The organism is Rhodococcus sp. FH8, assembly GCF_019266085.1.
GTDB lineage: Bacteria > Actinomycetota > Actinomycetes > Mycobacteriales > Mycobacteriaceae > Rhodococcus_F > Rhodococcus_F qingshengii.
In genome coordinates this window covers 1-57,361 of the sequence record NZ_LPNQ01000084.1, presented here as the reverse complement: position 1 = coordinate 57,361, position 57,361 = coordinate 1, and the positions used below count along the sequence as shown (strand labels likewise).

The following is a 57,361-nucleotide window of genomic DNA, read 5'->3' as shown; positions in this document are numbered from 1 at the left end:
GCTCACACGGGAGCGATCACCGACAGACGCCTCTGCGCCGGCCTCACTCACTCGACGAGCCGCGCTGATAGACGACGCGTCCGCGATGCACCGACTTGATGCAGACCGGAATCGGCGCATCTTCCGCCAGCCTCGGCAGAGCGGGTACGCGCGAGCGCGGATCGGTAGACCATCGCTGAACCGAGTCGGCGGGTGCGCTCACTTCGAGTTCGCCTGCCTCCCACAACACGTAGGAGGCCGGTGCGCCCGGATTGAGGGTTCCCGCGGCGCCGTCCCGCACTCCGCCCGCGCGCCAGGCGCCGCGAGTTGCCGCGGAGAAGGCCGCACGCGGCGAGATTCCACTTCCGTCGGTGCGGTGCTGGACAGCGGCGCGCAGCATCGCCCACGGCTCGATGGGGGTGACCGGGGCGTCGGAGCTGAATGCGAGCGAGACACCCTTACCGGCAGCAGGTGCAAACGGATTCAACGCTGCTGCGCGCTCTACTCCCAGGCGCGTGGCGTAAAGACCGTCGGTGCCACCCCACAGTGCGTCGAACACCGGTTGGACGCTAGCGATGACACCCAAGGCGGCAAAGGTTTCCGCGTCGGCCATAGACATCATTTCCGCGTGCTCGAGGCGGTGACCCAACGCGGCGACCTTGGGGCCACCCAGTTCGTCGGCGACCCTGCGGAACGCGGCAGCTGCCGACGAGACGGCGCCGTCACCGATGGCATGGAACCCGGCCTGGACGCCCGCGAGGGTACAGGCCCGGATGTGTGCGGCGATCGCGTCGACGTCGAGGTAGGCATTGCCCGTCGAATCAGGTTGGTCTGCATAGGGTTCGAGCAACCACGCGGTATGCGAACCGAGCGAGCCGTCGATGAAGAGATCCCCGCCGAGTCCGTCTGCTCCGGTTTTGTCGAGGAGCGCGCGAGCATCCTCTTCGCTGTCGACACGCTCACCCCAGTAGCCCCGAACCTCCACGCCGTGATCGTGGGCCAACAGTTCCTGGAAATCGGTCAATCCCGAGATGTCCGGTCCCCCGCACTCGTGAACGGCCACGATTCCGCGTGAGGCGCAGAGATCGAGCGCAGCGGTACGAGCAGACGCGCGCTGAGTTTCCGTCAGCAGATTCCGAGCGGCATTGCGCGCCAGGTGGTGTGCGTCGAACGTCAACGGGCCTTCGGCTGAGTATCCAGCGGTGTCGGCGAGGCCGGAGATCCCGTCGCGCAGTGCGCTCGAGCACGCGGCCGAGTGAACGTCGATCCGCGAGAGATACACCTTGCGGCCAGGGGCGGCCGCGTCGAGATCTGCGGTCGACGGCGGGGTCTGCTCGGCCCACTCGGTGTCGTCCCAACCGTGTCCCCAGATGACTGCGTCGGGATGGGCAGTTTCGGGGTTCGCGGCTGCGAATGTTCGTACTCGCGAGAGACATTCGTCCAGAGAGTTCGCGCCCACGAGATCGAGGCCGACGAGATTGAGTCCCAGTGCGGTGATGTGGACGTGGGTGTCGACGAACCCGGGAGTGACAAACGCACCACCCAGGTCTTCGATCTCCGCGGCGGGGTGCAACGCCCGTCCGGCGCGCTCGTCGCCGACCCACACGACGGTGCCGTCGGTGATGGCGATCGAGGTCGCATCAGGTGCAAATGAACTGTAGATCCGGCCGTTGACCAGCAGACGAGTAGTCACGAGCACCCAGTCTGCCTGTTAGTACTGCGGCCCCCGCGAACGGGTGGGTGTATCCGTGTCCAGAATCTCACCCTCGAGGACGAGTTCCTTGCCGTTGCTGGCGACGTACTCGGTGGTTTCGGGTGTCTCGACGATGATCTCGCCGTCGATCACCTCGCCGTTTCCGCGCATCCGCGCCGCGTAGCCGACGGTTCCGGCGAAGGCGTCACCACCGGCGGCAAATGCTGCTGCGCGCTTACCTGCCAGGAGCACTGCAAGCGGGCGCAGCGCCCAGCGGGTCGGCGGAATCAGAAGCAGCAGGCCCAGAACCGAAGTCACGAGTCCGGGTACGAACATCAACGCGGAGCCCGCCGCGACCAGGGCGCCGTCGGCGACCGCCAGTGACGGCGATCCCTCACCCCGCGTGGCCTTACGGAACCCGTCCATGACCCGTCGCCACTGCGAGCGCATGAGGATCAATCCGACAAGCGATCCGGCGAGAAACAGCAGCACTGTCCAGGCGACACCGATGGCGTTGCCCACGATGACCAAGGCTGCGATCTCGACGATCACGTAGAGGAGAAATACGGCGGCGATCATGACGTCCCCTTTCAGACGGTCTATTCGTTCAACGCTCGAGGGGCCGGTTTTTCTCCCGACAACGACGCAGAGGTGCAAAACAGGTGGGTGCCGTGAGTCACACGGGCCTTCTCTCACGCACGTGCGACTTGCCTGGCGTTAACTAACGCTCCGCTAACGATTCTAAACCTCAAGTTGACGTTGAGACTCTGCGCATGGTCAAGTCACTTCGGGCCGCATTTCCCGGCCTCATGAAATGAAGGAGCCCGACATGAGCCGACTCCCCGGCAAGACACTCGCCCGACGCATTCCCGCTGCCATCGCCGGCACTGCCGCCGTCGTGGCACTCACCGCCGGCAGCGCGATGATCAGCGCGGGAACCGCGGCCGCAGAACCGGTAGTACCCGAAGGGATTGCCGCACTGATCGCGCAGGCCGCAGCCATCTCCCCCGAAGCCTCTGCTGCTGTTCAGCAGTTGATCGGCACGGCAGGCGCTGATCAGATCACGACCGCTCTCGATCTCCCGGACATCGGCGTCACCAAGCCGCAGTCGTTCATGTACCCCGCACCGACGGTCGGGTGTGGCGTGGCCGGTGAACCCGTCACCGTAACCCTCAGCTCCGCACAGGCCGGTCCGAACTTCCCGTTGCCGCCGTGGGTCGAGGCCGACCATCTCCGTTTCCAGGCAATCCCGGGTTACGTCGGCATACCCAAGACCTCAGGGTTGAGTGTTGCCTGGATCAACGTCGGCACGTTCAAGGGCGGCATCGTCCCGTTGGACGAGAAGTTGCCCGTACTCGATACGCCGTTGCTCTCGAAGGTCGTCGACACCGGTGACGGCAAGGTGTTTGCCGCTCTGTTCGGCAATGTCGATTACGCAGACGGGAAGACCTGCATCGTGCTGCCAACAGTGGGCGCTTTTGATGCTTGAGCAGAGCGAAACGCTCGCTGCCTGACAGACGGCTGGCCTACGCGCCCGGAGTCACCAGTCCGGTCTCGTAGGCCAGCACCACAGCCTGCACACGATCACGCAGATCGAGTTTGGTGAGAATGCGTCCGACGTGCGACTTGATCGTCGATTCGGACAGGTACAGCTGCTGTGCGATCTCGATGTTCGACAGCCCCGTGGCCACGTGTCCGAGGACTTCGCGTTCGCGTTCGGTCAGGACGTCGAGAACTACCGGATCGCGCCGGGGCGCCGGACCGTCCACGATGAACCTCGACAGCAGACGACGTGTCACCTTCGGGGAAACAACCGCGTCACCGGCTGCCACGCTGCGGATAGCCGACACGAGATCCTCGGGCGGGGTGTCCTTGAGAAGGAAGCCGCTGGCTCCGGCGCGCAAGGCACCGAGAGCGTGTTCGTCCAGGTCGAACGTCGTCATCACCAGGACCCTGGATTCGATCCCGGACGCAAGAATCTGCTCCGTCGCTTTCACCCCGTCGACAATCGGCATCCGCACATCCATCAACACGACGTCAGGCTTCAGCGCCACCGCCGCTGCGACCGCCGCGGCCCCGTCACCGGCCTCACCGATAACCGAGATGTCTTCATGTGCTTCGAGCACCATGTTCAGGCCCATCCGCATGAGTTCCTGGTCGTCGACTAGCAGCACGGTGATGGGCACGGCGTAAACCTATCGGGCCTGAGACGTCGGTGCCAATGCGATTGCGGCGAGCCGGTATCAATCGTGGATCTCGAGCGGCAACTCTGCGTACACACGCCAACTGCCGTCGGGGCGTCGTCCGGTCTCGAGTGTCCCGTGCAGTACCGCCACCCGCTCACGCATTCCGACCAGTCCATTCCCCGAACCGTGGGAGAAGGTCGAACTCGACGTTCCGTTGTCGACGACCTCGAGCAGCACCGCGGTGTCGGTGCGGCGCACGGTGACTCGGGCCTTCGGGTTTGCGCCGGCGTGGCGGAGGACATTGGTCAGTGATTCCTGAACGAGGCGATGAATGCCCAGGCTGACCGATGGACTGACATCGTCGAGCTCGCCGGTCAGCTCGAGGCGCACGCCGAGACCAGCGGCACGCATCATCTCGACGACCTTGGCGATGCCGGCCGTTCCGTGTTGCGGCATCAAATCGCTACTGACCTCGGTGCGCAGCAGCGAGACGGTCCGGCGAAGCTCGGCAAGGGCGTCGCGTCCGGTGCTGGAGATGTTGCCGAGCGCCTTCTTGGCCAACGCGGGATTGGAATCGACCGCATACGACGCGCCGTCCGCCTGGACGATCATCACACTGACCGCGTGGGCGACGACATCGTGGAGTTCGCGGGCGATTCGGGTTCTTTCCGTGGCCACCGCATCCTCGGCACGCCGATCCCGTTCGTATTCGGCCACTTCGAGTCTGGCGGCCACTTCCTCGTCGTAGGCGCGGCGGGCGCTCAAGAACTCGGCGGTGATCCAGGCCAGTGCATAGAGCAGCGTCGCGATGATGATCGTCAGGATCACGTCTTGGCGGATGACGAGCAACGAGAGAGTCATGTCCAGGGCAAGGAAGCACGCGAATATCGCCCCGGTACGCCGATCGACGTAGGCGACGAGTGTGTAGAGCGAAACTCCGAGCGCCAGCAGGCCTGGATGTTCCGCAGCCGGATCCCCGGTCGCCCACATCATCAGGGTCGCGAAGTACGACATCGACAATATGGACGCAGCGGACACACGCGGGTATTTGCGACGCCACACGACGGGAAGGCAGATCAGAAATCCGACGACGAGCTGGGGCCACCGCTCCTCACGCGGCGAACTGACGAACGTAACTACCTCGAGCGCGAAGAACACGAGCGCCAGCGCGCTGTCCGCGATCATCGGCTTTCCTCGCAGCCACAGGCTGAACCTCCGCATGTGCTCAAGAGTGTCACAGCTGTGAAAGAGTCACCGCCGTGGATATTGCTGATTGGGGACTGCTGATGACGGCAGCGACGGCGGCGGGTTGGGTCGACGCCGTGGTCGGCGGCGGTGGATTGATTCTGTTGCCGGCGCTCTTTCTGGTCGCACCCCAATTGACCCCGCAAGCGGCACTGGCCACCAATAAATTGACGGCATTCACCGGGACGAGTGCTGCGGTGTACACGTTCTCCCGTCGAATCCCGATGGAGTGGCGGCAGATGGCGCCGGCAGCCGCGTTGGCTGCGGTGACGGCCGCGTGCGGGGCGGCGGCCGTTTCGCTGATCGACAAGAAGTACTTCATTCCGATCGTGATGGTCGTCCTCGTCGCCGTCGCCGTCTTCGTGACCATGCGTCCGACGCTGGGCACCACGATCGCGACCCATCGTCCGACGCAGCGCAAGACCGTCCTCGTCCTGCTGCTCTCCGCCGGACTCATCGGCCTCTACGACGGTCTGCTCGGACCCGGCACCGGCACCTTCCTCATCATCAGCTTCGCGACCTTCCTCGGAACCGAATTCGTTCGGAGCGCAGCGATGGCGAAGGTGATCAATCTCGGTTCCAATTTCGGCGCGCTCGCCTACTTCGCCGTCACCGGGCATGTCTGGTGGAGTTTGGGTTTGGCGATGGCGGTGTGCAACGTTCTCGGCGCGGTCATCGGTTCGCGGATGGCGCTGAGCAAGGGATCCGGATTCGTGCGGATCACGCTGTTGGTGGTCGTGATCGCCATGGTGATTCGCCTCGGATGGCAGCAGTTCGGCTGAGATCGGCGGTCGTCGGCTAGCGTCGTGTGCGTGACCGTCACCCGAGATGTCGATGCAGATTTCCTCGCCCTCCCGCTGCGAGCTGTCGCTGATGCGGCGCTGTCGGCAGCGAGAACGGCCGGCGCCCAGCACGCCGATGTTCGTGTCCACCGCGTGCTCACACAGTCGATCAGGTTGCGCGACGGCGTAGTTCAGGCGGTGTCCGACGGAGACGAGATCGGGGTCGCCGTCCGTGTGATCGTCGACGGCACGTGGGGATTCGCCTCGCACGCCGAGGTGTCCCCCGATGTCGCTGCTGCGCTGGCACGCCAAGCGGTCGAGGTCGCGAAGGCATTGCGCTCGCTCAATCGGGATCCGGTCACCCTCGCCGACGAGCCCGTCTACGCCGACGCGACGTGGGTGTCGCCGTACCTCGAAGATCCCTTCGCGACACCGACGGCCGAGAAGGTAGGCCTGCTGGTCGACTACTCCGGACGGCTTCAAGCCGCCGACGGCGTGGATCACGTCACGGCGAGTGTCCTCCAGGTCAAGGAGCAGACCTTCTACGCGGATCTGGCCGGTTCGTCGATCACCCAGCAACGGGTGCGTCTGCACCCCGAGTTCGAGGCGACCGCCGTCGACAAGTCGGCCGGCAGCTTCGAATCGATGCGCACCTTGGCGCCGCCGGTAGGCCGCGGATGGGAGTACCTCGGGGCGGAGAGCACATGGAACTGGGGCGATGAGCTCGCGCAGATCCCGGAGTGGCTGGCCGAGAAGACCAAGGCACCGACCGTCGAAGCGGGTCCGACCGACCTCGTGATCGATCCGACCAATCTGTGGCTCACGATCCACGAATCCATCGGACACGCCACCGAATACGACCGCGCGATCGGCTACGAAGCGGCCTACGCCGGTACGTCGTTCGCGACGCCGGACAAGCTGGGAACGCTGAAATACGGAACGCCACTCATGCACGTGACCGCCGACCGAAACGAAGAGCACGGCCTGGCCAGCGTCGGATTCGACGACGACGGCGTCGCCTCTCAACGGTGGGATCTGGTGGCAGAGGGAACACTGGTCGGGTATCAACTAGACCGCGTGTTCGCGCCGAGGCTGGGGCTGACGCGTTCCAACGGTTGCTCGTACGCCGACTCCGCACATCACGTTCCCATCCAGCGAATGGCCAACGTCTCGCTCTCCCCCGACCCTTCTACGGACACCTCGACTGCAGACCTGATCTCGCGAGTCGAGAACGGCATCTACGTCGTCGGTGACAAGTCCTGGTCGATCGACATGCAGCGCTACAACTTTCAGTTCACCGGTCAGCGGTTCTTCAAGATCCGTGACGGAAAGCTCGACGGTCAGGTGCGCGACGTGGCGTATCAGGCGACGACGACGGATTTCTGGGGCTCGATGGAAGCCGTTGGCGGTGAGTCGACCTGGCGCCTGCAGGGGGCGTTCAACTGCGGCAAGGCGCAACCCGGTCAGGTTGCGGCGGTCAGCCACGGCTGCCCGTCCGCTCTGTTCCGCGGAGTCAACATCCTCAATACTCGTTCGGAGGCTCAGCAGTGATCGATCCGCAGCAGGTCGTCGAGCGTGCATTGGCCGCGAGGACGGTAGACGAATCGTTGGTGATCGTGACCGATGCGAGTGAGGCGTCGCTGCGGTGGGCCAACAATTCGATGACCACCAACGGAGTTTCGCTGTCCCGGACGTGGACGGTGATCTCGATCGTGCGCGAGGGTGACATCGCGAAGGTGGGCACTGTCAGTTCCAGCAGTGTCGATCCGGAGCAGATTTCCGTACTCGTACAGGCAAGCGAAGAAGCTGCGCGCACAGCCACTCCGGCTGACGACGCGTCCGACCTGATCACGCAGTCGGCGGCAGAGACCGACTGGGACCTGCCGGCCGCCCTGACCGACATCGGTGTCTTTGCTCAGTTGGCTGCCGACCTGGCGAAGGGCTTCGACGGCGGCGACCAGTTGTTCGGCTTCGCTCACCACCAGTTGCACACCACCTGGCTCGGAACCTCGACGGGCGTGCGACGTAGAACTGCTCAGGCCACCGGCTCCGTGGAGATCAACGGCAAGCGCGGCGACGCCAGCGCCTGGGTCGGATCCGGAACTGTCGATTTCAGCGATATCTCGATACCGAAGCTCTTGTCGCAGTTGACCACTCGACTCGACTGGGCGGGTAACTCCGTCAGTCTGCCTGCCGGCCGCTACGAGACAATTCTTCCTCCGTCTGCTGTGGCGGACCTGATGATCTATCTGATGTGGACCATGGAGGGTCGCGGCGCCGAAGAAGGCCACACCGCACTGTCCACCACCGGTGGAACCCGGATCGGCGAGAAGCTCGGATTGCCACTGACACTCACCTCCGACCCCGGCGCCGAGGGCTTGCAATCCGCGCCGTTCGTGATCACGACGTCGTCGAGTGAATCCGTCTCACTGTTCGACAACGGTATGGAGATCGAACCCGTCGACTGGGTCCGAGACGGCGTCGTCAATGCGCTGGCGTACCCGCGCCACGCTGCACGAGAATTCGGTCGACCTGTCGCAGTTCCCGGCGACAATCTCATCCTGACCGGTGGTGACGACACCTCGATCGAGGACATGATCGCAGGTACCGAGAAGGGTCTACTGCTCACAACCCTCTGGTACATCCGTGAGGTGGATCCGACGACGCTGCTGTTGACCGGACTCACCCGTGACGGGGTGTATTTGATCGAGGACGGCAAGATCGTCGGCGCCGTCAACAACTTCCGTTTCAACGAGAGTCCACTCGATCTCCTGCGGCGGGTCACCGAGGCTGGACGTACCGAGATCACGCTTCCCCGGGAGTGGAAAGATTGGTTCACCCGCACGGCCATGCCGCCCATGCGGATTCCCGACTTCCACATGTCCTCGGTCAGCCAGGCGCAGTGATGACGAAGGTCGTGATCGCCGGCGGCACCGGCGCTCTCGGCCGCCGGATCAGCGACGATCTCGCGGACCGTGGGTATGACGTCGTGGTCCTGACTCGCTCACCGAAACCTGGCAGGCACAGGCAGGTTCAGTGGGACGGTGTCACGGTGGGCGACTGGGCGGGAGAACTCGGCGGCGCCGCGGTGATCAATCTGGCCGGCGAGTTGGTCGATCGCCGACCCACCCCGGCAAACATCGCACTACTCACCAACTCCCGGGTCGATCCGACCCGCGCGCTGGTCGAAGCGTCGAAACTACTGGCGAACCCTGTTCCGGTGTGGATCCAGGCGAGCACGCTCGCGATCTACGGCGATGCGGGTGAGGCACGATTGGACGAGGATTCTCCCCTCGCTGACGGGCCACCTCAGATGACCGACGTCGCAAAGGACTGGGAGGCAGCGGTCGAGGGTGCAAACGCGTCACGAGTGGTGATCCTGCGAACCAGTGTCGTGTTGGAGAAGGGCACACCGGCGCTCGAGCGATTGCTGTTGCTCGTGCGTCTCGGACTGGGCGGACGCGTCGCCTCGGGTAGGCAGTGGACCAGTTGGATTCACATCGAGGACTGGCTGTCGATCGTTCGTTGGGCCCTCGAACCCGTTTCGGCTGCCTCGGGGGTGGTCATCGCGACGGCTCCGGATCCCGTCCGAAACTCAGAGCTGATGGCCGGGCTGCGCAAGCACCTTCACCGGCCACCTGCGCCGCCGACGCCCGCTTTCATGGTCAGATTCGGCGCGTTCCTTCTTCGCAGCGACGCTGCCCTGGGCCTGACGGGTCGTCATGCCGTATCGAAAGTGTTGGCGGACAAAGGCTTCCCCTTCACGTATCCGCGGTTCGATTCAGCGTTGGACGATCTGCTCGGCAACTGACGCGCGGTCAGGCTGCAGTGATGGCAAGTCCGATCGTTCCGGTCTTGCCGCGGCGCAGGAGACTGCCTTTCATGGTGATCCAGCCGAGGATTCCGTACCGACGTGCTATCGCGTCGCGAGCATGATCGGTGCCCGGTCCGTCGAGGATCTCGGCGACGGCGGCCACCGGTTCACCCTTGGGATTTCCCCGAGCGTCACACGCAGCGACGGTGACCGACGGGTTTCGCCTGATGCGCTTGACCTTGTAGGAATCGGTGACGGTCCACATGAGGAGCTTGTCGCCGTCCGGCGCGGCCCAGAGTGGAGTCGCCACCGGAGTTCCATCCTTGCGGAAGGTCGTGAGTAGGACGTACTTGGCCTCGGAGACGCGCTTGAAGTCGGGGTTCACTCCTCGAGGATAGGTGCGAGCGCCTCTCGCTGAACACCGACAAGATTCCGCGACTATCTGGTGACCGATCAGTACCACCCAGGAAGTGCCACTTATGCACGTTTTATCCGGTTCTTCATGACGTCAGACACGCCGTTTCGTCCCCGAACTCCATCTCGAGTTATTCTGAGGCAAACCGTCGAACTGGGGAGTCGAATTTACACATGCAGCGCCGTGACATGCAGCGTCGTGACTTTTTCAAAGCCGCCGGGGCGGGGGCGGCAGTTGCAGCCGCGGCGCCGCTCATGTCGACGTCGACCAGCCACGCCACCCCCGCACCACTGCGGGCGCTCCCGATGGGTGCTGATCACTACCGCGCGCTCGTCCCCGAGTTGTTCGCACCATCTCCTACTCCCCCGGCGCATTCCGAAGCCATCGTCATCGGGTCCGGATTCGGCGCAAGCGCCACCGCCCTCCGGTTGGCGCAGAGCGGCACCCAGATCACCATCCTCGAACGCGGACTTCGGTGGCCGCATGATCCGCAACGGGAGATTCACACCTCCGACATGCTGGCCGACGGCCGCGGAGTCTTCCGGCGAACATCGTTCACCAACCTCACCGGACTCCCCGTGGCGTGCGACTACTTCAGCGGCGTCCTCGATGCCACCGACTACGAACACATCTCGGTATGGCGCGGCGCTGCAGTCGGCGGTGGTTCCATCATCTTCACCGGCGTGATGATCGCGCCCGAGCGCCGATTCTTCGACGCAGTCTTCGGCAACTCCCTCGACTACGACGAGATGGCGTCCACCTGGTACCCCAAAGTGCGCCAGATGCTGCGTCTGAGCCCGTTGCCCGAAGACATTTACCAAACCCCGAACTTCGGTCACTCGCGTCGTTGGGATCAGGACGCTCGTCGTGCCGGATTCGATCCGCAGCGGATCGACGGGATCTGGAACTGGGACGTGGTGCGCTCAGAACTCGACGGCCGAACCCGAGCCTCGGCCACTGTCGGTGACAGCAACATGGGTAACTCCAACGGCGCGAAGTTCGACCTCACACAGAACTACATTCCTGCCGCCGAAGCCACCGGACGAGCCACCGTCTGTTACGGACATCAGGTGCTCGCGATCAGTCGCGAACGTGATGGACGCTACGTCGTCGACGTCGAATCGACGGATCCGACGGGTGGCGTTCTGGCCCGGAAGACTCTTACCTGTGACCGTCTGTTCCTCGGCGCCGGTTCGATCGGCACGTCCGAACTGTTGGTACGCGCCCAGGCGACGGGCGCGCTGCCCAACCTCAACGAACACGTCGGTAAGGGCTGGGGAACGAACGGCGACGCCGGGATGGTGCGCTCGTTCGGCTTCAGTGACGGCACTGCGCAAGCCGCACCGTCGGCATCACGCATCGTCGACGAGTCGGGAATGCCACTCTCCCTGGAAAATTGGTACGTCCCCGGCCTACCCGTCAACATCGGCATGCTCGGAACATTGGGGATGACCCTCGACTCGCAGCGCGCCGACTTCGCCTACGACGGCGGCTCCGATCGGGTGGTGCTGAACTGGCCGAAGAACGGCAACGACGCCACCGTCGAGGCACTACGCGCCGTCCAGAACAAGATGGCCTTCGCCGGCACCACGCTGCCGTCCGCCCTGCCGTTCGCGAAAGACGTCAATTCCTCGTTCACCGCGCATCCCCTAGGCGGTGCGGTTCTGGGCAAGGCCACCGACGGCTACGGGCGAGTCAAGGGCTACGACGGCCTGTACGTGATGGACGGCGCTGCCATTCCGGGCAGCACCGGCACCGTCAACCCGTCACTGACCATCACTGCTCTGGCGGAGCGGAACATCGCTCAGATCATCAAGTCCGGACGCTGACTCACTTCAGCGCCCGGACCTGACGGTGATCGAGGTTTACTCCCCCTCGAGCTCGCCTTCGGTTTCGAGGTACACCTGACGCAAGCCGTCGAGTGTCTTCTGCTCGGGGTGCTCCCACATGTTGCGTTCGGCGGCTTCGAGGAGCCGCTCGGCGATTCCGTGCAAGGCCCACGGGTTGGACTGCGTCATGAACTTCTGGTTCTGCTCGTCCAGAACGTAGGTCTCGGCGAGCTTTTCGTACATCCAGTCCGCGACCACGTTGGTGGTGGCGTCGTACCCGAAGAGGTAGTCGACCGTGGCCGCCATCTCGAACGCACCCTTGTACCCGTGACGGCGCATCGCGTCGAGCCAGCGGGGATTGACCACGCGCGCCCGGAAGACACGTGCGGTCTCTTCCGAAAGTGTGCGTGTGCGAACCGATTCCGGCCGAGTGCTGTCGCCGATGTACGCCTCGGGCGACTTTCCGGTCAGCGCGCGCACGGTCGCAACCATGCCGCCGTGGTACTGGAAGTAGTCGTCCGAATCGGCGATGTCGTGCTCACGCGTGTCGGTGTTCTTGGCCGCCACGTTGATTCGACGGTATGCACTGCGCATGTCGTCGGCTGCCGGGATTCCGTCGAGCCCACGGCCGTACGCGAAGCCGCCCCAATTGGTGTACACCTCGGCGAGGTCGTCGTCACCGCGCCAGGTCTTGGAGTCGATGAGTTGCAGCAGGCCGGCGCCGTAGGTTCCGGGCTTCGAACCGAAGATGCGGGTGGTCGCACGCCTGGCATCGCCGTGCTCGGCAAGGTCGGCCTGCGCGTGGGCGCGCACGTAGTTCTGCTCGTCCGTCTCGTCCAATGCGGCGACCAACTGAACAGCGTCGTCGAGCAGTGCGAGCACGTGCGGGAACGCATCACGGAAGAATCCGGAGATGCGGACGGTGACGTCGATGCGCGGGCGGCCGAGCTCGTCGAGATCGATGACCTCGAGGTTGACCACGCGTCGGCTTGCTTCGTCCCAGACAGGGCGAACACCGAGGAGCGCGAACACTTCGGCGATGTCGTCGCCGGAGGTACGCATGGCGGCGGTACCCCACACGGACAGACCCACCGAGCGCGGGTACTCGCCGTGATCGGCGAGATATCGAGCGGCGAGCGACTCGGCCATCGCCTGACCGGTCTCCCACGCCAGTCGTGAGGGAACTGCCTTGGGATCGACGGAGTAGAAGTTACGACCGGTGGGAAGCACGTTGATCAGGCCGCGCAGCGGTGACCCACTCGGGCCGGCGGCGATGAAGCCGCCGTCGAGCGCGTGCAGGACCTGCTTGATCTCGTTGTTCGTCTGTCGGAGGCGTGGAACCACTTCGGTGGCCGCGAACTGAAGGATCTTCACGACGGTCTCGTCGTCGCTGAGTTGTTCTGCCGCAGCGGGGTTCCAATCGGCGTCGTACATGCCGCGAACCAGAGCGTGCGCCTTTTCCTCGACGTCGTCGACACGGTTGCGGGACTCGTCGCCGTCTTCGCTGAGCCCGAGAGCTTCGCGCAGACCAGGGACGCTCTGTTCGCCGCCCCACATCTGACGGGCACGGAGCATGGCCAGGACCAGTTCGATTTCGGCGTCGCCCTCGGGTGCGCGGCCGAGAATGTGCAGACCGTCGCGGATCTGGACGTCCTTGATCTCACACAGCCAACCGTCGACGTGCAGGAGCATGTCGTCGAACACGTCTTCTTCGGGACGCTCCGCGAGGCCGAGGTCGTGGTCCATCTTGGCCGCCCGCATCAGCGTCCAGATCTGCTGGCGAATGGCCGGCAGCTTGGACGGGTCCAGTGCGGAGATGTTGGAGTGCTCGTCGAGCAGTTGCTCGAGACGGGAGATGTCGCCGTAGCTTTCGGCGCGGGCCATCGGCGGGATCAGGTGATCGACGAGAGTCGCGTGGGCGCGACGCTTTGCCTGTGTTCCTTCACCCGGGTCGTTGACGAGGAACGGGTAGATCAGCGGCAGGTCGCCCAGGGCCGCGTCGGTGCCGCAGTTGCTCGACATGCCGAGTGTCTTGCCGGGCAACCATTCGAGGTTTCCGTGCTTGCCGAGGTGCACAACGGCGTCGGCGCCGAATCCGCCGTTGTCCGGTGTTGCAGCGATCCAGCGGTAGGCCGCGAGGTAGTGGTGGCTCGGCGGCAGATCCGGGTCGTGGTAGATCGCGACGGGCTTTTCACCGAATCCCCGCGGCGGCTGGACCATGAGGACGATGTTGTTGAATCGCAGTGCCGCGATGACAATTTCGCCGTCGGGATCCTGCGAGCGGTCGACGTACAGCTCTCCGGGCGCTGCGCCCCAGTGCTCTTCGACACCGCTGCGCAGTTCCTCGGGCAGGGTGGCGAACCATTCGCGGTACTTCGCTGCCGAGATGCGGATCGGATTGCCCTCGAGCTGCTCGGCAGTGAGCCAGTCGGGATCCTGTCCGCCGGCCGCGATCAGGGCATGGATCAGCGCGTCGCCGTCCTTCGCCGCCAGGCCGGGAACTGCGTCCGGACCGTCGACCGGACCGAGATCGTAACCGGCAGAACGCATTTCGGTGAGCAGGTCGATTGCGCTCGCCGGAGTATCGAGACCGACGGCGTTGCCGATGCGGGCGTGTTTGGTCGGGTACGCCGAGAGCATCAGAGCAACGCGACGCTCGGTGGTGGGAATGTGGCGCAGCTTGCCGTGACGGACCGCGATCCCGGCGACACGGGCAGCGCGCTCGACGTCGGGGACGTACGTGGACAGTCCGTCGGAGTCGATTTCCTTGAAGGAGAACGGGACGGTAATGATGCGGCCGTCGAATTCCGGCACCGCGACCTGGGTCGCGACGTCGAGAGGCGACAGTCCGTCGTCGTTCTCGTCCCAGGTGGCGCGGCTACTGGTCAGGCACAGGCCCTGCAGGATGGGGACGTCGAGCGCAGCGAGTGCGGCGACATCCCAGGCTTCGTCGTCGCCACCGGCGGACGCGGTCGCGGGCTTCGTGCCACCGGCAGCAAGAACTGTCACGACCATGGCGTCGGCGCGGCGGAGCGTGCTCAGAAGTTCGGCTTCTGCGGTTCGCAGAGATGCGCAGTAGATCGGCAGCGCGGTGCCACCGGCCTCGGCGACCGCGTCGCACAACGCCTGGATGTACCGGGTGTTTCCGGCCAAATGCTGGGCGCGGTAGTACAGAACTGCGATGACCGGACCGCTCGCCGAGTCGAGATCGGGCGCGAAATCAGCGATGCCCCAGGAAGGCAGGTGGGCCGGCGGTTCGAACCCGTGGCCGGTGAGCAGGACGGTGTCGGACAGGAAGTGGTGCAGCTGTGCCAGATTCTGTGCGCCACCCTCGGCCAGGTAGTTGTGCGCCTCGGCAGCAACACCGGCGGAAACCGTCGAGCACTCCATGAGGTCGGCGTCCGGCGCGTGCTCGCCGCCGAGAACGACTACGGGAAGTCCGGAGGCGAGGACCATGTCCAGGCCGTCTTCCCAGCTGCGACGGCTGCCGAGGATACGAACGATCACGAGGTCGACGCCGTCGAGCAAGGGCGGCAAGTCCTCCGAGACCAGCAAGCGTGAGGGGTTGGCCCAGCGGTAGGAAACTCCGTCGCCGGCTTCCTGGCTGGCGCGGGCGCTCAGCAGATCGGTGTCGGACGTGGAGAGCAGAAGAATCACGGGTGAAGCCTTCCTGGGGTTTCGCGCCCCGTGGCACAGATCTGTCATCGACGGCGGTTGAGGGTCTGACTCATGTTTCCGAGCGGAAACACGTCCCGCTCGAGCAACACTCACAGTGGCGCGACCGCACCGGACTTTCACCGGTTTCCTCAACTGCCGTCACTGGTGGTGGTGATGCTACCGGTCCGCAGAAGGCACTCATGACAGGTCGTACCCTGGAGCCATGCCCACGGACCGTTCACAGCCAGACGCGTGCCCGGGTGCACTGCAAGTTCACCACGCCGCCGATGGCGCACTGGCACGCGTGCGCCTACCCGGCGGACTCCTCACCCCCACCCAGTTGCAGACGCTCGCCGACGCGGCGCGCGATCTGGGCAACGGGCAGATGGAACTCACTTCGAGGGGCAACGTCCAACTGCGCTCGGTCTCGGACCCCGAAGCCTTCGCATCGCGAATCGCTTCGGCCGGCCTGCTGCCGTCCGCGACGCACGAGCGAGTGCGCAACATCCTCGCGTCCCCACTGTCCGGCCGTATCGGGGGCGTCGCCGACATTCGTGAACTGGTCCACCGTCTCGATTCGGCGATCCAAGCGGATCAAGCATTGGCAGATCTGCCAGGGCGAACCCTGTTCACCCTCGACGACGGGCGCGGAGACATCAGCGGGCTTCGGGGCGATTTCGGACTCCACGCACTCAGCGCCACCGAGCATTCACTGGTGCTCGCCGGTCACCACACCACTCATCTCGTCCAGGCGGACGACGCCGTCGAATTGCTCCTCGCGGCGGCCCGATCATTCCTCGACGTCCGCGACAAGCACTGGCGCCTGGCCGAGGTTCCGGACGGAATCGAACGCACCCTCGAGCAGCTGGGTCTGAGCGCCGAGTCCACCGTTGCGGCGGACCTCACGCCGGATGCACGGCCCACTATCGGCTGGCTCGAGCAGCGCGACGGGACCGTAGCTCTGGGCGGCGGCCTGCGATTCGGACTGCTCGACGCTCGGCTGGCCGAGTTCCTCGCCGCCGTCGACAAGCCCGTCGTCGTGACGCCCTGGCGATCGGTGCATATCTTCGACCTCGACGAATGGGCAGCCGAGCAGGTAGTCCGGGTGCTGGCACCCATGGGGTTGATCTTCGACGAGAACTCACCGTGGCTCGAGGTCACCGCCTGCACCGGAAGTCCGGGATGCGAGAAGTCGCTCGCCGACGTGCGCGCCGACGCGATCACCGCCGTCGAGCAGGCAGAACTTCCCGTTGTCGGGCGCCAGCACTGGGCCGGGTGCGACCGCAGCTGCGGACGTCCCCGCGGGGACGTAGCGGATGTGATCGCGACGGGTGACGGTTACCGGGTGAATCCGCCCGATCGGTGATGCCTCTATCGTGTGGCACATGATCGAGTACATCCGTGACGGCGCGGAAATCTATCGCCAGTCCTTTGCCACCATTCGGGCCGAAGCCGACCTGAGCCGTTTCCCGGCGGATGTCTCGCAAGCTGTAGTGCGCATGATTCATGCAAGTGGCCAGGTCGATCTCGTCGACGACGTCGCCTTCACACCCGGTGTCGTCTCGGCTGCGCGCGCAGCTCTGCGCGACGGCGCGCCGATCTTCTGCGACGCCCAGATGGTGGCTGCCGGCATCACGCGCAAGCGTCTGCCCGCCGGCAACGACGTCATCTGCACCCTCGGCGATCCGCGGGTTCCCGTGCTGGCGTCGACCATCGACAACACTCGCTCGGCGGCTGCTCTCGAACTGTGGGGAGCCAAGCTCGAGGGCGCTGTTGTCGCGATCGGAAACGCACCCACCGCACTGTTCCATCTCCTGAACCTCATCGAAGCCGGCGCACCCCGTCCGGCCGCCATCGTCGGAGGTCCGGTCGGCTTCATCGGCGCTGCCGAGTCGAAGGAAGCCCTCATCGAACACGCCAGCGGGATCGATCATCTCGTTCTCCGCGGCCGACGCGGCGGCAGCGCGATCACCGCCGCCGTCGTCAATGCGATTGCGAGCGAAGTCGAATGAGTGCAGGCAAGCTCTGGGGTGTCGGTATCGGCCCCGGCGATCCCGAATTGGTGACCGTCAAGGCCGCCCGCGTCATCGGCGAGGCCGATGTGGTTGCGTTCCACTCCGCGCGGCACGGCAAGAGCATCTCCCGCGGAGTTGCAGCGCCGTACATGCGCGAAGGACAGATCGAAGAACACCTCGTCTACCCCGTGACCACCGAGACCGTTGATCATCCCGGCGGATACCAGGGCGCGATGGACGAGTTCTACGAAGCAGCTGCCGAACGGCTGGCAGTTCACCTCGCGGCCGGTCGAACCGTCGCGTTGCTCGCCGCCGGCGATCCGCTCTTCTACAGCTCCTACATGCACATGCACAAGAGACTGGCCGATCGCTTCGACGCCGAAGTGATTCCCGGCGTCACCTCCGTCAGCGCGGCATCTGCTGCACTCGGAAAGCCGCTGGTCGAGGGTGAAGAGATCCTCACGATCCTGCCCGGAACGTTGCCGCAGGCCGAGCTGACCAGGCGGCTCAAGGAAACCGACGCCGCGGCCATCCTCAAGCTCGGACGTACCTTCCCACCGGTCCTCCAATCGCTCGAGGATTCCGGTCGCCTCGGCGAGGCCCACTACGTCGAGCGCGCGAGCACCACACGTCAACGCGTCGAATCCGCTGCCGAGGTCGACCCGGACGGAGTTCCGTACTTTTCGATCGCCATCGTTCCGAGCCCGTCGAACAACCCTCGACCTGCGACCGAGTCTCGCGGCGAGGTGGTCGTGGTCGGACTCGGGCCGGGCGACACCGCCTGGACCACACCCGAAGTGGCGCATGAGCTTTCGTTGGCAACCGACCTCGTCGGCTACGGCCCGTACGTCGATCGCGTGCCGACGCGTCCGGGCCAGCGTCGCCATTCCAGCGACAACCGCGTCGAAGCGGAACGCGCCGCGATGGCGTTGGACCTGGCGAAGAACGGCGCCCGTGTAGCTGTCGTCTCGTCGGGAGATCCCGGCGTATTCGCCATGGCTGCAGCAGTTCTCGAAGTTGCCGCCGAAGACCAGTGGCGCGGCGTGCCGGTCCGCATCCTTCCCGGCATGACGGCGGCAAACGCTGTCGCCAGTCGCGTCGGTGCTCCCCTCGGGCACGACTACGCGGTGCTCTCGTTGTCTGATCGCCTCAAGCCGTGGGATGTCGTCGCGCGCCGTATCTCGGCAGTTGCAGCCGCGGACATGGCGTTTGCGGTCTACAACCCGGCGTCGAAGTCCCGGACGTGGCAGGTCCAAGCCATGAAGGACCTCGTGCTCGAGCACCGCTCCCCCGAGACTCCCGTCGTCATCGGCCGCGATGTTGCCGGTGCCGAGGAATCAGTTCGCGTCGTGACCCTCGGCGAGCTCGAGCCTTCCGAGATCGACATGCGGACGCTGCTCATCGTCGGTTCGTCGATGACAACCGTCGTCGAAACCGGTTCGGGCCGTCAGGTGTTCACCCCGCGGCGCTACCCGGAGTGAACGCCGCACGGCGATAGCATGGCGTCATGCCCGTCAACCGGACCCGGAAAGCAAGATACGCGCGTAAACGGAAACGCCGGATGGATTTGGTGGAGCACGATCTGTCCGTCGAGCAGTGGTCCGCGCTCAAAGCGGCCTGGGGTGGCTGCGCGTACTGCGGCGAGTCGGACGAGTCGCCGCAACGTGACTGCGTGCTGGCGATCTCCCGCGGTGGGCGCTACACACTCGACAACATCGCACCGGCGTGCCGCTCGTGCAATGCAAGCAAATGCAACAGCGAGGTCACTCTCTGGTTGCGGCGCAAGGGGTATGACGAGAAGGCCTTCCTCCTGCGACACGCGGAGATAGGGATCGAGATGAGGGCGCAGTTCTCGGAGCAGTCGTGACGACCCCACACGAGTTTCGCCCGATCCTCGACGAGTTGATGGAGTTCGAACCTCTGTTTCACCGAACTCGAGTAGCGATGTCACGAGACGAGTTCGATGCGGTCGTCGACCCGCAGTTCCGGGAGATCGGAGCCTCCGGCGCTCGATACACCCGCGACTACGTGCAGTCGGTAGTTGAGCGCCGACGCCTCCGCGGCGAGGTGAACGACGCCGCCGAACTCGGGTGGACGGCCGACCGGCCAGCGCTGAGCCGGATTGCGCCTGACACGTATCTGGTGACGTACCGGCTGGCGCAAGCGCAACGAGTTACCGAGCGATCATCCATCTGGCGGTTCACCGAGAATCGATGGAGCGTGTTGTTTCATCAAGGCACAGTCGTCGAAAGTGGTCTGGAAGCGTGAACGAATCGACCCCCAACCCCACCATTCCGCTTTGGATGGACATCACCTTCACCGTCTTCGTTCTTGCCTGGATCTTCATCACGATTAGCGCGCTCGTGGCGATCGTGCGCACCGATTTCGACCGCTTGGGGAGCAAATTCTGGTGGTCGGCACTGGTGATCGCGGTGCCTGTAGTCGGTGCGCTCGTCTGGTTACTGTTCGGTCGACCCCCGCGTGACTCCAGGTCCCGAACCTGATCTACACCGACGGCCCGGCAGTAGTCTGAGTACGGTCCGGTGCTGTCACTCTGCGCGTATCAGGGGAGAACAACGAGATGAGACCACTTCGATACTCGATCAACGTCACCCTCGACGGCTGCTGCCATCACGAGGCGGGGCTTCCACCCGACGAGGAGTCGATGCGCTACTGGACTGCTCAGATGGAACGAGCCGATGCTTTGCTGTTCGGCCGGGTGACCTACGAGATGATGGAGTCGGCGTGGCGGCGGCCCGCAACGGGGGCGTGGCCTGACTGGATGGACGAGTGGGAGATCCCGTTCGCCGAGGCAATGGACCGGGCTAAGAAGTACGTCGTGTCGAGCACGCTGAGCGGGGTCGATTGGAATGCCGAACTCGTGCAAGGCGACTTGGGGTCAGCGATTCAACGGCTCAAGGAGCAGCCCGGCGAAGGTCTGTGGGTTGGCGGCGTGACACTCCCCCTGGCATTGGCAGACCTGGGACTGATCGACGAGTACGAGTTCGTTGTGCAACCGGTCCTTGCCGGACACGGACCGACGTTGCTCGCCGGTCTGCACGAGCGCATCCAACTCGAACTCGTCGATCGCCACGAGTTCCAGTCGGGTGCAGTCGCCGTGCGATATCGGCCCACTCAAGTACCGCCCCCAGGTCAGGTATCGGACGGTTAGTCGACGCATGGCTGGACATGCGCGGTTGAAAGACATGTCGTCGCCTCAGGTCGGACACGAGAAAGTTTCCAGTCTTGTTCGATGTTCGGTATTGACCGGACACTCGGCACAGCACGAGCATTAGCCACCGAAGTCTCCGGACAATCCTCAACGAGATCGAAGCATCGAACTGGATCACGAACAAGTTCGTTCCGCCCGGCGGACCGTAAGGACCACTCGTCGCTATCGAACACTCTGGCCCCCTATTCCACGGGCACTGCACCTCGAGCTGTAAGCACCCCCGGTCGAGGGCCATGCTTGCGCGCGCCCTCGCGCGCCTCAACAAAAATGGCCAAGCTGGACGGCTTCTAGCGAGCGAAGGATCAAAATCGTATCGGCGTCCGACACAGGCCGGACGCCGATACGTGTTCACGTCAGCTCACAGGAGCGCCACCGCTCCCGCCGAGGTGGCGGGCGAAGAACCGAGCCGAACTGTCGCGCTCGTAGTCGGGCACCGGATAGTGCCTGCCCGAGTAGGCGTGCAGCGTCTTCTCCTTCGAGCCGAAGGCATCGAACAACGCTATCCCCGACGTGCGGTCGTAATCCTTGTCGTCCCAAGGGATCCGGTACTCGACCGGGACCGCGAGCTTTCGTGCCGCTTCGATGAGGGAGTCGTCCACAAAAACTCCCCCGAAGCTCACGGCAGCGATCCTAGACTCGACCGAGGCCAACATCAGCCCGGTCACGACCCCTAGCGACACGCCGCCGAAGCCCATCGGAGCGTCGGCGTCGACGTCGGGCAGCGTTTGCAGAGCGTCGATGGTCACCTGCCATTCCGGCACTGCACGCTCCGCCAACGATCGGTTGTACTCGACGACGATCGGGGCGATCGGTTCGTGGGCCGCCCTAGCCTGGTGGATCGCCTCGACCCACTGTTCGTCCTGTGTGTTCCGCGGCCGGTCGCCGTGTCCGGGCGCGTCGATCGCGGCGACTGCGAACCCGTGGGAGCTCACACTGTGGAGTGCGCTGGCAACAAGTCCCGGCGCCTTCTTGTGCATGCCGCCGGAGTGCCCGGACAGCAGAAGTGGTGATTCGACAGATCCGGACGCGAGTGACCAGAGCACGCCGGTGATGTCGTCTACAACGAAATGGCGTTCGATGACACCGTTCGACGTTGTCTCGGAAGTGAATTCGATGGTCGGAGAATTGGATTGCATGGTGTTACCTTTCGGGATTGCCTACTCGGGGCGCTCCCGGCGACACCTACGTCAATCGCCGATCCGTGAACACGAGTGGGAGCACCCACATGGTTACAGCGTTCATGGGTCTCACCTCCTGGCGTGTTGTTACGGTCTCGCACAAGCTATCAACCCCAACCGAAGCTCGTCCAATCATTTTCCGGGCCACTGATCCGACAGACGGCCCTGCCAGTTCTACGATCGTGTGTAGTAGATTCCAAATGACAACCAACCGGTCGTTATGAGGAGTCTGATGTCGGTCGATCCAGTTCTCGCGCAGTACAGCGACTACGCCTTCGCGTCGTCTTTCGCGATTTACGTTCTCGCCCTGGTTCTTTCCGTCGTCGACTTCTCCAGCACACCCCTCTCTGCCACGGTGCGACCGGCACTCGCACATGCCGGAAGTGCATCGAATCCTGCATTGCCCGGCCGGATCGCATTGCTGCCGAATCGAACCCGCGCCCATCGTGCGGGTCGCGCTGCCATGTCTCTCATCGTCGTCGCCCTGGTCCTCAACGTCACCGCGCTTGCACTTCGCGGCATCTCGACGCACCGATGGCCTCTCGGAAACCTCTACGAGTACGCGCTTTTCCTCAGCGCGGCATTGGTGGCATGCTGGCTGGTCATTCTGCGGCGGTACCCGATTCGATCGTTGACCATCTTCGTTCTGTCACCCACCGTGGTGCTTCTGTTCGTCGCCGCCGCAAGCATGTATGCCGAGGCAGCGCCGGTCGTACCCGCTCTTCGTTCGTACTGGATCGGCGTGCACGTCACGATCATCGTCGCCGCCTCCGGCATCCTTACGTTCGCAAGTTCGGTCAGCGCACTTTTCATGATTGCCGAGGTGGGCCCGCAGTCGAAGAAACGCGCGTTGCGTTGGATTGCGGCACGACTGCCGTCATCCGAATTGCTTGACCGCGTGGCCTACCGAACAACGGTCGTCGGGTTCCCGTTGTTCAGCATCGGGGTGATCTGCGGGGCGATCTGGGCGGAGGCCGCGTGGGGACGTTTCTGGGGCTGGGACCCCAAGGAGACGGTCTCGTTCATCTCCTGGGTTCTCTATGCCGCGTACCTCCATGCGCGCGCTACCGCCGGGTTGAAGAACATGCGTGCGGCATGGATCAATGTTGCTGCGCTCGCCACCATGCTTTTCAACATGTTTGCGATCAACTACGTCGTGTCGGGATTGCATTCGTACGCTGGATTGAATTGACGCCTACAACGGGTCAGACCCGCGATCGGGCGACGCTCTGGCGGACGGCACGGATGTAGCGGCGCGTGACAAACGCCTGTACTCGACGTCCGATCGGAGCGCCGAGACGTACCCACCACGTTCCAGGCTTGGAGAATGCGACGATCTCGATACGAACCGCTTGGCTGGTCTCGTCGAACTGGACGACAAACAACTCCTCCCCGCATTCGGGGTGGCCTGCGCGGGTTCCGTACGCGAAGCCCTTGCGATTGGGTTCGTCTACGACATAGACGATCCGAACGGGGATAGTTACCGGACCGAGTCCGAAAGTCGCATCCTGACCCGCCACGGCGGTCGGGGCTGTCGTCCGTACGGCCAGTCCGGCTCCGCGGTGCATTCCCCAATTCGCGACGGTTCGAGCGGCAACCTCGAAATCCTCCCGTCCGGATCCGACCGTCGCGCTCTCGTGAACGTGGTGATAGCCGGCGGGGAGAACGCCTGACGTTGCGCCCACCTCGAGGTACGTCAGCCCGCCCGGGCGGGACGCCATCATTGCTCGCGTCGGTGGCTGAGGATGTTGATCACGTGGCCGTCGGGGTCGGCAGCGAAGAACCTGCGGACACCCCACGGCTCCTCGGTGACGGGATAGACGATGGTGTCGCCGCGCTGCACCGCGGCCTCGTACGCCGCGTCGAGATCGTCCACCTCGACGGAGACGTCCGGTACTACGGGCGCATGAGCGTCGTGCGTCATGACGCTGATCTGCAATGACGGATCCGTCGGCGAAGCCAACGTCACGATCCACCCGTGATCCATGACAACTTCGAGGCCCAGCACTTCGGTGTAGAAGCGCTGCGCGGCCTCGAGCGAACTACTCGACAGATCCGAAACTATCCGCGTGACGGCCATGTCCCGCAGGCTACGCCGCCGCCGGAGTCCACCGCGACTTGACGAGGCGCGCGATGTCACCGGAAAGTTCGTCGCTGACGATCCCCGGAAGCAGGATCTGCCACATCTCGTCGACACGATCCGGAAGATCCGAGCGTCGGGTGAGAACGTTCGAAACCAGCTGTACCCCCGTGAATGCCGAGGGCATGAACCTGCCGAACGATTCTGCGCTGACCGATTTTCGGATTTCACCTTCCGCCTGAGCTCTGGCGGTGAGATCGGTGATTGCCGAGATCCATTCGGCGTACGGTTCCACCGGCCCCTCGTACGTGCTCAGTTCCAGCGTGAGGCGAATGCCCGCGCGAACGATCGGCTCGTCGACAATCTGGCGTGCCATTTCGTGCGTGAGCATGATCATCTGTTCCAACGGGTCCTTGCCCGTCGCGGAAATCGCCTGCACCGACTCGATCGAGAGCCGATGCTGTTCGGCAATGATGAATTGCGCGAGCTCGTCCTTCGACGCGAAATGGAAATACAACGCGCCCTTGGTAGTACCGGCCCCCGAGACTATGTCGGCCATGCTGGTGCTGCCGTAACCAGTCTTCTCGAACTGCGCGGCCGCGCCGGCAACGATTTGCTGCCGAGTCAGCTCGGCGCGTGCTTGCTTGACCACTGAATCCCTCTCGTCCTCCAAAGGCCCCCGCCCAGCAAACCCCACGGTTCGCGCCACACTCCAGCTATACCCAAAAACTTCACAATTGCCCCACATTACCAGCGCTCCTTCCATTGCTTCAATTACGAATGCAACAAAGTCGCTGGTCAGACGTCCGATTTAGAGGGAATCTCCTCTCCCCAACGTGCTTTCGTCAACCCGCGCACGGTCCACCAACTCTCCGACGAGGAGCGTCAACTCCATCATCTGGTCGGTGATTTCCTCACGCAGCTGCGTTGCATCCGCCTCGGAAATCGCGCCGGACTTGGTATCGAAAGACATCAACAACTCGATATTGGTGCGAAGTGCAGTCAAAGGAGCCAGAAGGTCCTGGCCCGCTTCGGTGATCAGACTTCTCTGGCGTGCCCGCGATTCCGACAACGTCCCGAGCATCCGATTGAAACTGACTGTCAACGACGCCAACTCGTCGTCACCGGTCACCGGGATCGGCGCAAGATCATCCGTTTCGGCGACCCGCCGCGTCGCCGCAGTAAGTCGCGCAATCGGCCGTAATCCTGTGCGTGCCACAGCATCTCCGGCCGCGTAAGCTAGGGCGATTCCGGCCGCCCCGAGTGCCGCCAACACCACTGCCAGTCGCTTGAGTACCGAACGCGTCGGCCCCAGGGATTGCGCGACAACCAAAGTCTGGCCCGCAACCGAGGGCTCGACAAGAATTCGATACGCATCAACCGTCGCGATTGTCTGCGACGAATTGCCGTCTGCGATCGACCTGATGGCGTCTGCGCTCGTGCTGAACGGCGGCAGACCGGGAGTCGCCGTCACCAAGGCGCCGTCGGCAGTAAGAAGCCCCACCGCCTGGATGACCGCTGTATCCGCGCCGGCCGTCAATCCCAGAACCGGTGTGACACCGCCGAAATTGACGGTGTCGGTGATCGCGTCACTCGTGCGCTCGAGTTGTCGATCGACGTTGCCTTGCAAATACGCGTTGAACACTATGTACACCGCCGACGCCGACACGATCACCGCGATCGCCACCAGGCCTGCAGTCAGCAATTTCACGCGAGCATGGAGCGTCCGCACGTGAATTCCCGATGGTTTTCGACGGCTCATTCCGGGAACCGACACTCTCATGCGCGGTCCCGCAGTGCGGCGTCGAAAAATCCCAACATCCCTCCAGTATGGTCACGGAACCTTAGACGAACCTGAAGCGAACGCGATGTCGGCCTCACAGCGCCGTTCCACGACCGAAAGCCGTGAGCCAGTCCATCGCCTCGGCTTCGGTATCGAATGCCGGGACGGTCGCCGGGATCGGTGGTCGTTCGACGACGATCACCGGGATCGACAATTGCCTGGCTGCGGCGATCTTTGCGTACGTCTGCTCGCCGCCACTGTTCTTGGTGATCACGACGTCGATGCTGTGAGTTCGCATCAGATCGACTTCCGCTTCGATGTCGAATGGACCACGTGCGAGCAGCAATTGCGAGTGAGGCGGCAATGTCCCTGAAGGCGGATCGATCGAGCGGACGAGAAACGAGACGCTCTTCACGCGGTCGAACGCCGAAACTCCTTGCCTCCCGATCGTCAGAAAAGCGCGTGAGCCGACCGTCGGCACCAACTCTGCGGCGTGATCGAGATCGTGTGCCGGAAGCCAAGTGTCACCGAGTTGCTCGCGCCAGGGCGGGCGTCGGTACATGGCGTACGGCACGGAATTCGCAAGGCACGCTTCGAACGCATTCTGGGTGATGCGAGCGGCAAACGGATGCGTGGCGTCGAGCACTGCACGAATATCATTGGCCGACAACCACTCCGACAGCCCTTCGGCTCCCCCGAACCCGCCGATACGCACTTCCCCCTCCGGCCATCGAGGATCACGAACCCGGCCGGCCAGCGATGTGACAACCTCGAGGTCGGCTGAACCGGCCAAGCGAGAAGCGATCACTCGACCTTCGCCTGTGCCGCCGAGCAGGAGTACGCGGCGACGAGTACCTGTCGAGGTCAGTGTGTGCTTCTCTCGCGCGCTGCCGAGTAGAGGTAGCTGTCCGGAAACCCCTCCGCAGTCAACACTCGGCCGACGATCACGACGGCCGTCTTCGTGATGCCGGCCGCATGAACAAGTTCGACGATCGTCTTCAAAGTGCCTCGAACAACGATCTCCTCGGGCCGTGAGGCGAAGGCGACCACCGCGACCGGGCAGTCCTCGCCGTAATTGTCGGCCAACTCGGATGCGATCTGTTCGATGCGATGAGCGCCGAGGTGAATCACCATCGTCGCGCCGCTGCGGCCGAGGGACCGCAGATCCTCGCCCTCCGGCATCGCCGTCGACAAGGTGGAGACTCGGGTGAGAACAATGGTCTGCGAGACGCCTGGGACAGTCAGCTCGCGCCCCAGCGCGGCTGCAGCCGCGGTAAATGCAGGAACACCGGGAATCATGTCGAAATCGACTCCTGCGGCGTCCAGGCGACGAGCTTGCTCTGCCACTGCACTGAAGATCGACGGATCACCGGAATGCAAACGCGCGACGTCCAGCCCAGCGGAATCCGCTTCGACAAGAATCGCGGTGATCTCGTCCAGGCTCAGCCGAGCAGTGTCCACGACCTGAGCTCCGACCGGGCACCACTCGAGCAACTCCGCTGGAACAAGGCTGCCTGCGTACAAGCACACAGGGCTCGCAGCGATGATCCGTTGCGCGCGGACAGTGATCAAATCTGCCGCACCGGGACCCGCACCGATGAAATGAACGGTCATTGTGTGGATTCCTCCGGCGTATCTGTGTCTGCGCCTGCAGACGGCTGACGTTTTGTGACGGACCATTGGACCACCGGAAGTTGCGGTCGCCAAACGTTGAACGTTCCCAACGGCTCGGCGCGCTGCACCTGAAAGCGTCGCAGCGTCCCACCATGGCGACTCATCCAGCCGAGCAGCAACGATTCGGACTCGGCGGTCACGGCGTTCGCGACCAGACGACCACCCACGCTCAACTGCTCCCAGCACGCTTCGAGCATTCCCGGTTGCGTGACGCCGCCGCCGACGAACACCGCATCGGGACGTCGGACTTCGTCCGCAAACGCCTCCGGCGCGGCCCCTTTCACATTCAACGCGGGCACGCCGAGTTTGAGCGCGTTGGCACAGATCTGCGACACACGGCTCGCCGCCTTCTCGAATGTTGTTGCAGTGCAACGTGGGTGAGTTCGCATCCACTCGATGGCGACGGTTCCCGACCCTCCGCCCACGTCCCAGAGGTGTTCTCCCGGCGCCGGGGCAAGCGCGCACAACGTCAACGCACGGATCTCCTGCTTGGTCATCTGACCGTCGCCGACAAAAGCAGCATCCGGTAGCCCCGGGATTCGAGTCAGCCGCAAGAGAGGATCGGCCGCGATGCACTCGACGGCCAGAACGTTCAACGCGTCCACGTCCTCGTCCGCGTGATCCCACTCGTCTGCGACCGTGACGGTCCGCGATTCCCCGGCCCCGCCCAGCTGGGCCAGCACGGTCACGATCGATCGACCGAATCCCGCGCTGGACAACAGACGAGCCACCTCCCCCGGTGTCGAGCGCCCGTTGCTCAGAACCAACAGGCGCGCGCCATCGACCACTGCCGCCAAGACGGTCGCCGAGTCTCGGTTCACCAGGCTCACGACGTCGACCTCGGCCGATGCCCATCCCATTCGCGCGCTCGCCAACGCCACCGACGACGGGTGCGAGATCACTCGCACGTTGTCCGCGCCGAGCAGCCGGACCAACGTGACGCCTAGGCCGTGGAACATCGGGTCACCACTGGCGAGAACACATACTCTGCGGTCCGCGTTCTCGGCGAACATCGACGGCAACGCCGGAATCATCGGAGACGGCCAGGTGAGCCTGGTGGGCGCACGCCGTGCCCCGAGATGTGTCGCCGGGACCAAGTCCAGCTGGCGCGGCGACCCCATCAGGACCTCCGCACCGAGGATTGCGCCCTTTGCGCTCTCGGACAGCCCGTCCCAGCCGTCGGCGCCGATGCCGACGATCACCACCGGGTGTGCGGTCATCGCGGCATCCGGCGCCAGATCGTCTGAGGCAGAAGCCGCATGACGAAGAACACCGGCTGCAGAATTCGCGGAACCCACACACGCGTCGCCCCGGATTTCAGTCCCCGTACGACGGCGTCGGCGACCTGCGACGGAGTGCTCGACATCGGGGCAGGCGACATTCCCTCGGTCATCTTCCCGATGACGAACCCTGGCCGTACCAGCATCAACTGGACGCCCGAACCGTGCAGCGCGTCGCCGAGACCGCTGGCAAAACCGTCCAAGCCGGCCTTTGCGCTCCCGTAGACGTAGTTGGCGCGGCGAACCCGGACGCCGGCGACGGACGAGAACACCACGATCTTTCCGGTTCCCTGTCGGCGCATGATCTCTGCGAGGTGGGTGAGGATGCTGACCTGTGCCACGTAGTCGGTGTGCACCACCGCGACCGCGTGCGCCGAGTCGGTTTCGGCACGCGCCTGATCGCCGAGAATTCCGAAGGCCAGCACTGCAACCGAAATCCGACCGTGCTCGGCGACGACGGCGCCCAGGAGCTCTCCGTGAGTGTCCACGGCGTCGGCGTCGAACTCGACGGTGGAGACGTCGACAGCGCCGGCGTTTTTGAGCATCTGCTCCTGCTCCGACAGCTCTCCGCTGCGTCTGGCAGCCAGAACGATGTTGCGGCCCGGCGCGAGCCTGACCGCGATCTCGAGGCCGATCTCACTTCGTCCGCCGAGGAGCAGTACCGTCTCGATGTCATTCACGTTCGCACCCGCAGTCACCGCTCCAGTGTCCTGGATTACCGTCGTGGCATGACGCTCACCCCCTCCACCACGCCATCGTCACAGCAGACTCTCACCGAAGACGGGCTGAAGTTCGTCGGTGAATACCACCTCGCGACACTCACGACGTTGCGTCCGAACGGCACCCCACACGTCGTTGCCGTCGGGTTCACCTGGGACCAGGAAGCCGGAAAGGCGCGCGTGATCACCAGCGGTGGCTCACAGAAGGCGATCAACGCAGCGCGTGGCGGATACGCCGCCGTCAGTTCGGTCGACGGTGGCCGTTGGCTCACGCTAGAGGGGCCGGCACGCGTGCTCACCGACGCGGACTCCGTGGCCGACGCCGTTCGGCGCTATGCCGAGAGGTACCGCCAGCCACGGGTCAATCCCGCGCGCGTGGTCATCGAAATCGACGTCACACGCATACTCGGGTCCGCTGCGTTCAAGGAAAGCTGATCAGTCGAGGACAGTCAGGCCGTGCGGACGGTTGTTGAACGACTCGCAACCGTCGGCGGTCACGACGACGATGTCCTCGATACGGGCACCCCAACTGCCGCGGAAGTAGATTCCCGGTTCGATGCTGAAGGCCATACCTTCGACGAGTTCGATGGTGTTGCCCTCGACGATGTACGGCTCCTCGTGTACGGACAGCCCGATACCGTGACCGGTGCGGTGAACGAATACCTCTGCAAGCCCTTGTGCGGCAAGCACTTCGCGGGCTGCAACGTCCACGGATTCTGCGGAGACTCCTGGCCGCACCGAATCGACGGCGGCCTGCTGCGCCGCCTCGAGTACCGCGAACTGTGCGGCAACCTCCGCGGACGGCTGCCCCATGCTGTACGTGCGAGTGGAGTCCGAGTTGTATCCGGGCTCGACCGGTCCGCCGATGTCGATGACCACGATATCGCCGCTCTCGATCACCCGGTCCGAAACCTCGTGATGCGGATCGGCGCCGTGCGGGCCCGAACCGACAATCACGAACGCGGCCTCGGTGTGCCCCTCTTCGAGAATCGCCGCCGAAATCGCTTCGCCTACTTCAGCTTCCGTACGTCCGACGACCAAGAACTCGGCCATGCGGGCGTGAACACGGTCGATGGCCGCACCGGCTCGCCGCAACGCCTCGATCTCGGCGCCGTCCTTGACCATCCGCAATTCGCGCAAGACGCCGGTGGCGAGAATCGGCAACGCGCCCAAGGTGTCTGCGAGCGGGATCAGATGCAGCGCAGGCATCGCATCCGTCACCGCCACCTTCGCGCCGGTCGGGAGTTGCGCCGCCACAATCGCATACGGGTCGACACCGTCGACCCAGTCGAGGACGGTCAACCCGAGATCGCCCACTGCCGATTCCTTCAGCGACGCCAACTCCAACCGAGGAAGTACGACGGATGCCTTCGCCGTGTCCGCGGCGATGACCAACGCGGTCAAGCGCTCGAACGAGTCAGCCCGAGAACCCGTCAGGTACCGCAGATCCGGACCGGGAGTCACCACCAGACCGTCGAGACCTGCTGATCGAGCCAACTCGGCGGCACGAGCGATACGTGCGCCGTACACGGCGCTGGAGAATCGGGAATCCTGTTCGGCTGGAGACGTCATGGCTTACAGGTTAGTGCCGACTGGCAGGATGGTGACCATGAGTGGGCCATTGCTTCTCCTCGACGGTGCCAGCCTGTGGTTTCGTGCGTTCTACGCACTGCCCGAGTCATTCGTCGACCCCGACGGCAGACCTGTCAACGCGGTGCGCGGATTCACCGACATGGTTGCTTCCCTGATCACCAAACACCAGCCGAGTCGTCTCGCGGTGTGCCTGGACTTGGACTGGCGACCGCAGTTCCGCGTCGACGCCGTTCCGACGTACAAAGCACATCGCGTCGAGGAAGGCTCTGACGGTGCGTCCGAAGAAGTTCCGGACACGTTGACGCCTCAGGTCGACATGATCATGGACGTGCTCGCTGCAGCGGGTATCGCGACGGCGGGTGCAGTCGGACTCGAAGCCGACGACGTACTGGGAACGCTTGCCGCCACCGAGCGCGAAGATCTCACCGTCGTCGTCAGTGGTGACCGAGACCTACTGCAGGTCGTCACCGACGAGTACGTGCCCGTCCGTGTCCTGTACGTGGGCCGTGGCCTGTCCAAGGCGGAACTCTTCGGACCGGTCGAGGTTGCGGAGAAGTACGGAGTCCCCGGTGACCGTGCGGGCGAGGCTTACGCCGAACTCGCGGTACTGCGCGGAGACGCCTCCGACGGTCTACCCGGCATCAAGGGTGTCGGTGAGAAGACTGCGTCGACACTGATGCTCCGTTACGGCTCGTTGGCCGGACTTCGGGCGGCTGCAGCTGATCCTGAATCGGATATGGCCAAGGGGATTCGCGCAAAACTGACCTCACCTGAGGCAATGGCTTACCTTGATGCTGCGTTGCCGGTCGTACGAGTGGTTCGCGACGCGGACGTTCAGTTCTCGAAGGACGACCGACTCCCGGCGACCCCCGTCGATCCCGCACGCCTCGAGGAAGTGGCGGCCTCGCTGAACATCGAGCGCTCGGCCGGCCGGCTTGCCGCCGCGCTCGAGGCTGCGGCGGCAGGCCGTTCCGACCAATAGGGCGTCAGCTCGGGCGGCTGACCTCGTACGTGCCGTTGTCGTCGACAAACGTCACGGTCACGTTCGACTTCACACCCGCGATCGAAAGCGTGCAGGTGAACTTGTTGCCTGACTTGACTTCCTGGTCCGCGGGGCACTGAACGTTGCTCACGTTCTTCGCCCCGTAGGACTCGGTGACGATCTTCTCGACGCCGGCCTGAGCCGCGCTCTGATCGAGTGTGTTCTTGCCGAAGACTCCGAACACCAGGGCCACCACGACAGCGGCAAGAACGACGAGAACGCCGATCGCACCGAAGATCAGGGGCTTCTTCGACTTACCCGACTGGTTTCCGGGCGCACCGGGACTCGGGAACGGCTGAGCCTGGTTCCACTGGTTCTGCTGTCCCGGAGTCTGCCCGGGGGCCGTGGCGCCCCACGCCTGCTGCGGTGCGGCAGCCGGAGGCTGACCCCACGCCTGGGTTGCGTCAGGTGACTGCTGTTGCCCGGGCTGACCCCACGGCTGTGCGGGAGGTTGTTGCTGGGGTTGTCCCCACGGCTGTTGCTGGCCGGGTTGTCCTTGTCCAGGTTGCTGCGGCTGACCGTACGCAGGCTGACCACCCGGCTGGCCGTAGGCAGGTTGTCCCCACGGCTGTTGCTGGCCGGGCTGCGGTGTTTGACCAGGCTGACCCCACGGCTGTTGCTGGCCGGGCTGCTGACCAGGCTGCTGTTGTCCGCCCGGCTGCTGAGGATTCTGCCCCCACTGCTGCTCGTTCGACTGCTGCTGATCACCAGGACCCCATTGCCGATTCGGATCGTTCGGTCCGTAAGGCCCGCTCATGTTCGCCTCCCACTCGAAATACCAGTCTGCGAATCAAACCACATAGTTGCGGTCATGCTGCGTCGACAGCAACTACCCCGCGACGAATTGCAGCTACCGCCCGCGCCGCAGTCTTCGCAACGTCGGCGTCCGTCGAAGTCAGGCGGACCTGATCGAGGAGATCGATCACCTGACGACACCAACGTACAAAGTCACCCGCAGACAGCGCACGACCCTGCACTCCGGCCGCGATCAGTGCGTCGACAAGCGAGTTTTCGCTCGCCCAGTGATAAACGGCAGTGACGAATCCGAGATCCGGTTCCCGCGTCGGCGGCAGCTTGTGGCGAATCTCGTCCGACCGCAGTTCGCTCCACAATCGTTGAGTGTCGTTGAGGGCGTGACGAAGCGCCGCTGTCGGCACCCGATCGACGGTGTCCCCGTCCCGACGTGATTCGTAGACCACCGAGGACACGACGGCCGCCAGCTCGGCCGGGCTGAGTCCTGTCCACGCCCCGGTCCGCAGGCATTCGGCGACCAGAAGGTCGCTTTCCGAGTAGATGCGGCTGAGTCGTCGTCCGGATTCGGTGACTTCGGGCGCTGCTTCGGCAGTCATGTACTCACGCTCTTTGAGTAGCGCAATGATGCGGTCGAACGTCCGCGCCAACGAGTTGGTGGTGGCCGCAGCCTTTTCCCTCATCGACTGCGTTTCCCTGGCCAGCCGGTTGTAGCGCTCACCGATCCGGCTCAGATGTTCACGATCGGGCCAGCTGTGGCACGGATGCGAGCGAATAGCACGTCGCAAAGTAGCGACCTCGGCATCTTCGGACGCGCCCGCCTTGTGGCGCTTCTTTCGCCGGGGGGCACTGATCCCGGTACTACGCAACGCCGAGGCCAGATCGCGCCGGATCCGGGCGGTGTGGTGATCGACATGCTTGGGCAGTCGCATCTTTCCCAGAACGTCGGCTGCTTCCGGGAAATCACCCGAGGAGACTCGGCCGGCCCACTGGTCGGCAGTCAGAACCAGCGGACGCGGGTCCTTCGGATCGTTGTCCGGGACGAGGACCACTGCCACCCCGGAATGACGACCGATGGGAATTGCGATCACGTCACCGCGGGCGAGTGCACGAAGGGACTCCACCGCATCTCCGCGTCGGTCTTCGCGGCCCTTACGTTCGAGCGCGCGCTCGCGCGCACTGAGCCGCTCACGCAACGACGCGTATTCGAAGTATTCGCCGTCCGCACCGCCGAGTTTCTCCTGCAAACCCTTCAGTGCTTCTTCGTTCCGCTCGATGCCACGCACCAGGCCGACCACCGAGCGATCCGCTTGGAACTGCGCGAAGGAACGTTCGAGCAGATTCCGTGAATCCGCCGCGCCCATGCGTTCGACGAGATTGATCGACATGTTGTACGAGGGGCGGAACGAACTGCGGAGCGGGAACGTCCGTGTCGACGCCAAGCCGGCGACATCCGTCGGCTCGACCCCGGGCTGCCACAGGACCACAGCGTGGCCTTCGACGTCGATGCCGCGTCGGCCGGCCCGACCCGTCAGCTGCGTGTACTCCCCCGGCGTCAGTTCGGCGTGCGATTCACCGTTGTACTTGACCAGACGTTCGAGCACCACCGTGCGTGCCGGCATGTTGATGCCGAGGGCCAGCGTCTCGGTCGCGAAGACCGCCCGCACGAGCCCCTTGACGAACAGTTCCTCGACTGTCTGGCGGAATGCCGGCAGCATGCCGGCATGGTGAGATGCCAGTCCGCGTCGTAGTGCCTTGCACCAGTCCCGATATCCGAGAACTTCGAGATCCTCTTCGGGTAGTTCCCCGGTGTGTTTCTCGATGATGGTGTCGATCTCGCGGACCTGCTCCGGCGAAGTGAGATCCAGTCTGGACCGCAGGCACTGTGCAAGAGCCGCATCACAACCGGCGCGGCTGAAGATGAAAGTGATGGCCGGGAGCAGTCCGGACTGATCGAGCTGAGCGATGACGTCAGGTCGTGGCAAGGGCCGGAAATCGTTGGAACTCTGGTAGCTGCCGCGTCGTCCGCGGCCACGCGGCTGCCAGCTCTCGACGCGTTCGAGAGCCTGACGCTGCTTGACGTGGCGAACCAGATCCTGGTCGACGAGCACGGTCTTCGGCCCGGCAGCAGGATGACTACGACTGTCGAAGAGATCGAAGATTCGCCTACCGACCATGATGTGCTGCCACAGCGGGATCGGCCGAGTCTCGTCCACGACCACAGTGGTGTCGCCGCGGACGGTTTCCATCCAGGCACCGAATTCTTCGGCATTGCTCACGGTCGCCGACAAACTCACCAGGCGTACGTCCTCGGACAGGTGCAGGATCACTTCCTCCCACACCGCCCCACGGAACCGGTCGGCCAGGTAATGCACTTCGTCCATGACGACGTGCGAAAGCCCGCGCAGTGCCTCGGAGTTGGCGTAGAGCATGTTCCGCAGGACTTCGGTGGTCATGACGACCACCGGTGCGTCGGAGTTGATACTCGAATCACCCGTCAGCAGACCGACTTGGCCGGGGCCGTACCGCTCGACGAGTTCAGCGTACTTCTGATTGCTCAACGCCTTGATCGGCGTCGTGTAGAAACACTTGCGGCCCGCCGCGAGAGCCAGGTGGACAGCGAACTCGCCGACCACGGTCTTGCCTGCACCGGTCGGCGCGCAGACAAGGACGCCGTGGCCCGCTTCGAGCGCAACGCATGCCTTCACCTGGAATGGATCGAGTTCGAACTTCAGGCTGGACGCGAACGTGCTCAGTTCACTCTTGTTCATAACCACCTCGTCAGGGTTTCACACGCCGCCGACGTGGTGGCACGGCGCTCAGAGAGTGTCAGTGAAATCCTGGCCGGGCGCGTTGTCGCCGGCGGTGTCGGATTTCTCCGCGACCGGAGCCTTGGACTTGGACTTACGTCCGAACAATCCACTCGATTCGGCCTTGGGTTTGGTCGGATTGTCGAAAGCCTCGTTCAGATCGGACGGAGCCGAGATGGAGGAAGCTTCCTCGTCGGACAGTGCGCCCCAGTCTTCACCGGCGCGCTTGGCCTTACGTTTGTCGTTGAGGCGAGCGATCTGTACCGCGACCTCGAAGAGAAGCGTCAGAGCCAGCGCGAGCGCCAACATCGAGAACGGATCCGACCCTGGCGTGGCAACTGCAGCGAATACGAAGAGCCCGAAGATCAATCCTCGACGCCAGGCCTTCAAACGCTCGTAGGTCAGAATGCCGGCAAAGTTCAACACGACGACGAGCAGTGGAATTTCGAAGCTGACGCCGAAGATGAGCAGCAGATTGATGATGAAGCCGAAGTACTCCGAACCACTGAGCGCGGTGATCTGGACGTTGTCACCGATGGTCAGGAGGAAGTGCAAAGCCTTCGCCACGACGAGGTACGCCAGGATTGCGCCGAGAATGAAGAGAGCGGCACCTGCGGTGACGAATCCGACCGCGTAGCGACGCTCTTTGGCGTAGAGGCCCGGGGTGATGAATGCCCACAATTGGTAAAGCCACACCGGGCAGGCAAGAACGATGCCGGCGGTGAGCGCCACTTTGAATCGCAGCATGAACTGCTCGAACGGCCCGGTCGCCAGCAATCGGCACGCGTCGTCGGTGCTGAGGTTGGCGCGACTCTCGGACGGAAGCTCGCAGTACGGTCCGCGAAGCAGATCGCCCAGACTTTCGAGACCGAGTATCGAGTGTGAATACCAGAAGAAGCCGAACGCCGTGGTGATGATCACGCCGAGGAATGCGAACAACAAACGAGTCCGCAATTCGTACAGGTGGTCGACCAACGACATGGTGCCGTCTGGGTTGACCTTCCGCTTGCGGTTACGCGGGTCTAACGGAATACGCACTGTGCATCCTGGTCTTGGTCAGCAGACAACCGGGGTGAACGAATATTTCACCCCGGCTAGAACGCAGTGTGTACTAGAGCGGCTTGACTTCGGTCGGCTGCGCAACAGGTGCTGCTGCACCGTTTGCGACCACCGCGGTGTTGGCCGTCGGCAACTGTGCCGGAGCAGGCTGTGCGACCGGCGCGCTTGCGGGCGCCGCATCGTCGTTCTGCATTTCCTTGACTTCGCTCTTGAAGATGCGGAGGGAACGACCCAGACCGCGTGCTGCATCGGGAAGCTTCTTCGACCCGAACAGAATTACGACGACAACAGCGACAATCAGCCAATGCATCGGCTGCATTGCACCCATAACGACCTCCCATGATCAGATTCCTCGATGCTACCGGACACAACCGGCGCTCGGAGGTGCCAAAGCACTTACTTCAGCTACCTTTTACCTGTTTGTTTCCTGCGAACTCACTGAACGTGAAGTTTCCCGAAGTTTTACGAACCGATTACGTCATAGGCGTCGAGCGCCGCAACGGCTCGATCATGGACTTCGGAGACCAGTTCCGGCGGATGAAGGACCCGAACGCCCTCACCGAATCCCAACACCAGCCTTGCCATCCATTCAAGTGTTCCGAAACTCATCGTCGCCTCGACCGACCCGTCGTCGTTCACGTGCTCGACGTCCAACGGGTAGTAGTCGAGCATCCACACCCACTCTTTGGTGATGAACAACCGCGCTTCCGGAAGGGAACCGTCGCCGCTGAACAATTCGAGATTCGAATCCTCCTCGAGGGCCTGCGGCGGCGGGTCGGCGGGCTCGTCGAGTTGGACGGCGGCGTCGATCCGATCGAATCTGAACAACCGCACTCCCTCGGCTTGACGGCACCACGCCTGGAGGTAGCTGTAGTTGTCGACCAACACGATACGAACGGGGTCGACGATGCGCTCGGAGACCGCGTCGCGCGAGGCGGAGTAATACGTCAATCGCAGGGCGGTCTTGTCTGCGAGCGCGGCTCTGACCGTCGCTGCTATCGGGTCTTCGGCGATGTCCGGCGCCGGCGATGTGTCCCGGTCCTGACCGATGGCTCGTGCCGCGGCAGAGCCTGCTGCGTCCTCGATCTTCGCGATGGCACGCTGCGCCGAGGACGGATCGACCATGCCGGGCATTTCCACCAAGGACCGCAGGGCGATCAGCAACGCCGTCGCCTCCGTCGAGGTGAGGCGCAACGGGCGATCGATCCCGGCCGAGAACGTGACCTCGATACTTTCCTCGGAGAAGGACAGGTCGATGAGATCACCGGGACCGTAACCGGGCAGTCCGCACACCCACAGTTGATTGAGGTCGGTCATCAGTTGAGTGGTGCTGACACCGAGCTCCTCGGCGGCCTCGGCGGGACTGATGCCAGGATTTGCGATGAAGTACGGCACGAGGTTGAGCAGCCGTGCCAACCGCGACGACAGTCGATTGCTCATCAGTGGTCCCCCTGTCCATTGCCTGTGATCGGGCTCGCCGCGGCGGCGCGCAGCTTCGCGACGACCTCAGCACGCAAATCCGGTGGGTCCAGCACCAATGCGTCCAACCCGTGACCGGCGATCAACCGAGCGGTCCATTCCCAGGATCGGACGGGGATGGCCAGCACGCTGCCGTCGCGATCGGTCAACCGCCGTTCGGACGACGACGTCGCAAGCCGCCGAAGCTCATGGGCGCGGCCGTCTGCGACCCACACCGTAGCCGTCCCGGTCACGACGCCCGAACCGGTCACGCGATCGACGACCTCGCGAAGGTCGACACCTTCAGGTTTGTGAACCGAACCGGCCGGGCCGAACTCCCTGACGTCGTCACCGATCCGTGAGAGCCGGAAGGTCCTCACCGCATCACGGTCGACGTCGTGCCCGACCAGGTACCACTTGCCGTTGTGCGTGACGACGCCCCACGGTTCGACGGTGCGCTCGGTGAACGGTTCGTTCAATGCGCCGCGGTGCTGAAAATGAACTGCTCGGCCGGCGTCGACCGCTGCAAGCAGCTTGCCGAGCGCGGGCTCCGAACCGCGAGTGCGTGCCGGAATCGCGGTGACCGGGGCGGCACTGACTTCTGAGTCGACCTGGACGCCGGCCGCTCGGAGTTTGAGTAGTGCACTCTGGGCTGCCGAAATCAGTTCCGGCGACTCCCACAACTGCACCGCGACGGCGACTGCAGCAGATTCCTCGCTGGTGAGGTCCACGTCCGGAAGCTCGTAGGCGTTGCGATTGATCCGATACCCCTCGACGGTCGAGAACCGTCCTGCCAGACCGGTTTCCAACGGGACACCCAGGTCACGAAGTTCGTTCTTGTCGCGCTCGAACATGCGACTGAACGCTTCGTAGTTCGCGGAATCGTTGTACCCGGCCACACTGTCACGGATTTTCTCCGCCGTGAGGAACTGTCTGGTGGACAGCAACGCGATCACCAGGTTCATCAACCGCTCGATTTTTGATGTCGCCACGCCGAAATCCTAGTGGCTATCCGATAACCGAACGCGCGCCGGACACTTTCGTGCCCGGCGCGTCGCCGCAAAACAGACCTGCTGTGTTGTAAATCGTGAAATTGGGTGACCTACATCGAAGCGATCAAACGCTCGACACGCTCGTCGACGGAGCGGAACGGGTCCTTGCACAGCACCGTTCTCTGTGCCTGATCGTTGAGCTTGAGGTGAACCCAGTCGACTGTGAAGTCCCGGCCTGCTGCCTGGGCTGCGGTGATGAAGTCGCCCCGCAATTTGGCGCGCGTGGTCTGCGGCGGATTCTCGACGGCGTCGTCGATCGTCTCGTCCTCGGTGACCCGCTTGACCAAGCCCTTGCGCTGGAGCACGTCGAAGACGCCCCGGCCGCGTTTGATGTCGTGGTACGCCAAGTCGAGCTGCGCGATCTTGGGATCGGACAGATCGAAACCGTGACGGTCCTGGTATCGCTGGAACAGCTTGCGCTTGATGACCCAGTCGATCTCCGTGTCGACCTTCGCAAAATCCTGAGCTTCGACGGCGTCGAGGGTGCGACCCCACAGGTCGACTACCTGCTCCACCTGCGGGTCCGGTTCGCGGTTACGCAGATGTTCGACCGCCTTGGCGTGGTACTCGCGCTGAATATCGAGAGCACTGGCCTGACGTCCACCAGCAAGGCGAACCGGCTTTTTACCGGTCACGTCGTGACTGACCTCGCGGATGGCACGAATCGGGTTGTCCAAAGCGAAATCGCGGAACGACACCCCGGCTTCGATCATCTCGAGCACCAGTGCGGCAGAACCGACCTTGAGCATCGTCGTCGTTTCGGCCATGTTCGAATCGCCGACGATCACGTGCAGGCGGCGGTACTTCTCGGCGTCCGCGTGCGGTTCGTCGCGGGTGTTGATGATCGGACGCGAGCGAGTGGTAGCCGACGAGACGCCCTCCCAGATGTGTTCCGCGCGCTGCGAGAGGCAGAACGTCGCGGCCTTCGGAGTCTGCAGTACCTTTCCGGCGCCGCAGATCAACTGGCGCGTGACGAGGAACGGCAACAAGACATCCGAAATGCGGGAGAACTCACCGGCGCGCGCGACGAGAAAGTTCTCGTGGCAGCCGTACGAGTTTCCGGCCGAGTCGGTGTTGTTCTTGAAGAGATAGATGTCGCCACCAATACCCTCCTCGGCGAGTCTCGCCTCGGCGTCGATCAGCAGTTCTTCGAGCACACGCTCACCGGCACGGTCGTGATTGACCAGCTGGATGAGGCTGTCGCACTCGGCCGTCGCGTACTCCGGGTGCGAACCCACATCCAGGTACAAGCGGGCTCCGTTACGGAGGAAGACGTTGGAGCTGCGACCCCACGACACGACACGACGGAAGAGGTAACGAGCAACCTCGTCGGGGCTCAGTCTCCTGTGCCCGTGAAAGGTGCAGGTAACGCCGAATTCCGTCTCGATACCCATGATTCGTCTCTGCACACTTCGACAGTACAACCAGAATGCGAGGTTCACCCGTGTACTTCGATCGCGTCGTAAGTCACGACTCGACAACGTCGGGCGGCAGCATAGTGTGACGGTGTGAGCCTTATTCGCCGAAAAGTTGTCCGAAGCGACGTCAAAGTCATGGAAAGCACTGGAGCACTGCGCCCTTCCGTGCTCGACCCGACCATGCGGTTTCTCTCCAGAGCCGCCGATCACGGCGTTTTGTGGATGGTTGTCGCCGCCTTGCTCGCGATGATCGGCGGGCGGCCCCGTAGGGCAGCAGCACGCGGGCTGCTCGCACTGGCCGGTTCCAGCGCGCTGGCCAACGGCATACTCAAGCCCCTCTTTCCCCGCCGACGCCCACCGGCACGCGTCTGGCTGAGCCCGAAGCGAGGCGTCGACATTCCGACGTCGTCCTCGTTCCCCTCCGGACATTCGTCTTCGGCCGCGGCATTCACCGCGGCAGTGGCCATGGAGTCCCCGGTTGCTGGAGCTGCTCTGGCACCACTGGCCGCAGCAGTGGCGTACTCACGCGTTCACAACGGAGTCCACTGGCCGTCCGACGTCTTCGCAGGCCTCGCGGTCGGCGGTGCTATCGCTGCCGGCACACGTCGTTGGTGGGCGGTGCGGGACGAAGAGCCCGCCGAACTCGGACCCGAGTGCGTGGTTCCCGCGCTCCCGCGCGGAGAAGGCTTGTTGGTCTTCACCAATCCTGGTTCAGGCTCCGAGGACGACGGGATCGTGGAATCGATTCGAGAACTACTACCGGAAGCGATCGTCTACGAGTTCGACGCGGACATCGACTTCGACATGCAGATCGATGCCAAGATCCCCGAGCTCTCGCCGAAAGCGTTGGGTGTATGCGGCGGCGACGGAACAGTGGTCACGGTCGCGACCGCGGCGACAAAGCATGAGCTACCACTTGCGGTTTTTCCCGGCGGAACATTGAACCATTTCGCCCGCGACGTCGGGGCGGTGAATGTCGAGGAGACCGCACAGGCAGTCGAGTCCGGTCAGGCGGCATTCGTCGACCACGCGGTGGTGCGCACGGATTCCGGAGTGACTGCACGGTTTCTCAACACAGCCAGCCTCGGTGGATACCCGGATGCTGTGCGCCTGAGGGAAAAATGGGAACCGCGTTTCGGTAAGTGGCCGGCCGCAGGAGCCGCGATGATCCGGGTTCTCGCAGCGGCGGAGCCGATGACGGTGACCATCGACGGGAAGCGGACCACAATCTGGATGCTGTTCGTCGGAAACGGGCGATACTCCCCCGCCGATCAGGTGCCGATGTCGCGTCCGGAGATGAACCGTGGACTACTCGACGTCCGCTATCTGCGCGCGGACAAGAAATTCTCGCGCTCACGTCTGCTGTTTGCGGCTGCCACAGGAACATTGGGCAGCTCGCGGGTCTACGTTCGCGAACTCGTCTCGTCGATGTCGGTCCGAGTCGCCGATTCACCGGTAGCCATCGCCACCGACGGTGAAGTGGTGGCAGACGCGCGCCGGTTCGATTTCGACACCGAACCGGGCGCGGTGGCCGTCTACCGAGTCACTCAGTAACTCCAGACCTGCAGTAACTCCCAGACCTACGGAGTATCTACGAGGGTGCGTCGCCGTTTGCCGGCGGCGCATCCTCGACTGCTGCCGGAGCTGGAAGCATCTCTTCCAAAACCGTTCCAGCGATCCGTTTGAACGCACGGCGTGGACGATTGCTGTCGAGTACGGCAACCTCGAGTGCACTCACATCGAGAGTTCGTGGTTCCGCCTCAGTGGTTCCGGCCGGTGCCGGGCCGCCCTTTTGGAGCGCCCCGACTGCAATCCGCACTGCGGATTCGAGGTCGAGGTCTCGCTGGTACGACTCGCGCATCGCCGTCACGATCGGTTCGGTCGTGCCGCCCATGACCACGAATTCCTGCTCGTCCGCGATGGATCCGTCGTACGTGATCCGGTAGAGCTGAGCCGGCGTACTGCTTCCGAAGCGACCGATCTCGGCAACACAGATCTCGACCTCGTACGGCTTGGGCTGCTCGGTGAAGATCGTTCCCAGGGTTTGTGCGTACGCATTGGCGAGCGAACGCCCGGTGACGTCCCGACGGTCGTACGAGTACCCACGCATGTCTGCGTGGACGATGCCCGCGCGGCGCAGATTCTCGAACTCGTTGTACTTGCCCACTGCCGCGAATCCGAGACGGTCGTACAGTTCGCTGACCTTGTGCAGAGCACGCGACGGATTCTCGGCGACAAAGAGCACTCCGTCGCGGTAGGTGAGAACGACGACGCTGCGCCCGCGGGCAATTCCCTTGCGCGCCAATTCCGAACGATCGCGCATGATCTGTTCGGCTGATGCGTAATACGGCATCGTCATAGCGCAGACTCCCCTTCCGGACTCACGGTCGCCGTGCGAGCCGCGACGATCTCCCTGGCGATCTCGGCAGCCCTGGTGGGCGACAACTCGACAGCGCCGGCCGAGGTGATGGTGACCGCCGTCGGATAGATCCCTCGTGTCAGATCAGGACCACCGGTAGCCGAATCGTCATCTGCCGCGTCGTACAGCGCCTCGACGGCGAACCGAAGCGCGGTGTCCTCGTCGATTCCCGGTGAATACAGCTTCTTGAGCGCCGATTTCGCGAACAGGGAGCCGGATCCGACTGCGTGATAGCCCGCGCGCTCCTCGTATCGCCCACCGACGACGTCGTAGGAGACGATGCGACCGGCGGTGGACGGATCGACCGCGTCCAGGTCGTAACCCACGAGCAGTGGCACAACCGCCAAACCTTGCATCGCTGCTCCGAGATTTCCTCGAACCATCGACGAAAGTCGATTGGCCTTGCCGTCGAACGTGAGTGGGACGCCTTCGATCTTCTCGTAATGTTCGAGCTCGACCGCGAAGAGCCGGACCAGTTCGATTGCGATCCCGGCCGTACCGGCAATACCCGCAGCCGAGTAGTCGTCCGTGACGTACACCTTCTGCACGTCACGGCTGGCGATGAGATTGCCCATCGTCGCTCGGCGATCACCCGCGAGCAGAACACCACCCGCATAGCTGATCGCGACGATGGTGGTGCCGTGCGGAGCTACGTCTCCCCCGCCCATGACAACACCTCCTGTGTCGGCGAAGCGGTTCTGCGGAAGATGCTCCGGTGCATGCACCCGAAGGTATTCCGAGAATGACGACAGATTCGAGCCGAAGCTCAACCGTGTGTCCCCGTCTGTGATCCGGGGCGCGCGATCCACCGTCACTGGCCGCCCTTCTGGACGTAGGCACGGACGAAGTCCTCGGCGTTCTCTTCCAACACGTCGTCGATCTCGTCGAGCAGGTCGTCGGTTTCTGCAGCGAGCTTCTCGCGACGTTCCTGGCCGGCACTGCCGTCGCCACCAGTGGTTTCGTCGTCTTCGCCGCCACCGGCACGCTGCGTCTGTTCTTGAGCCATCGCCGTCGACCTCCTTGTGTGAAGGGAGCTCTCGCGAGCATCCTGTTCGGCCCAGCAGAGTCGGTAACTGATCCCGCTCGGACCTTCACCCTACCGAGCGGCACCGTCAGGTGTGGAGAGACGCGACGGCGAGCCGCATCGGCTGATTTCAGTGAGTGAGCTGATCAACCAGTTCCGCGGCGCTGTCCACGGAGTCGAGCAACGCTCCGACGTGCGCTTTGGTACCTCGAAGCGGCTCGAGGGTGGGGATACGGATCAACGATTCACCGCCGAGATCGAAGATGACCGAATCCCAGCTCGCGGCCGCGATATCGGCACCGAATCGGCGTAGGCACTCGCCCCGGAAGTATGCGCGAGTGTCGGTGGGAGGGTTCGTGACCGCGTCGAGAACCTGCTGTTCGGTGACAAGCCGCTCCATGGAGCCGCGAGCAACCAGGCGGTTGTACAGGCCCTTGTCGAGTCGCACGTCGGAGTACTGCAGATCCACCAGATGCAATCGCGGCGCCGACCACGCGAGTCCCTCACGATTGCGGAACCCTTCGAGCAGACGCAGTTTGGCCGGCCAGTCGAGGATGTTCGCGCACTCCATGGGATCGCGCTCGAGGAGATCGAGAACCATCGCCCACTTGGCGACGATATCGTCCGCTCGCGGATCACGATCGGTCTCACGGTCGAGGAACTTCGAGACACGTTCGAGGTAAATGCGTTGCAGCGCAAGCCCTGTCAGTTCACGTCCGTCGGCCAGCGCAACGGTCTTGCGCAGAGTGGGGTCGTGACTGATGTGGTGGACGGCGGTGACCGGACGCGCCAGTTGCAGATCGGTGAGATCGACACCTGCCTCGATCAGGTCGAGTACCAGCGCCGTTGTTCCCACCTTGAGGTACGTCGACATCTCCGCGAGGTTCGCGTCACCGATGATGACGTGCAGGCGGCGATACTTGTCCGCATCCGCGTGCGGTTCGTCGCGGGTGTTGATGATTCCGCGCTTGAGAGTGGTCTCGAGGCCTACTTCGACCTCGATGTAGTCGGATCGCTGCGAAAGCTGGAATCCGGCCTCGTCGCCGGACTGACCGAGACCCACACGCCCGGAACCGCAGATGACCTGCCGGGACGCGAAAAACGGCGTCAATCCTGTCACGATCGAGGCGAACGGGGTCTCACGTGAGCAGAGGTAGTTCTCGTGCGTGCCGTACGAGGCACCCTTGCCGTCGACGTTGTTCTTGTACAGCTGGAGCCGAGGCGCACCCGGCACGCTGGATGCGTGCCGCGCAGCCGCTTCCATGACGCGTTCGCCGGCCTTGTCCCAGATCACGGCGTCGAGCGGGTCGGCGACCTCGGGCGCCGAATACTCCGGATGTGCGTGGTCGACGTACAACCGTGCCCCGTTGGTGAGAATCATGTTCGCGGCGCCGATCTCGTCCGCGTCGATCACCGGCGCGGGACCGCTCATTCGCCCCAGATCGAAGCCTCGGGCATCTCGCAGCGGAGATTCGACCTCGTAATCCCAGCGTGTGCGCTTGGCCCGTGGCACGCCCGCTGCGGCGGCGTAGGCAAGCACCGCCTGGGTTGAAGTGAGAATCGGATTCGCCGACGGCTCACTGGGTGAAGATATTCCGTATTCGACCTCGACACCGATGATCCGCTGCATGACACAAGAGCCTATGTGATTGCGGCGCGGCACCCACAGGCGTGGCACAGTTGGAGGAATGCACCAACCTCTCACCGCAGACCTGAATCCCGCGGACGAGGTAGTCGCCGTGTACGACCGGACGGGTAATCCGATCGGCCGAGCACCACGTTCCGTCGTCTACTCGGGTGGGCTCTGGCACGCGAGTGCGGGCGTCCTGGTTCGTACCGGGGACGGCTCCCGCATCTACGTCCATCGCCGAACCGACACGAAAGCGGTGTTCGGGGGCTATCACGACTGTCTGGCCGGAGGTGTCGTCGATCCAGGTGAGACGCCGCAGGAAACTGCGATCCGTGAAGTCGGTGAAGAACTCGGAATCTTCGGAACGGCAGACCAGCCACTCCAACTGACGGAGATCGCTCGAAAATCCTGGGACGGCGAGTGGAACAACTCTCCGTTGCGCTGTCACCTGTTTGCGTTCGAACTCAGATACGACGGGCCGATGGCACATCAGCCCAGCGAGATCGCCGAAGGTTGGTGGTGGACACCGAAAGAACTCGGCGCCCACCTGCAGGACCCGTCGTGGCCGTTCGTTCCGGACTCACGCGCGCTGCTGGCCGACTATTGCTGGAGCTGAACACCGCTGGGACTGAACACTGGTGGGACCTGTGATCAGCCCGGGGTGATCGCCGAGAGCCACGCAGCGAAGGCGCTGGGGTTGCGGGTCTGCGCGAGAACGCGTCCTGGGCCGGTGAAGTCGAAGACAAATCCTTCACCGGACTTCATCGACTGAATGGTGCGCCCCTGAACGGCGCGCCGCATGTTGAAGTTCATCCCGAGGTCGTAGGCGACCACGTGACCGGTATCGATCGTGACCGTCTCGCCTGGCTGCAAGTCGATGACGTCGATCGCGCCGTAGACGGCCAGCACTACTTCACCGTCGCCACTTGCCCGCAGGCCGAAGCCGCCCTCACCGCCGAAGAGGTTGGACATGCCGCCCCACTTGGACTCGACCGTCACACCGTAGGAGTTGGCCAACCAGGTTCCACGGTTGAGGAAGAACGGGCGATCAGAGGTGATGGTCAGCGGAATCAGATCTCCGGGAAGCACGCCAGTCACGTCGACCCAACCACCTTGCGGCGGAGCGGTATACGTCGTGACGAAAAATGATTCGCCGCTCAGCATCGACCGCTTGAGTCCCTGCAGGACGCCGCCCTGCGCCTTCGCTTCGAGTACTACGCCGGCAGAATGCGCGAGCATCGCCCCGCTCTCCACGCGCAGCGGTTCGCCGGGCGCGAGGTAGCAGCGAGCGACTGTGGACGACGGATTGTGTCGAAGATGTATCTGCACGGCGGGACTCTAAACCAGCGCGACCGACCGGTCCAATCGCAACGAAGTCAACGGCAGTGACGCAGAGATCGGGCCGACAACTCCCGCGGAGTGGCCGGCCCGATCGATGTTCGTTTCGTTACAGGTACTGGCCCGTGTTCGACTCCGTGTCGATCGCGCGGCTCGCACTGGCGTTCTTGCCCGTGACGAGAGTGCGGATGTAGACGATCCGCTCCCCCTTCTTGCCCGAAATACGTGCCCAGTCATCAGGATTGGTGGTGTTGGGCAGATCCTCGTTCTCGGCGAACTCGTCGACGATGGAATCGAAGAGGTGCTGCACACGCAAGCCCGGAGCACCGGTGTCGAGCACAGACTTAATCGCGTACTTCTTGGCGCGGTCGACGATGTTCTGGATCATCGCCCCCGAGTTGAAGTCCTTGAAGAACAGAACTTCCTTGTCGCCGTTGGCGTACGTGACCTCGAGGAAACGATTCTCTTCGCTCTCCGCGTACATGCGATCGACGACGCGAACGATCATCGCCTTCAAGCATGCAGTGCGATCTCCACCGAACTCGGCGAGGTCGTCCGCATTGATCGGCAGACCGTCCACCAGGTACTTCGAGAAGATGTCCTGAGCCGATTCCGCGTCGGGGCGCTCGATCTTGATCTTCACGTCCAGTCGGCCGGGACGCAGGATGGCCGGGTCGATCATGTCCTCACGGTTGGAAGCGCCGATGACGATGACGTTCTCGAGCCCTTCCACACCGTCGATCTCGCTGAGCAGCTGCGGAACGACCGTTGTCTCCACGTCGGAGGAGACTCCCGAACCACGGGTACGGAAGATCGAGTCCATCTCGTCGAAGAAGACGATCACCGGAGTGCCCTCGGACGCCTTCTCACGAGCACGCTGGAAGATCATCCGGATGTGACGCTCGGTTTCGCCGACGAACTTGTTCAGAAGTTCCGGGCCCTTGATGTTCAGGAAGTAGGACTTGGCGTCCTTGCTGTCCTGACCGCGGGCTTCGGCGATCTTCTTGGCCAACGAGTTGGCGACGGCCTTGGCGATGAGCGTCTTGCCGCAACCAGGCGGACCGTAGAGCAGTACACCCTTCGGCGGCCTCAGTGAGTACTCGTGGAACAGATCCTTGTGGAGGAACGGGAGTTCGACGGCATCACGGATCTGTTCGATCTGACGCCCGAGACCACCGATGTCGTCGTAGTGAACGTCCGGAACTTCTTCGAGAACCAGATCTTCGACCTCGGCCTTCGGGATGCGCTCGAAGGCGTACCCGGCCTTGGTGTCGACGAGCAACGAGTCGCCCGGACGCAGTTTCCTGGTCGGAGAATCGGCGTCGTACGCGATGATGTCGGCTTCGGGGTCGGCGAAGACGGCTGCCAACGGCGCTGCGAGCCAGACGATGCGCTCTTCGTCGGCATGGCCGACCACCAGTGCGCGCAAGCCGTCGTCGAGTACCTCACGGAGCGTGCTGATCTCACCGACCTGCTCGTAGGTGCCGGCCTCGACGATGGTGAGTGCCTCGTTGAGGCGAACCGTCTGCCCGAGGGCGAGGGTGTCCGTGTCGATGTTCGGTGAGCACGTCAACCGCATCTTGCGACCCGACGTGAACACGTCGACGGTCTTGTCCTCGTGTACCGAGAGAAGGACTCCGTAACCGCTCGGCGGTTGACCGAGTCTGTCGACTTCTTCACGAAGCGCGATGAGCTGCTGACGGGCCTCTTTGAGGGTGTCCATCAACTTGCTGTTTCGGATGGACAACGAGTCCACCTTGGACTCCAGCTCACGCACCTGCTCCGGCGATTGTGCAAGTTGTCGGCGCAGTACTTGTGCTTCCACTCGTAGCGCGTGGAGTTCTTCTGCTGCCGCAACCGAATCCGGGTTCTCTGTCGAGCTCATGTGCGTCTCCTCCCAGTGCGATCCATCAACGCTACCGGCATAAGGCCCCAACTGTCGCCAGACACGGTGCGCGAGTGCGAATTCACACCTGCGCGCGGACCGTGCCGACTGGTCTCGAGCCAGAATTTGGTCATGTTAGCCTTGCCTACAAGATGGAGACAGCGCCTGTCTCTCTTTACAACGAAAGGTAACGCTGTGATCATCCGCAAGACTCTCATCAGCGCTTGTGCTGTCGCTGCCGTCCTGACCATGGGTGCATGCAGCTCGGACGACAACAAGGATTCGACGGCTGCAAGTTCGACTTCCGCCGCCGCCTCGAGCACCACGGCGAAGGCCTCGGCTTCCGCCACGACGTCAGCTGCCGCTGCCGCAGCGGCTCCGACGGCCGAGGAGCTCAACGCTTCGCTCGTCGCTCTGATCGATCCGGCCAAGCCGATCGAGGAGAAGACCGCTCTGGTGGTCGACGGAACCAAGCGTCAGGCCAACATCGAGACGATGAGTGCTGCGCTGGGCGGTAACCCTGCCTACGCGATCACGTTCAACGTGGACAACGTCAAGGTCGACGGTCAGACCGCAACCGCAGACGTCGCCGTCGTCAGCCCGCACGGCGCCGCCCCGGCCACCCCGTGGACCTGGGAGCTCGAAGACGGCTCCTGGAAGCTGTCCGACACCTCGGCATGCGTGCTCCTGGAAATGGGCCGCGCTTCCTGCACCGCATAACTTCCAGCTACTACAAGAGCGGCGATCCGGATACCGGATCGCCGCTCTTGTTGTTTTCGTGTGACTACTTGGCCGCGGTGTTCGAGCCCTTGCCCGCACGCCGCTGCGGCTTCGGGGTGACAGTTCCTTCGGCGAGACGACGAGCGCTCACGAGGAACGCGGTGTGGCCTTGCATCCGATGTTCGGGGCGCACCGCCAATCCGACGACGTGCCAACCGCGCACGATCGATTCCCACGAGCGGGGCTCGGTCCAGCATTCCTGCTCCCGCATCGCCTCGACGACCTTCGAGAGCTGAGTAACGGTCGCGACGTAGACGATCAACACGCCGCCCGGCACGAGTGCCTTCGAGACGGCGGGCAGGACGTCCCACGGGGCCAGCATGTCGAGGACGACGCGATCGACCTTGCCTCCGTGCGCTTCCGGATCGAACTCGGCGAGATCGGCGATGGTCAGTTCCCAGTTCGGCGGACGTTCCCCGAAGAAGGTCTCGACGTTGCGAACCGCATGTTCGGCATGATCGTCGCGGACCTCGTAGGAGATGACCTTGCCCTCGGGTCCGACGGCACGCAGCAGCGAACATGTCAGTGCGCCGGAGCCGGCTCCGGCCTCGAGCACGCGTGCTCCGGGGAACACGTCGCCTTCGTGGACGATCTGAGCTGCGTCCTTCGGGTAGATGACCTGGGCACCGCGCGGCATGGACAGCACGTAGTCCACCAGCAGGGGGCGCAGTGCGAGATAGGGCGTGCCGTTGACCGACTTGACGACGCTGCCCTCGTCGGCACCGATCAGATCGTTGTGAACGATTCCGCCCTTGTGGGTGTGGTATTCGCGGTTCGCCTCGAGAACGATCGTGTAGTGGCGTCCCTTGCCGTCGGTCAGCTGTACTCGGTCGCCGACGCGGAACGGACCTGACGGCCGCTTGCCCGGCGCAGTGAGATCAGCTTCTGGAAACTCTTGTTCGGGAATCTCGGCGACAGCGGACTGCACAACCTCATCCACTTCGGTCGTGCCTTCTTCTGGTTGCAGCTCGTTCGCCATGCGCAGATGATCCCTGTTCGCTTGTTTCCGGTGTCCTCGCCACCGGCTCCGACGGAGTTGTCGGACCAACCGCATAGCCTGCCAGGTGTGAGCTCTGTCGAATTGCCAACCCCCACTCCAACGGGTGCAACATCACACGAGCGCCCGCGTAGTCGGCCGGCGCTCTCTCCGTCTCGGGCGGGTGACTACAAACAATGCCCCCTGCTCTATCGCTTCCGAGCAGTCGACAGAATTCCGGAAACGCCAACCAGAGCCCAGGTCAGAGGCACCGTCGTACACGCGGCACTGGAAGCACTGTTTGCACTCCCGACCGGTCACCGGGTTCCCGATCGCGCAGCCGAACTCGTCCGTCCCGCATGGGAACGTGTCAGTGCCGAGTCTCCCGAGGCCGCTGACCTTGTTCCGGAGGGCGAGCTGGATTCGTTCCTCGACGAAGTCGGCAAGCTCGTCGCGACGTACTACACGCTCGAAGATCCCACTCGATTCGATGCCGAGGCGTGCGAGGTCTACGTCGAGACCGAATTGGAGAACGGCGTTCGACTCCGCGGCTTCGTCGACCGGATAGACGTTGCACCGACGGGTGAGGTGCGGGTGGTCGACTACAAGACCGGAAAAGCGCCTCGCGAGTTCACCGAATCCAAGGCGCTCTTCCAGATGAAGTTCTACGCGCTCGTACTGCTGCGCACTCGCGGAATCGTTCCCGCACAACTGCGCCTGATCTATCTGGCCTCCGGCTCGATTCTCACGTACGCCCCGGATCACGACGAGCTCATCCGATTCGAGCGAACCCTCTCCGCCATCTGGAAAGCGATCCTCGCAGCAGGTGCGACCGGAGACTTCAGACCCAAGCCTGGCAAACTGTGCGACTGGTGCGATCACAAGTCACTGTGCCCCTCGTTCGGCGGAACACCTCCGCCGTATCCAGGTTGGCCGGAACTGCTGAGCACCGAACCTGTTGCCGCAAAGGAGAATTCATAACATGACGGACAGTTCGTACTACCGCTACCTCGGAACGACGGAGGAAGGGCACGAGCGGTTCGCGAGCACGCAGGCAACTGTCAGCATCTGGGGCCCGACACTGCAGCACGGCGCTCCCCCGTCGGCGCTGTTGGTACGAGCCCTCGAGCGGTGCGGTGCGCGCGACGAAACCCGTCTGACGCGCGTCGTCGTCGAGATTCTCGGACCGATTCCGATTGCCGACCTAGAAGTCCGGTCCTGGATCGAACGACCCGGTCGCCGAATCGAATTGATCGTCGCCGAACTGTGGGCAACCACCGCCGACGGATCTGCACGCGCGGTTGCGCGCGGTACGGCGTGGCGGATGGAGACGGTGGATACCGGCGACGTCGTCCACGTAGTCGATCCCCCGCTCGAACCCCGCGACAGCGGCACCCCGGGCGTTCTCGAGGGTCTGTGGAGCGTCGGCTATCTCAAGACCCTCGACTGGTCCTGGATTGCTCCGATCGGGTGCGTGGGAACCGGCAAGGTATGGGCGCGCCCCAAGCCAGAGCTGGTCGAGGGTGAGAAGATGTCTGCTCTCGCAGCGTTTGTTCGCGGTGGCCGACATCTCAAACGGGGTCGGCGCCAAGCTCGACCCGGAGCACTGGACGTTTCTCAACACAGATCTCACGGTGCATATCTTCCGTGTACCCGAGGGAGAGTGGGTCGGTGTCGCCGCCGAAACCACAACGGGTCCGGACGGCGTCGGCATGTGTGCGGGCGTGCTCTACGACGAGCAGGGTGCCGTGGGCCGTATCGCCCAGACTTTGCAGATTCGCGCCCGTTCCTGATTTCCAGGAACGGGCGCGAATGCGCGTAAATCTAGTCAGGCAGTGATCAGAAAGCGCGTACCGAGCGGATGTTCGACGCGAGGATGGCCTTGGCACCGAGTTCGGCCAAGGCATCCATCACCTGGTTGTGTCCCTTGATCGGGACCATCGCGCGAACCGCGACCCAGTCGGGATCAGCCAACGGTGAGAGGGTCGGCGATTCCATACCGGGTGTCATCTTGATGGCGTCGTCGAGGATGGTGCGCGGGCAGTCGTAGTCGATCATCAGATTCTGCTGTGCGAAGACAATTCCGCGTACGCGTTCGATGAGCTGGTTGCGTGCGGGATCGTCCTGCGGAGCGCCGGTGCGCTCGATCAGGACACCTTCGGAATCGCAGAGCGATTCACCGAAAGCCACGAGGTTGTGTTGGCGGAGAGTACGACCCGATCCGACCACGTCGGCGATCGCGTCGGCGACGCCGAGCTGAATCGAGATTTCCACTGCTCCGTCGAGACGGATGACGGTGGCGTCGAGTCCGCGATCTGTGAGGTCCTTACGGACCAGGTTCGGGTACGACGTTGCAATGCGCAGGCCGGACAGATCCTCGACGGCCCAGTCCTTGCCGGCAGGTGCTGCGTAACGGAACGACGAACGGCCGAAGCCCAGTGACAGACGCTCGGATACGGGAGCACCCGAGTCGCCGGCGAGATCACGACCGGTGATGCCGAGATCCAGCTCACCGGAGCCGACGTAGATCGCAATGTCCTTGGGGCGCAAGAAGAAGAACTCGACCTGATTGGCCGGATCGAGGACTGTCAGATCACGGGAATCGGTGCGTCGACGGTAGCCGGCCTCGCTGAGAATCTCGGCGGCGGACTCGGACAGTGAGCCTTTGTTGGGAACTGCTACGCGCAGCATGGTGGATGTCCTTTCGGAAGGTGTGGGTGACGTGAGACGACATGAATCGGAAGCCCTGGACGAGCGAGACGGAGTACATCTCGCTGGTCAGCTCCGATCACAGATGTCGGTACACGTCCTCGAGGGTCAGTCCGCGACCGACCATCAACACCTGCGTCCAGTACAGCAGCTGGGAAATTTCCTCGGCTAGCTGCTCATCGCTCTGGTATTCCGCAGCGATCCACACTTCACCGGCTTCCTCGATGACCTTTTTGCCCTGAGCATGCACACCGGCGTCGAGGGCGGCGACAGTGCCGGACCCCTCGGGGCGAGTAGCAGCGCGCTCGGTCAATTCGGCGAACAAGGATTCGAAGGTCTTCACGGGTAGCTATTCTTTCACGAGGACGGAAGCGGTTTTCACACGCCCACGAACAGCGGTGTTCACAGGCCTGCGTCGAGGCTGCGCGAACTCACGAACCTGCGGGTCTGCCCGGTGATCGGATCCGGGTACTCCAACGCTCGCGCCAACAATCGCAACGGAGTCGAGAAGTCACCGGGCACTGCGGGCAGATACTCCGGATAGTAATTGTCACCGACGATCGGGACGCCCAGCGAGTTGAGGTGCAGCCGAAGCTGATGGGTCCGGCCGGTCCGTGGGAGCAACCTGTATCGCCCGAGCGTCCGGCCGGCCGAGTCGGTGATCACCTCGATCAGTTCGATCGAGGTCTCACTGTTCGGCTCGCCCGCGATTTCGGTAGCCGTCATCTCGCCGTGAACTTTGTTGATGCGGCTGCGCACCGTGCGAGGGAAAGTCAGTTCCGGATCGAAGCCCGCAATCGCCTCGTACTCCTTGACGATCCGCTGCTCGGCAAAAAGTTCCTGGTACGGCCGTCGTAGGTCCGGTGTCACGGTGAACACGATGACACCCGCCGTCATCCGGTCGAGGCGGTGAACTGGCGCAAGATCCGGAAGGTCCAGGTCACGACGCAAGCGCACGACTGCGCTTTCGACGATGTGCGCTCCCCGTGGAATGGTCGCCAGGAAGTGCGGTTTGTCGATCACGAGAATCGAGTCGTCGCGGTACAAGATCTCGATCTCGTGCGGAACCGGAATCTCGGGGGCCGGCTCGCGGTAGAAGTACACGAACCGGGTCGGCTGATAGGGCGTTCGGCTCGTGATCTCCCGCCCGTGCTCGTCGACGACGTCCCCGGCGCTGACGAGGTCCGCCCACAGGTCCCGCTCCCCGGGATGCTCGCCGACCAGGTGCTCGAGGACGGTCCGCGCCGACGACTCCGCCGGCATCCGCAGCCGGTCAGGTCCGAGACCGTTTCGGATCGGCAACGGAGCCTTGGGCACAGCTCAGTCCTGCTCGAGGTCTGGTGAACAACTCTCGCAGAGCAATTCGAGGGTTCGGCCGTCGCCGTCGATCCGGTTGCGGTACCGCGGGGTCGGAGTACCACAATCGACACACACGCCGAGTGTCTTGGCTTCGGATGAGAACTCGATGTTCATCCGCTTGTCGAACACGTACAGGGAACCGTCCCAGAGGCCGCGGTCGCCGAAAGTCTCGCCGTAACGGACGATTCCGCCGTCCAACTGATAGACCTCGTCGAAGCCACGTGAGCGCATCAGCGAAGACAACACCTCACAGCGCACTCCGCCGGTGCAGTACGTGACCACGGCTTTGCCCTTGAGATGGTCGTATTTGCCACTGTCGAGTTCGTTGACGAAATCCCGAGTGGTGGCGACGTCCGGAACTATCGCATCTCGGAAACGGCCGATCTCGGCTTCGAAGGCATTGCGCCCGTCGAAGAACACGACGTCGTCACCGCGAGTGTCGACGAGTTCGTGTAGTTCCTTGGGCACCAGGTGAACTCCTCCGCCGACCACACCGTTCTCGTCGACTTTCAGCTCGTCGGGGGCACCGAACGTCACGATCTCCGAGCGTGCCTTGACACTCAGACGAGGGAAATCGTTCCCGAGGCCGTCCGACCACTTGATGTCAGCGGTACGGAAGGGTTCGTAACCACGCGTACCACGGACATATCGCTTGACATCCTCGATGTCTCCGCCGACCGTCGCGTTGATCCCGTGCGGCGAGACGATGATCCGGCCCGTCAGGTTGTTGGACTCGGCCAGGCTGTGCTGCCACAGCTTGATCGCTTCCGGGTCCGCCAACGGCGTGAACTGGTAGAAGAGAACAATTTTCGGAATAGCCACAGCAAATCCAGCCTAACGTGCCGCGCTCGAGTGAACGTCGTGAAGATCGTGAATGGACAAGTCCAACAGGGACTCTCGAAACACGCGTCCAGGGCCGGCGGGGACGTCGACCTCACACGGAACGACGAGCACCGCGCAACCCGCAGCGCTGGCCGACGCCGTGCCGGTCGGCGAGTCCTCGATCGCGAGGCACTGCGCCGGCTCGAGTCCGAGCAGATGCGCGCCGCGCAGGTACGGATCCGCTGCCGGTTTCCCGTTGGGGACCTCGTCGCCACACACCGAATGGTCGAAGAACTCACGGCCGAGCATGCCGAGTGCCCGATCGACCAGAACTCGCTCGGTGTTGGTGACCAGTGCAGAACGCAGACCACCGTCACGCACGGTCGACAGTGCGTCGCGAGCACCCGGCCGCCAGGTCACGCCGTCCTCGAACAGATCGCCGACGCGGGTGTACATCCAGTCCTTCGCCTCGGCGATGGCATCGGGATGCTTCTCCAGGCCGAGAGCGTCGAACACCGTCGCAAGGGCGAAGGGGCTCGACGCACCGATGACGGCAACGCGTGTCGCTTCCGTCATCGGTCCGCCCAGGCGTAGGGACAGCTCACGAAGCGCGATGTCCCACAGCTTCTCCGAATCGAGCAGGGTGCCGTCCATGTCCCACAGGACACCACCGAGCGTTGATTCGGATACTTCGGTCAACAACTCAGACATTGAAATACTTTGCTTCCGGGTGGTGCAGGACAAAAGCGTCCGTGGACTGCTCGGGATGCAGCTGCAGCTCCTCGGACAATTCGACGCCGATTCGTTCGGGTTCGAGCAACGCCACCAACTTGGCTCGATCCTCGAGATCCGGGCACGCGCCGTATCCGAACGAATAACGAGCGCCGCGGTACTCGAGATCGAAGTAACCGGCAACCTCGGTGGGATCCTGCTCCGCGACGGTGTGACCCTCGGGAAGCACTAGCTCTTCACGGACGCGTCGATGCCAGTACTCGGCCAGAGACTCCGTGAGCTGGACACCGATTCCGTGAACCTCGAGGTAATCGCGGTACGAGTTCGACGCGAACAACTCGTTGGCGAAGTCCGCGATCGGCTGACCCATCGTCACCAACTGGAACGGGAGTACGTCGACCTGCCCGGTGGCCTCGGCGTCCTTGCGCGAGCGAACGAAGTCCGCGATGCACAGGAAGCGGTCGCGGTGCTGGCGCGGGTAGGTGAACCGGAACCTTTCGGGTGCATCCGGTTTCGGCTCGGTGAGCACGATGACGTCGTCGCCCTCCGAGATCGCCGGGAAGTACCCGTACACGACCGCGGCATGCGCGAGGATGCCCTCGGACGTCAGCCGATCGAGCCAGTACCGAAGTCGCGGACGGCCTTCCGACTCGACCAGTTCCTCGTACGTCGGACCGTCGCCCTTGCGCTGACCGCGAAGGCCCCACTGGCCGAGGAAAAGAGCGCGCTCGTCGAGCAGCCCCGAGTACTCGGACAGCGAGATTCCCTTGACGATGCGCGAGCCCCAGAAGGGAGGTGTCGGCACCGCGATGTCGGTTGCGACATCGGAACGCTCCGGCAGGACCACGGGAACCGCTGCAGCCTTACGCTTTTCGGCGATGCGCTTGGAACGCTCGTGACGTGCCTTACGCTCGGCAGCCTTCTCGCGAGCAGCGATGGCCTCC

58 protein-coding genes, 1 pseudogene and 1 riboswitch (1 of these 60 cut by a window edge) are annotated in these 57,361 nt (G+C 63.6%); of the genes and pseudogenes, 22 read left to right on the top strand and 37 right to left on the bottom strand.

Translation table 11 applies throughout. The features are described from left to right. The 3 genes in view from lnt to ATN38_RS30885 are tightly spaced (at most 37 nt apart) and all read right to left on the bottom strand, a layout consistent with a single transcriptional unit that may run on beyond the window. On the bottom strand, positions 1-6 hold the beginning of the coding sequence (lnt, locus tag ATN38_RS30895) for an apolipoprotein N-acyltransferase (RefSeq protein ID WP_050655285.1). Its footprint begins 1,563 nt before the window's first position; only the first 6 of its 1,569 coding nucleotides appear in the window; the start codon lies at positions 4-6; its stop codon lies off the left edge, out of view. A 37-nt stretch (positions 7-43) separates the two neighbouring features. Next, positions 44-1,678, bottom strand: coding sequence for an amidohydrolase (locus ATN38_RS30890; protein ID WP_003944830.1), 1,635 nt, complete (start codon positions 1,676-1,678; stop codon positions 44-46). Positions 1,679-1,690: 12 nt separating this feature from the next. Next, the gene (locus ATN38_RS30885; protein ID WP_003944915.1) at positions 1,691-2,251 is read right to left on the bottom strand and encodes an FxsA family protein; all 561 of its coding nucleotides are present in this window, start codon (positions 2,249-2,251) and stop codon (positions 1,691-1,693) included. 250 nt (positions 2,252-2,501) lie between these two features. On the opposite strand from ATN38_RS30885, the gene ATN38_RS30880 reads away from it, so the two are divergent. Further along, entirely contained in the window at positions 2,502-3,161 is a 660-nt protein-coding gene (locus ATN38_RS30880; protein ID WP_003944837.1) for a hypothetical protein, read from the top strand. 37 nt (positions 3,162-3,198) lie between these two features. On the opposite strand, the gene ATN38_RS30875 is transcribed toward ATN38_RS30880, so the two are convergent. Then, entirely contained in the window at positions 3,199-3,858 is a 660-nt protein-coding gene (locus tag ATN38_RS30875; protein ID WP_003945024.1) for a response regulator transcription factor, read from the bottom strand. 57 nt (positions 3,859-3,915) lie between these two features. After that, complete coding sequence (locus ATN38_RS30870; RefSeq protein WP_054188248.1) at positions 3,916-5,079, bottom strand: sensor histidine kinase; 1,164 nt, start codon at positions 5,077-5,079, stop codon at positions 3,916-3,918. Between the two features lie 38 nt (positions 5,080-5,117). On the opposite strand from ATN38_RS30870, the gene ATN38_RS30865 reads away from it, so the two are divergent. The 4 genes from ATN38_RS30865 to ATN38_RS30850 are packed head-to-tail and all read left to right on the top strand — an operon-like array spanning position 5,118 to position 9,696. Beyond that, complete coding sequence (locus ATN38_RS30865) at positions 5,118-5,885, top strand: TSUP family transporter (protein ID WP_030536361.1); 768 nt, start codon at positions 5,118-5,120, stop codon at positions 5,883-5,885. A gap of 30 nt (positions 5,886-5,915) precedes the next feature. Further along, positions 5,916-7,436, top strand: a complete 1,521-nt coding sequence (locus tag ATN38_RS30860; protein ID WP_003944822.1) for a TldD/PmbA family protein — start codon at positions 5,916-5,918, stop codon at positions 7,434-7,436. After that, the gene (locus tag ATN38_RS30855; RefSeq protein WP_003944802.1) at positions 7,433-8,791 is read left to right on the top strand and encodes a metallopeptidase TldD-related protein; all 1,359 of its coding nucleotides are present in this window, start codon (positions 7,433-7,435) and stop codon (positions 8,789-8,791) included. The genes ATN38_RS30860 and ATN38_RS30855 overlap by 4 nt, the downstream gene beginning before the upstream one ends. Beyond that, positions 8,791-9,696 carry a TIGR01777 family oxidoreductase gene (locus ATN38_RS30850; RefSeq protein WP_042919754.1) on the top strand — a complete coding sequence of 302 codons (906 nt, stop codon included), beginning with the start codon at positions 8,791-8,793 and terminating at the stop codon, positions 9,694-9,696. The genes ATN38_RS30855 and ATN38_RS30850 overlap by 1 nt, the downstream gene beginning before the upstream one ends. Positions 9,697-9,703: 7 nt before the next feature. Here the strand turns inward: ATN38_RS30850 and ATN38_RS30845 are convergent, their stop codons facing one another. Next, complete coding sequence (locus ATN38_RS30845; protein WP_054188250.1) at positions 9,704-10,084, bottom strand: PPOX class F420-dependent oxidoreductase; 381 nt, start codon at positions 10,082-10,084, stop codon at positions 9,704-9,706. A gap of 203 nt (positions 10,085-10,287) precedes the next feature. Here ATN38_RS30845 and ATN38_RS30840 point away from each other — a divergent pair, with 203 nt between their 5' ends. After that, positions 10,288-11,943 (top strand): GMC oxidoreductase, encoded by a 1,656-nt coding sequence (locus ATN38_RS30840; RefSeq protein ID WP_218749324.1) that lies wholly within the window; start codon positions 10,288-10,290, stop codon positions 11,941-11,943. A 36-nt stretch (positions 11,944-11,979) separates the two neighbouring features. On the opposite strand, the gene ATN38_RS30835 is transcribed toward ATN38_RS30840, so the two are convergent. Beyond that, positions 11,980-15,600 carry a cobaltochelatase subunit CobN gene (locus tag ATN38_RS30835; RefSeq protein ID WP_064074789.1) on the bottom strand — a complete coding sequence of 1,207 codons (3,621 nt, stop codon included), beginning with the start codon at positions 15,598-15,600 and terminating at the stop codon, positions 11,980-11,982. Positions 15,601-15,663: 63 nt separating this feature from the next. After that, a riboswitch (cobalamin riboswitch) is annotated at positions 15,664-15,749 on the bottom strand. Positions 15,750-15,823: 74 nt separating this feature from the next. Here ATN38_RS30835 and cobG point away from each other — a divergent pair. The 7 genes from cobG to ATN38_RS30800 all read left to right on the top strand — a co-directional run bounded on the left by cobG (position 15,824) and on the right by ATN38_RS30800 (position 20,787). Further along, positions 15,824-16,966: a precorrin-3B synthase gene (gene cobG / locus ATN38_RS30830; protein WP_118607197.1), complete on the top strand. Its 1,143-nt coding sequence runs from the start codon at positions 15,824-15,826 to the stop codon at positions 16,964-16,966. 19 nt (positions 16,967-16,985) lie between these two features. Beyond that, on the top strand, positions 16,986-17,612 hold the full coding sequence (locus ATN38_RS30825; RefSeq protein ID WP_007729839.1) for a precorrin-8X methylmutase: 627 nt from the start codon (positions 16,986-16,988) through the stop codon (positions 17,610-17,612). Then, positions 17,609-19,096 (top strand): precorrin-3B C(17)-methyltransferase, encoded by a 1,488-nt coding sequence (gene cobJ, locus ATN38_RS30820; RefSeq protein WP_030536355.1) that lies wholly within the window; start codon positions 17,609-17,611, stop codon positions 19,094-19,096. Before ATN38_RS30825 ends, cobJ begins: the two co-directional genes overlap by 4 nt. Positions 19,097-19,122: 26 nt before the next feature. Further along, the gene (locus ATN38_RS30815; RefSeq protein WP_076948440.1) at positions 19,123-19,482 is read left to right on the top strand and encodes an HNH endonuclease; all 360 of its coding nucleotides are present in this window, start codon (positions 19,123-19,125) and stop codon (positions 19,480-19,482) included. Then, entirely contained in the window at positions 19,479-19,883 is a 405-nt protein-coding gene (locus ATN38_RS30810; protein ID WP_007729842.1) for a hypothetical protein, read from the top strand. The genes ATN38_RS30815 and ATN38_RS30810 overlap by 4 nt, the downstream gene beginning before the upstream one ends. After that, on the top strand, positions 19,880-20,119 hold the full coding sequence (locus ATN38_RS30805; protein WP_218749323.1) for a PLDc N-terminal domain-containing protein: 240 nt from the start codon (positions 19,880-19,882) through the stop codon (positions 20,117-20,119). Before ATN38_RS30810 ends, ATN38_RS30805 begins: the two co-directional genes overlap by 4 nt. A 77-nt stretch (positions 20,120-20,196) precedes the next feature. After that, on the top strand, positions 20,197-20,787 hold the full coding sequence (locus ATN38_RS30800; protein ID WP_042450962.1) for a dihydrofolate reductase family protein: 591 nt from the start codon (positions 20,197-20,199) through the stop codon (positions 20,785-20,787). A gap of 413 nt (positions 20,788-21,200) precedes the next feature. Here ATN38_RS30800 and ATN38_RS30795 read toward each other — a convergent pair whose 3' ends face one another. After that, complete coding sequence (locus ATN38_RS30795) at positions 21,201-21,983, bottom strand: alpha/beta hydrolase (RefSeq protein ID WP_070162313.1); 783 nt, start codon at positions 21,981-21,983, stop codon at positions 21,201-21,203. Between the two features lie 274 nt (positions 21,984-22,257). Here ATN38_RS30795 and ccsB point away from each other — a divergent pair, with 274 nt between their 5' ends. Beyond that, a complete protein-coding gene (ccsB, locus tag ATN38_RS30790; protein WP_007729846.1) occupies positions 22,258-23,217 on the top strand; it encodes a c-type cytochrome biogenesis protein CcsB in 960 nt (319 codons plus the stop codon). Between the two features lie 13 nt (positions 23,218-23,230). On the opposite strand, the gene ATN38_RS30785 is transcribed toward ccsB, so the two are convergent. From ATN38_RS30785 to ATN38_RS30750, 8 genes are all read right to left on the bottom strand, one after another. Then, complete coding sequence (locus ATN38_RS30785; RefSeq protein ID WP_218749372.1) at positions 23,231-23,746, bottom strand: DUF1990 family protein; 516 nt, start codon at positions 23,744-23,746, stop codon at positions 23,231-23,233. Continuing rightward, positions 23,746-24,105, bottom strand: a complete 360-nt coding sequence (locus ATN38_RS30780) for a VOC family protein (protein ID WP_019748498.1) — start codon at positions 24,103-24,105, stop codon at positions 23,746-23,748. The genes ATN38_RS30785 and ATN38_RS30780 overlap by 1 nt, the downstream gene beginning before the upstream one ends. A 10-nt stretch (positions 24,106-24,115) precedes the next feature. Then, complete coding sequence (locus ATN38_RS30775) at positions 24,116-24,757, bottom strand: ScbR family autoregulator-binding transcription factor (protein ID WP_218749322.1); 642 nt, start codon at positions 24,755-24,757, stop codon at positions 24,116-24,118. A 159-nt stretch (positions 24,758-24,916) separates the two neighbouring features. After that, a complete protein-coding gene (locus ATN38_RS30770; RefSeq protein ID WP_007729850.1) occupies positions 24,917-25,837 on the bottom strand; it encodes a HAMP domain-containing protein in 921 nt (306 codons plus the stop codon). A 145-nt stretch (positions 25,838-25,982) separates the two neighbouring features. Further along, positions 25,983-26,756 (bottom strand): cobalt-precorrin-6A reductase, encoded by a 774-nt coding sequence (locus tag ATN38_RS30765; RefSeq protein WP_037126390.1) that lies wholly within the window; start codon positions 26,754-26,756, stop codon positions 25,983-25,985. Next, positions 26,753-27,502: a precorrin-4 C(11)-methyltransferase gene (cobM, locus tag ATN38_RS30760; protein ID WP_003944967.1), complete on the bottom strand. Its 750-nt coding sequence runs from the start codon at positions 27,500-27,502 to the stop codon at positions 26,753-26,755. The genes ATN38_RS30765 and cobM overlap by 4 nt, the downstream gene beginning before the upstream one ends. After that, positions 27,499-28,782, bottom strand: coding sequence for a precorrin-6y C5,15-methyltransferase (decarboxylating) subunit CbiE (gene cbiE, locus ATN38_RS30755; protein WP_218749321.1), 1,284 nt, complete (start codon positions 28,780-28,782; stop codon positions 27,499-27,501). Before cbiE ends, cobM begins: the two co-directional genes overlap by 4 nt. After that, positions 28,779-29,540, bottom strand: coding sequence for an SDR family NAD(P)-dependent oxidoreductase (locus ATN38_RS30750; protein ID WP_007729858.1), 762 nt, complete (start codon positions 29,538-29,540; stop codon positions 28,779-28,781). The genes cbiE and ATN38_RS30750 overlap by 4 nt, the downstream gene beginning before the upstream one ends. A 30-nt stretch (positions 29,541-29,570) precedes the next feature. Between ATN38_RS30750 and ATN38_RS30745 the strand changes: the two genes are divergently transcribed. Then, entirely contained in the window at positions 29,571-29,996 is a 426-nt protein-coding gene (locus ATN38_RS30745) for a PPOX class F420-dependent oxidoreductase (protein WP_030536346.1), read from the top strand. On the opposite strand, the gene ATN38_RS30740 is transcribed toward ATN38_RS30745, so the two are convergent. Continuing rightward, positions 29,997-31,133, bottom strand: a complete 1,137-nt coding sequence (locus tag ATN38_RS30740) for a Xaa-Pro peptidase family protein (protein WP_065352489.1) — start codon at positions 31,131-31,133, stop codon at positions 29,997-29,999. Positions 31,134-31,170: 37 nt separating this feature from the next. Between ATN38_RS30740 and ATN38_RS30735 the strand changes: the two genes are divergently transcribed. Continuing rightward, entirely contained in the window at positions 31,171-32,136 is a 966-nt protein-coding gene (locus ATN38_RS30735) for a 5'-3' exonuclease (RefSeq protein WP_003944862.1), read from the top strand. A 4-nt stretch (positions 32,137-32,140) separates the two neighbouring features. Here ATN38_RS30735 and ATN38_RS30730 read toward each other — a convergent pair whose 3' ends face one another. The 7 genes from ATN38_RS30730 to pafA all read right to left on the bottom strand — a co-directional run bounded on the left by ATN38_RS30730 (position 32,141) and on the right by pafA (position 40,734). Further along, positions 32,141-32,953, bottom strand: a complete 813-nt coding sequence (locus tag ATN38_RS30730) for a DUF4333 domain-containing protein (RefSeq protein WP_218749320.1) — start codon at positions 32,951-32,953, stop codon at positions 32,141-32,143. A 52-nt stretch (positions 32,954-33,005) separates the two neighbouring features. Further along, positions 33,006-35,717: an RNA helicase gene (locus ATN38_RS30725; RefSeq protein WP_218749319.1), complete on the bottom strand. Its 2,712-nt coding sequence runs from the start codon at positions 35,715-35,717 to the stop codon at positions 33,006-33,008. A 48-nt stretch (positions 35,718-35,765) separates the two neighbouring features. Continuing rightward, on the bottom strand, positions 35,766-36,794 hold the full coding sequence (gene tatC, locus ATN38_RS30720) for a twin-arginine translocase subunit TatC (RefSeq protein WP_003945030.1): 1,029 nt from the start codon (positions 36,792-36,794) through the stop codon (positions 35,766-35,768). A 73-nt stretch (positions 36,795-36,867) separates the two neighbouring features. Then, positions 36,868-37,143, bottom strand: a complete 276-nt coding sequence (tatA, locus tag ATN38_RS30715; protein ID WP_003944836.1) for a Sec-independent protein translocase subunit TatA — start codon at positions 37,141-37,143, stop codon at positions 36,868-36,870. Between the two features lie 134 nt (positions 37,144-37,277). Beyond that, positions 37,278-38,255 (bottom strand): YafY family protein, encoded by a 978-nt coding sequence (locus ATN38_RS30710; protein WP_030536343.1) that lies wholly within the window; start codon positions 38,253-38,255, stop codon positions 37,278-37,280. Continuing rightward, positions 38,255-39,265 carry a YafY family protein gene (locus ATN38_RS30705; RefSeq protein WP_003944939.1) on the bottom strand — a complete coding sequence of 337 codons (1,011 nt, stop codon included), beginning with the start codon at positions 39,263-39,265 and terminating at the stop codon, positions 38,255-38,257. Before ATN38_RS30705 ends, ATN38_RS30710 begins: the two co-directional genes overlap by 1 nt. Before the next feature lie 110 nt (positions 39,266-39,375). Then, entirely contained in the window at positions 39,376-40,734 is a 1,359-nt protein-coding gene (gene pafA, locus ATN38_RS30700) for a Pup--protein ligase (protein ID WP_007729869.1), read from the bottom strand. Positions 40,735-40,878: 144 nt separating this feature from the next. On the opposite strand from pafA, the gene ATN38_RS30695 reads away from it, so the two are divergent. Continuing rightward, on the top strand, positions 40,879-42,297 hold the full coding sequence (locus ATN38_RS30695) for a bifunctional phosphatase PAP2/diacylglycerol kinase family protein (RefSeq protein WP_007729871.1): 1,419 nt from the start codon (positions 40,879-40,881) through the stop codon (positions 42,295-42,297). Between the two features lie 37 nt (positions 42,298-42,334). Here ATN38_RS30695 and prcA read toward each other — a convergent pair whose 3' ends face one another. The 4 genes from prcA to dop all read right to left on the bottom strand — a co-directional run bounded on the left by prcA (position 42,335) and on the right by dop (position 45,816). Further along, positions 42,335-43,102 (bottom strand): proteasome subunit alpha, encoded by a 768-nt coding sequence (gene prcA, locus ATN38_RS30690; protein WP_003945006.1) that lies wholly within the window; start codon positions 43,100-43,102, stop codon positions 42,335-42,337. Further along, positions 43,099-43,977 carry a proteasome subunit beta gene (prcB, locus tag ATN38_RS30685; RefSeq protein WP_007729873.1) on the bottom strand — a complete coding sequence of 293 codons (879 nt, stop codon included), beginning with the start codon at positions 43,975-43,977 and terminating at the stop codon, positions 43,099-43,101. The genes prcA and prcB overlap by 4 nt, the downstream gene beginning before the upstream one ends. Further along, a complete protein-coding gene (locus ATN38_RS30680) occupies positions 43,974-44,168 on the bottom strand; it encodes a ubiquitin-like protein Pup (RefSeq protein WP_003944925.1) in 195 nt (64 codons plus the stop codon). The genes prcB and ATN38_RS30680 overlap by 4 nt, the downstream gene beginning before the upstream one ends. A gap of 148 nt (positions 44,169-44,316) precedes the next feature. Continuing rightward, on the bottom strand, positions 44,317-45,816 hold the full coding sequence (dop, locus tag ATN38_RS30675; protein WP_003944852.1) for a depupylase/deamidase Dop: 1,500 nt from the start codon (positions 45,814-45,816) through the stop codon (positions 44,317-44,319). A 58-nt stretch (positions 45,817-45,874) separates the two neighbouring features. Here dop and ATN38_RS30670 point away from each other — a divergent pair, with 58 nt between their 5' ends. After that, positions 45,875-46,432, top strand: coding sequence for an NUDIX domain-containing protein (locus ATN38_RS30670; RefSeq protein ID WP_054828098.1), 558 nt, complete (start codon positions 45,875-45,877; stop codon positions 46,430-46,432). A 35-nt stretch (positions 46,433-46,467) separates the two neighbouring features. On the opposite strand, the gene ATN38_RS30665 is transcribed toward ATN38_RS30670, so the two are convergent. Both ATN38_RS30665 and arc read right to left on the bottom strand, forming a co-directional pair. After that, the gene (locus tag ATN38_RS30665; protein WP_003944961.1) at positions 46,468-47,145 is read right to left on the bottom strand and encodes a TIGR00266 family protein; all 678 of its coding nucleotides are present in this window, start codon (positions 47,143-47,145) and stop codon (positions 46,468-46,470) included. A 118-nt stretch (positions 47,146-47,263) separates the two neighbouring features. Beyond that, on the bottom strand, positions 47,264-49,039 hold the full coding sequence (arc, locus tag ATN38_RS30660) for a proteasome ATPase (protein WP_003944870.1): 1,776 nt from the start codon (positions 49,037-49,039) through the stop codon (positions 47,264-47,266). Positions 49,040-49,234: 195 nt separating this feature from the next. Between arc and ATN38_RS30655 the strand changes: the two genes are divergently transcribed. Further along, positions 49,235-49,759 (top strand): hypothetical protein, encoded by a 525-nt coding sequence (locus ATN38_RS30655; RefSeq protein ID WP_003944789.1) that lies wholly within the window; start codon positions 49,235-49,237, stop codon positions 49,757-49,759. A gap of 64 nt (positions 49,760-49,823) precedes the next feature. Here the strand turns inward: ATN38_RS30655 and ATN38_RS30650 are convergent, their stop codons facing one another. Then, the gene (locus ATN38_RS30650; protein WP_003944785.1) at positions 49,824-50,747 is read right to left on the bottom strand and encodes a tRNA (adenine-N1)-methyltransferase; all 924 of its coding nucleotides are present in this window, start codon (positions 50,745-50,747) and stop codon (positions 49,824-49,826) included. A gap of 138 nt (positions 50,748-50,885) precedes the next feature. On the opposite strand from ATN38_RS30650, the gene ATN38_RS30645 reads away from it, so the two are divergent. From ATN38_RS30645 to ATN38_RS33465, 3 genes and pseudogenes are all read left to right on the top strand, one after another. Continuing rightward, on the top strand, positions 50,886-51,776 hold the full coding sequence (locus ATN38_RS30645; RefSeq protein ID WP_374104632.1) for a RecB family exonuclease: 891 nt from the start codon (positions 50,886-50,888) through the stop codon (positions 51,774-51,776). A gap of 1 nt (position 51,777) precedes the next feature. Further along, positions 51,778-52,062: pseudogene (locus ATN38_RS33470) on the top strand (acyl-CoA thioesterase domain-containing protein); the annotation flags it as partial. Positions 52,063-52,318: 256 nt separating this feature from the next. Continuing rightward, positions 52,319-52,588 carry a hypothetical protein gene (locus ATN38_RS33465; protein WP_374104634.1) on the top strand — a complete coding sequence of 90 codons (270 nt, stop codon included), beginning with the start codon at positions 52,319-52,321 and terminating at the stop codon, positions 52,586-52,588. Positions 52,589-52,634: 46 nt separating this feature from the next. On the opposite strand, the gene hisG is transcribed toward ATN38_RS33465, so the two are convergent. The 6 genes from hisG to ATN38_RS30610 all read right to left on the bottom strand — a co-directional run. Continuing rightward, on the bottom strand, positions 52,635-53,486 hold the full coding sequence (hisG, locus tag ATN38_RS30635; RefSeq protein WP_003944905.1) for an ATP phosphoribosyltransferase: 852 nt from the start codon (positions 53,484-53,486) through the stop codon (positions 52,635-52,637). A 97-nt stretch (positions 53,487-53,583) separates the two neighbouring features. Continuing rightward, positions 53,584-53,847 carry a phosphoribosyl-ATP diphosphatase gene (locus ATN38_RS30630; RefSeq protein WP_003944933.1) on the bottom strand — a complete coding sequence of 88 codons (264 nt, stop codon included), beginning with the start codon at positions 53,845-53,847 and terminating at the stop codon, positions 53,584-53,586. 59 nt (positions 53,848-53,906) lie between these two features. Then, positions 53,907-54,767 (bottom strand): pseudouridine synthase, encoded by an 861-nt coding sequence (locus ATN38_RS30625; protein ID WP_256932261.1) that lies wholly within the window; start codon positions 54,765-54,767, stop codon positions 53,907-53,909. Positions 54,768-54,824: 57 nt separating this feature from the next. Beyond that, a complete protein-coding gene (locus ATN38_RS30620; RefSeq protein WP_042450983.1) occupies positions 54,825-55,685 on the bottom strand; it encodes a rhodanese-related sulfurtransferase in 861 nt (286 codons plus the stop codon). A gap of 12 nt (positions 55,686-55,697) precedes the next feature. Further along, positions 55,698-56,396 carry an HAD family phosphatase gene (locus ATN38_RS30615; RefSeq protein ID WP_007729900.1) on the bottom strand — a complete coding sequence of 233 codons (699 nt, stop codon included), beginning with the start codon at positions 56,394-56,396 and terminating at the stop codon, positions 55,698-55,700. Further along, the coding region (locus ATN38_RS30610) for a vitamin B12 dependent-methionine synthase activation domain-containing protein (RefSeq protein ID WP_306301001.1) at positions 56,389-57,361 on the bottom strand (973 nt) is incomplete at its 5' end. The genes ATN38_RS30610 and ATN38_RS30615, both read right to left, overlap by 8 nt.

Excerpts from the sequence above, each read along its gene's own strand:
- ATN38_RS30885 (WP_003944915.1), bottom strand. The coding sequence starts at position 2,251 with ATGATCGCCGCCGTATTTCTCCTCTACGTGATCGTCGAGATCGCAGCC.
- ATN38_RS30880 (WP_003944837.1), top strand. The coding sequence starts at position 2,502 with ATGAGCCGACTCCCCGGCAAGACACTCGCCCGACGCATTCCCGCTGCC.
- ATN38_RS30870 (WP_054188248.1), bottom strand. The coding sequence starts at position 5,079 with ATGCGGAGGTTCAGCCTGTGGCTGCGAGGAAAGCCGATGATCGCGGAC.
- ATN38_RS30850 (WP_042919754.1), top strand. The coding sequence starts at position 8,791 with ATGACGAAGGTCGTGATCGCCGGCGGCACCGGCGCTCTCGGCCGCCGG.
- ATN38_RS30840 (WP_218749324.1), top strand. The coding sequence starts at position 10,288 with ATGCAGCGCCGTGACATGCAGCGTCGTGACTTTTTCAAAGCCGCCGGG.
- cobG (WP_118607197.1), top strand. The coding sequence starts at position 15,824 with ATGCCCACGGACCGTTCACAGCCAGACGCGTGCCCGGGTGCACTGCAA.
- ATN38_RS30825 (WP_007729839.1), top strand. The coding sequence starts at position 16,986 with ATGATCGAGTACATCCGTGACGGCGCGGAAATCTATCGCCAGTCCTTT.
- cobJ (WP_030536355.1), top strand. The coding sequence starts at position 17,609 with ATGAGTGCAGGCAAGCTCTGGGGTGTCGGTATCGGCCCCGGCGATCCC.
- ATN38_RS30815 (WP_076948440.1), top strand. The coding sequence starts at position 19,123 with ATGCCCGTCAACCGGACCCGGAAAGCAAGATACGCGCGTAAACGGAAA.
- ATN38_RS30800 (WP_042450962.1), top strand. The coding sequence starts at position 20,197 with ATGAGACCACTTCGATACTCGATCAACGTCACCCTCGACGGCTGCTGC.
- ATN38_RS30795 (WP_070162313.1), bottom strand. The coding sequence starts at position 21,983 with ATGCAATCCAATTCTCCGACCATCGAATTCACTTCCGAGACAACGTCG.
- ccsB (WP_007729846.1), top strand. The coding sequence starts at position 22,258 with ATGTCGGTCGATCCAGTTCTCGCGCAGTACAGCGACTACGCCTTCGCG.
- ATN38_RS30785 (WP_218749372.1), bottom strand. The coding sequence starts at position 23,746 with ATGGCGTCCCGCCCGGGCGGGCTGACGTACCTCGAGGTGGGCGCAACG.
- ATN38_RS30780 (WP_019748498.1), bottom strand. The coding sequence starts at position 24,105 with ATGGCCGTCACGCGGATAGTTTCGGATCTGTCGAGTAGTTCGCTCGAG.
- cobM (WP_003944967.1), bottom strand. The coding sequence starts at position 27,502 with ATGACCGTTCATTTCATCGGTGCGGGTCCCGGTGCGGCAGATTTGATC.
- cbiE (WP_218749321.1), bottom strand. The coding sequence starts at position 28,782 with ATGACCGCACACCCGGTGGTGATCGTCGGCATCGGCGCCGACGGCTGG.
- ATN38_RS30745 (WP_030536346.1), top strand. The coding sequence starts at position 29,571 with ATGACGCTCACCCCCTCCACCACGCCATCGTCACAGCAGACTCTCACC.
- ATN38_RS30740 (WP_065352489.1), bottom strand. The coding sequence starts at position 31,133 with ATGACGTCTCCAGCCGAACAGGATTCCCGATTCTCCAGCGCCGTGTAC.
- ATN38_RS30735 (WP_003944862.1), top strand. The coding sequence starts at position 31,171 with ATGAGTGGGCCATTGCTTCTCCTCGACGGTGCCAGCCTGTGGTTTCGT.
- ATN38_RS30730 (WP_218749320.1), bottom strand. The coding sequence starts at position 32,953 with ATGAGCGGGCCTTACGGACCGAACGATCCGAATCGGCAATGGGGTCCT.
- ATN38_RS30725 (WP_218749319.1), bottom strand. The coding sequence starts at position 35,717 with ATGAACAAGAGTGAACTGAGCACGTTCGCGTCCAGCCTGAAGTTCGAA.
- tatA (WP_003944836.1), bottom strand. The coding sequence starts at position 37,143 with ATGGGTGCAATGCAGCCGATGCATTGGCTGATTGTCGCTGTTGTCGTC.
- ATN38_RS30710 (WP_030536343.1), bottom strand. The coding sequence starts at position 38,255 with ATGAGCAATCGACTGTCGTCGCGGTTGGCACGGCTGCTCAACCTCGTG.
- ATN38_RS30695 (WP_007729871.1), top strand. The coding sequence starts at position 40,879 with ATGGAAAGCACTGGAGCACTGCGCCCTTCCGTGCTCGACCCGACCATG.
- prcA (WP_003945006.1), bottom strand. The coding sequence starts at position 43,102 with ATGACGATGCCGTATTACGCATCAGCCGAACAGATCATGCGCGATCGT.
- ATN38_RS30680 (WP_003944925.1), bottom strand. The coding sequence starts at position 44,168 with ATGGCTCAAGAACAGACGCAGCGTGCCGGTGGCGGCGAAGACGACGAA.
- dop (WP_003944852.1), bottom strand. The coding sequence starts at position 45,816 with ATGCAGCGGATCATCGGTGTCGAGGTCGAATACGGAATATCTTCACCC.
- ATN38_RS30670 (WP_054828098.1), top strand. The coding sequence starts at position 45,875 with ATGCACCAACCTCTCACCGCAGACCTGAATCCCGCGGACGAGGTAGTC.
- arc (WP_003944870.1), bottom strand. The coding sequence starts at position 49,039 with ATGAGCTCGACAGAGAACCCGGATTCGGTTGCGGCAGCAGAAGAACTC.
- hisG (WP_003944905.1), bottom strand. The coding sequence starts at position 53,486 with ATGCTGCGCGTAGCAGTTCCCAACAAAGGCTCACTGTCCGAGTCCGCC.
- ATN38_RS30625 (WP_256932261.1), bottom strand. The coding sequence starts at position 54,767 with ATGCCGGCGGAGTCGTCGGCGCGGACCGTCCTCGAGCACCTGGTCGGC.
- ATN38_RS30615 (WP_007729900.1), bottom strand. The coding sequence starts at position 56,396 with ATGTCTGAGTTGTTGACCGAAGTATCCGAATCAACGCTCGGTGGTGTC.